Source organism: Streptomyces sp. NPDC057694, from assembly GCF_042799415.1.
Taxonomy (GTDB): domain Bacteria; phylum Actinomycetota; class Actinomycetes; order Streptomycetales; family Streptomycetaceae; genus Streptomyces.
On record NZ_JBHVIX010000006.1, the window covers coordinates 147,118 to 192,546 of the forward strand.

Below are 45,429 nucleotides of genomic sequence, written 5' to 3' on the forward strand. Positions count from 1 at the left end.
TTGCTGGTGGGGGGGGGAGCGAGAAAGGGCGTTTCTGGGGGGGGGGGGGCGGGGTGGGTGTCGGTTTCCCCCCCCAGCCCCCGGCCCCCCGCCATGGGTGGCTCAGCCGTTGGTACGCCGACGACCCGCCAGGACGCCGAACGCCACACCGGCGGCGCCGACGAGGATGCCGACGATGCCGAGGACGCGGGCGGTGGTGTCGCTGTCGGACGACGTGTCGGAGGAGGCGGCCGTCGCCTCCTTGTGGTCGTCCGACGCCGAGGCGCCGGACGCGCCGTGCTCATCGTCGGCCGCGGCCGACAGGGCGAGGGTCGGCGCCGGGTTCTCCGGCTCCTCCTGGCCCTTCTGCTGCGGCTCGATCCAGCGCACGACCTCCTTGTTGTCGTACGTCTGGATCGCCTTGAACACGAGCTGGTCGGCGTCGGTCGGCAGCGCGCCGACGGACACCGGGAACTTCTGGAAGTAGCCGGGCTGTACGCCCTTGTCGGCGCCGGAGCCGGTCGCGGTCCAGGTGACCTTGGAGACGGCCTCGGTGAGCTTCTCGCCGTGCATCTCCAGCGGCTTGTCGAGCTTGGACTTGGTGACCTCGACCTTCCAGCCCGGCACCGGCTCCGGCATCACGGAGGCCAGCGGGTGGTCGGTCGGGAAGTTGACCTCGAGCTTGGTCGTGGCGGCGTCGTCGCGTTCGTTGGGGACCTTGAAGTCGACCACGGCGTAGCCGCCCTTGGCGGCGGTGCCCTCGGCCTGCACGCTGACGTGCGCGAAGGCGGGGGCGGAGACGAGGACGACGGAGGAGACGGCGGCGGCACCGACGAGAGCGGCGCGGGACATCTTCTTCATGGCAGAGAGCTCCACGTTCAGAGGGATCCACGGTCTGTGGGATCCGGCGAAGGGTGAGGGGGCGCGCACCGAACGAGTCGCATTAAGTGGGCCGCAACGAAGCAGGCCGCATTAAGGCGAGAGAAAGTCGGGTACGCGCGCGTGCCGCACGGCACACCTCACCCCACGCGCTGCGCGCTGGAGTGCTGGAGGCCGTGTCAGGCGGCGAGACGGAACGCGTCGGCGGCGGGTGGCCCGCGCCGGCTCACCGAGTGCGCCAGCGCCGCGGCCCGCGGCGCGGGTGGTGCGACGAACCCCGGCCGCGCGGCCCGCGGAAGGGCTTCGGGCGCCCCGGGCAGCCCGGCCCGCAGAGCGCGGACGAGCGCGAGCGCGGCGCGCAGGGCGCGGACGGGCGCCGCCCCCACGACCTCCTGCGCCGACTGGCGCGAGAGCCGCACGATGCGCCCCAGGGCGAGATCGCCGTGGCGCAGCAGCCATCCGGCGCCGGCCGCGGCCAGCAGGTGACCGATGACCATCGGCAGCGACGGCAGCAGCGCCATCGTGGAGCCGCCGCCCATCGCCATGTCGTGGTGCCCGCCGGCGGCCGGTACCCCCGCGTCGTCGAGGATCCGCTGCGCCTGCGCCGGGCTGAGCGCCGAGGCGCCCGCCCCGCACATGAGCCGCGCGGCGCGCTCCACGACGGACGGCTGCGCGCTGCCCATGGCCATGGAGCCGTGGTTCTGGCCCAGGCCGAAGAGGCTGTGCAGGGCGATCTGGCCGACCCCCAGGGTGGCGGCGATGCCGGGCAGCGAGCGCTCGCGCCCGGCCATCGGCAGGGCCGCGCAGAAGGCGACGAGGGAGCCGAGCCCCAGCGTCCACAGCGGCACGGTGGCGGTCGACCCGAGGACGTGCCCCGCCGCGGACAGCACGACACAGACCGCGGCGAACACCGCGGCCCTCAGCAGCCGGAGGTCGGCCGCGCCGTGCGTGCGGCGCCTGTGGGGGGCAGTCATGGCGGCCTCATCATCGCACTGGGACCGCACCCGCCATGCGGCAGGTCCACAAGGTCCCGAATCTCCCCCTATACCGTCCACTCGGGTCCGCGCGTCGGCTATATGGGCGCAATCACGTCAACTCCGTGATTGCGCACGGTCGGTGGAGGCAATACGTATCGGTATGTCGAGCCGCGACCTGGAGGCTGGAGCATGAGCATCTGGTGGTCCCTCCATCTGCGACGCGATGCTGCGAGCGTTCCACTGGCCAGGCGTCTGTTCATGGGCACCATGGAGACCGCGGGTGTCGACCCCGACATCTCCTACGACCTGTCGGTCGCGCTCAGCGAGGCATGCGCGAACGCCGTCGAGCACGGCGGATCCCCGGCCACCGGCGCCGCCCCGGGCGCGTACCGGGTGACCGCCTACCTGGACGGCGAGACGTGCCGCATCGAAGTCGCCGACTCGGGGCCGGGGTTCCCGCCCCCGAAGGCACGCGCGCTCAGCCGCCCCGCGCCCGGCCACGCGGAGAACGGCCGCGGTCTGTGTCTCATCCGGGAACTCGCCGACCACGCGCATTTCGTCAACAAGCCCGGCCGGGGCGGCGCGGTGGTCAGCTTCGACAAGATCCTCAAGTGGCGCAAGGACACGGCGCCGCTGATGGCCGCGGTCTGAGCCCGCGCAGGTCACCCGGTCATGCCTGAGGGCAGTGACCAGCGGGTCACGGCCCTCAGGGCAGGATGCGCGACGACTCAGCCCTTGAGACCGGCCATCCACGCCTCGACCTCGCCGGACCGGCGCGGCAGTCCGGCCGACAGGTTCTTGTTGCCGTCCTCGGTGACGAGGATGTCGTCCTCGATCCGGACGCCGATGCCGCGGTACTCCTCGGGCACCGTCAGGTCGTCGGCCTGGAAGTACAGACCGGGCTCGACGGTCAGGCACATGCCGGGCTCCAGCGTGCCGTCCACGTACGCCTCGGTGCGCGCGGCCGCGCAGTCGTGGACGTCCATGCCGAGCATGTGACCGGTGCCGTGCAGGGTCCAGCGCCGCTGCAGCCCCAGCTCCAGGACGCGCTCGACCGGTCCCTCGACCAGGCCCCACTCGACGAGCTTCTCGGCGAGCACGCGCTGCGAGGCGTCGTGGAAGTCGCGGAACTTGCCACCCGGCTTGACGGCCGCGATGCCGGCCTCCTGGGCCTCGTACACGGCGTCGTAGATCTTCCGCTGGACGTCGCTGTACGTGCCGCTGATCGGCAGCGTGCGCGTGACGTCGGCGGTGTAGTACGTGTGCGTCTCGACGCCCGCGTCCAGGAGGAGCAGGTCGCCGGAGCGGACCGGGCCGTCGTTGCGGACCCAGTGCAGGGTGCAGGCGTGCGGGCCGGCGGCGCAGATGGAGCCGTAGCCGATGTCGTTGCCCTCCACGCGCGCGCGGAGGAAGAACGTGCCCTCGATGTAGCGCTCGCTCGTCGCCTCGGCCTTGTCGAGGACCTTCACGACGTCCTCGAAGCCGCGGACGGTCGAGTCGACGGCCTTCTGCAGCTCGCCGATCTCGAAGGAGTCCTTCACGACGCGCGCCTCGGACAGGAAGACGCGCAGCTCCTCGTCGCGCTCCGCGGTGACCTTGTCGGTCAGGGCGGCCTCGATACCGGCGTCGTAACCGCGCACGACGCGCACCGGGCCGGTGCCCTCACGCAGCGCGCCGGCCAGCTCGCGCACGTCGGAGGCGGGGATGCCGTACAGCGTCGCGGCCTCGGTCAGCGAGTGGCGGCGGCCGACCCACAGCTCGCCCTGGCCGTCGAGCCAGAACTCGCCGTTCTCCCGGTCGGAGCGCGGCAGGAGGTAGATGGTCGCCTTGTGGCCGTCCGCCGTGGGCTCCAGGACGAGGACGCCGTCCTCCGTCTGGTTGCCCGTCAGGTACGCGTACTCGACGGAGGCGCGGAAGGCGTACTCCGTGTCGTTCGACCGGGTCTTCAGGTTGCCCGCGGGCACGACGAGACGCTCGCCCGGGAAGCGGGCGGACAGGGCGGCGCGGCGGGCGGCGGTCTGGGCGGCCTGCGCGATCGGCTGCAGGTCGTGCAGCTCGGTGTCGGCCCAGCCGGACTTCATGTTCTCGGCGAGCTCGTCCGAAACGCCCGGGTAGAGGCCGTTCTTGCGCTGCTTGATGGGCTCTTCGGCCTCGGCCTCCGGGGTCTCCGGGGTGAGCTCCTCCGACACGGTTCCTCCTCGACGCGGGTCCGCTGGAATGGCCTGGTGACGGCAATGGACCCCCTCCATCGTACGAGCGTACGGAAGGGGGTCCAGGGCCGGACGGCCTCTTACCGGGCCGCTCACAGGCAGTGCGTGCGCGCCTACTCGAAACGTGCCGCGAGCAGCACGACGTCCTCGTCGCTGTCGGCGGTGTCCAGGCCGTCGGGAAGCATCGTGTGCAGGACGTGGTCGACGAGGGCGCCGGGGTCCTCGCGGACCGCCCGGGGCACGCTCGACGCGGCCGCGTGCAGCCGGGTGAAGGCGCGGTCCATGGCGTCGCCGGTGCGGCGCAGCAGGCCGTCCGTGTACAGCAGCACCGTTTCCCCCGGCTCCGGCGTGATCTCCGCGCTCGGCGCCTCCCAGCAGGCGAGCATTCCGAGCGGCGCCGACAGCGTCGTCTCGGCGAACTCCGTGCGCCGCTCGCCGATCACCAGGGGCGGGGTGTGCCCGGCGCCCGCGAGCACGATCTTTCTCTGGGCCGGCTCGCAGTACGCGAACAGGGCGGTGGCGCTGCGCGCGGGCTCGGTCAGCCGCATCAGCAGCTCCAGGTCGGACAGGACCGCGACCGGGTCCTCGCCCTCCATGACGGCGTACGCGCGCAAGGAGGCGCGCAGCCGGCCCATCGCGGCGACCGCGCTCGCGCCGGAGCCGGTGACCGATCCGACGGCGAGGCCGAGCGCGCCCTCGGGCAGCGGCAGCGCGTCGTACCAGTCGCCGCCGCCGCGCGGCCCGGTGCGGTGGCGCACGGCGAGCTGCACTCCGGCGACCCGGGGCAGCCGCGCGGGCAGCAGCTCCTCGGCGATCGTGTCCGACCACGCGCGCGTGCGCTCGCGCTCGAGCAGCCGGGCCAGGTGCTCGGTGGCGTACGCGGCGTACAGGCCGATGAGGTGGCGCGGGCGCTCGCCGGGCTCGGCCGGCTCGTCGTAGAGCCAGACCGCGGCGCCCAGCCGGCCCGCCGCGTCGGTGGCGAGCGGCAGTGCGTAGCTCGCCGCATAGCCGAGGCGGGCGGCGACCTCGCGGTGGCGCGGGTCGAGTCCGTCCTCGGCGAGCAGATCGGCGCGCGCCTCCGGGTCGGTGCTCAGCCCGTCCAGAATCCGCCCGTACGAGGTGGCGCCGCGCGGCACCGTCTCGATGTGGCCGAGATCAGGGCGGGAGAGGCCGAGGCCGACGGTGGTGTCGGGGCCGAGTCCGTCGCCCGGCTCCAGGACGACGAGTCCGCGCCGGGCGCCCACCAGGGCGGCTCCGGCGCGCAGCAGCTCGTGCAGCGCGTCCTCGAGTGCGGCGGTGCGGGCCAGCCGTTCCGTGAGTTCGTGGAGGGTCGTGAGATCCGAGACCCAGCCGGCGAGCCGGTCCTGGATGACGGCGCCGGGGGCGGACGGGACGGAAGTCACCGGGGACGCCGGAGACACCGCCGGTGCGGGCGCGACGGTGTGTGCGGGAGAGGGAACCTGTCCAGGAGGGGAATCGATTCCGGCCACTTTCGGCAGACGGGGGGCCGTCATGACTTCCGGCTTTCCGACCGGTGCATATTGCTGGATAGCATCGCAAACCCCCATGTCAGCCTTATTAGCTCTGCGCCGCTAGCAATGTCTCCACATCTACACGCACTGGAGAGGGGATGTCCAGCATTGTCCTGCCGGTTTTCCTGGTGTCCATGGTGTGGAAGTGACTTCTGAGGTAAAGAGATCTTGTCCCCCTCCTAGATCAACTGGTGATCTCGCACCGATCTAGATCGTTCTAACTTGGCCAAAAAACGACTCAGTGATCGGTGTATTGCGGTCGACTGGCATTGTTCAGCTGTGGTCACCAGAGCGTCATAGCGGCCGTGATGGGTACGTACTCGGAGAAGACCAGGGGCAGTTGGGATCCGCCACGATCCATCCGGAACCTGGTGACGGACCCGGGCGTCATAACCATCGACGACCGTGCCCCATCCTCCCGTGGGGGAGACGGCGAGAAATACGCGGGACGGCAAACGCCAGGCGTCGCCACCCCACGCCAGGCTTTTAAAGGACACAGCAGGCGCTCGGACTATAGGGGTTACCCCTGCCTCAGGCCGGTGGTTCCGGCTGGGGTCGGGCGCTCCAGCACGTACGCGCAGTGACTGATCGACACATGGTGTGATGTGGCCCATAGCGTTCTCTTCGGCTACGGAAAGGAACGAGCGCTCATGCGCGAGATCCTCGGAAGGCGACGCAGGCTCCTGTCCAGGCGTGACAGCGGGAAGTCTGACCTGATCAGCGCGGCCCTCACGTTCGCGACAGCGTGGCGGTGGCCGGTACTGCCGGGCATCGGGCTCGAGGCGGCGGGGCGCCGTGACGGCGTCCGGTGCGCCTGCCCGGACCCGGAGTGCACGGTGCCGGGCGCGCACCCCTTCGACCCGGGACTCCTCGTCGCGACGACCGACGAGCGCATGGTCCGCTGGTGGTGGACCAACCGCCCCAAGGCGCCGATCGTGCTCGCGACCGGTGCTCCGGGCCCCCTGGAGGGGCGCGCACCCTGCGCCGTGAGCCTGCCGGCCGTCGCGGGCGCCCGCGCCCTCGCCGCGCTCGACCGCAAGGAGATCCGGCTCGGCCCGGTGATCGCGACCCCGGAGCGGCTGTTCATCCTCGTGGCGCCGTACTCCATGGAGCAGCTCGGCGAGCTCCTGTACGCGCAGGACTTCGTCCCCGGCTCGCTGCGCTTCCACGGCGAGGGCGGCTATGTGGCGCTGCCGCCGTCCCGTACGGGCGCCGGACAGGTCCGCTGGGAGCGCGCGCCGCTGCCGGGTTCGGCGGCGCCCTGGGTGCCCGATGTGGAGGCCGTGGTCGACGCGGTCGTGGACGCCCTCACTCGTACGGGTGTGAGCGCGCCCGAGTTGTAGGGGTATCGGGCGCGCGGCGAGCCGCTCAGCGGGGTGTGCGCCGATATCTTCGGCGCATGCCTGCCGCGCCACCCCTCCCCGACTCTCCGAACCGGCCCGAGCAGGAGCGTCCCCACGCGCGCCTCCGTCTGATCGGCCTGCTCGCCGTGGTGGTGCTCACCGCGGTGCTCCCCCTGGCGGGCGCGTCGGCGGGACCGGTGGACGACGGGCCCGCGCGGCCGGTCGCGGAGCAGGCCGAATCTCCTCGGTCGGGCACCGCGGACAAGGTCGACGACGCACCCGCCAGGGACGCCGCGGACAGGGGCGCGGACCGTGGCGCGGGCAGCGGTGCGGGCGCACATCCCGAGAAGCACGCGCCCCAGGATTCCTCGCTCCTCAAGAGCCTCGGCCTGGGCCTGGCGACGGCCACCCACTGCGGTCCGCAACTCGCCTCCCCGGACGGCGTCGAGGCGCAGACGTGTGTCCTCACACAGGGCGGGGACACCTGGGCGCGGACCTATTACCGCAATGCGACCGGCGCGGAACTGGGCGCCGTACTGACCCTGATGGCGCCCGGCGGACGCACGGTGCAGCTCCACTGCGCGGTGGGTGCGCAGGACGAGCCCGGACTGTGCGAGACGCCCCGGGAGCGGACCCGGGGACGGGCCACGGAGTACGCGGCGGTCGCGGAGTACGCGGCGACGGATGACGGGCCGCTGCTGCTGCGCTCGGGCAGCAATTCGGCGCCCCCGCAAGGGCGTTGAGAGGCCCCGTCCGCGAGCGGACATGAAAGCGCCCGGTTGCTGGCGACGGGGGATGCACCAGCAACCGGGCTACTTGAACGGTAACAAGAGATCGGCAGTTAGCAAATTCGATCTCTTCTATTCGGACATGGATTTACCTGCAACTACTGGGAGTTGTGACAGGAGTCACCCGGTCCGAACGGCGTGTTCGCGGTCCGCGATGGGCTGACCGGTCGGTCAGCCCATCGCGTTCGCCCGTGCAGAGACGGTGACTCAGCTGAGAGTCACCTGTCGGTTGGTGAGGCCCCCGCGCGCGCGACGCTCGTCCGCGCTCAGCGGTGCGTCCGTGGCGAGCGCGGCGGCGAGCCGCTCGGCGAACTCGGCGGCGGGCTTCTCGATGTCGTCGGCCCTGACCGCGCTCGGCAGATCCCACACCGGCACCGTCAGACCGTGCGCCCGGAAGGAGCCGACCAGCCGGGTGCCCTCGCCGAGCGAGGAGGTGCCGGCCGCGTGCAGCCGCGCGAGCGCGTCGAGCAGCTTCTCCTCGGAGTGCGGCATGACCCACCGCAGGTGGTTCTTCTCCGGGGTCTCGCACCAGTAGGCGCTGTCCACACCGGCCAGCTTCACGGTCGGGATGGCCGCGGCGTTGGCCCGCTCCAGGGAGGCGGCCACCTCGCCCGACGCGTTCTCCGAGTCCGGGACCCAGAATTCGAAGCCCGTGTGCACGACAGGCTCGAAAGCGCCCTCGGGGTCGAGCACGTCCTGAAGGCGCGGTCCGTCCGCCGGCGCACGCCGGGCCTGCACCGGGTTGCCCGGCTCGGCCTCCAGGGCGCGCAGCAGGGTGTCGGCGAGGTCGCGGCTGAGGTCGCCGGAGGACGTGTCGTTCTGCAGTCCGAGCAGGACCGAGCCGTCGTCGCGGCGCAGCGCGGGCCATGCCATGGGCAGCACGGTCGCGAGGGTGACCGAGGGGACGCCGTCGGGCAGTGCGTCCTTCAGCGTCAGCTCCACGGTCGCCGCGGGCACCAGCTCGCGCAGCGCGACCCAGTCGCCCTCGCCCGCGAGGTTCTCGAAGGGGCGCTGCACCAGCTCGGTCACCGCGTGCGCGGCGGCCCGGCCGTGGCAGGCCTTGTAGCGGCGACCGCTGCCGCAGGGGCAGGGTTCGCGGGCGCCGACGACCGGGATCGTCCCGTCGGTGACGTGCGGCTTGCCCTTGGTCTGGGGGCGCTTCTTGGCCATCTTCGGTGTCTCCCGGGTACGGCTCGCTTGAGTACGGGCGCGAGCCTAGCCCCTCGTACCGACACGGGTGGGACCACGCCCGCGTACCGGCTGCCGGGAGCCGGGTCAGCCCAGATCGTCGAAGGCGTCCGCGAGTCCCAGGCCGGCCAGGTCCGTGACGGGCGGCGAGGCGATGCGCGCCGCGAAGTCGTCGCGGCGGTGCGCCGTGGCCAGGGCGTGCACGTCTTTGTGTACGACCACCCAGACGGTGACCTCGCCCCGTCTGTCGTCCCGCACGCCCCAGTCGTCGGCGAGCGCCGTGATGATGTTGAGCCCGCGGCCGCCGCGCGCGGTGACCGAAGGGGTGGCCGGAACCGGGCGGGTCGGGCCGCCGCCGTCCGTCACCTCGACCGTCAGACAGCCGCGGTCGTCCACCCGCCACGCGGCCAGGACGTCGCCGTCCCCGGCCAGCTCGTCGCCCAGTGGCCTGCCGTGCCGGCAGGCATTGCTGAGTAGTTCGGAAAGGATCAGAACTGCATCGTCGACGACCGATTCCGGCACACCGTTGATACGGAGCTGATCGCGCATCCGGTGTCTTGCCTCGCCCACGCCCGCAGGGCCATGGGGTACGGCCATGCTCGACGAAGCGGGCACCTCCTGTGCCACCACCAACGCCACCCCCGAGACCTCCTTTGCCCCACGCCACGGTGTGGATGCCCCAATGGACTGGACCGGAAACCGGCCAATCCTTGTGCGGTGACGCACTCGTAACGATCGAATACGGAACGAACGCGCCGGGGCACACCCTGTGACGTTCGGGGTGAAGGTGGCCGGAAATCAGCTCCTGCCGAGCCGCTCCAGGACGGCCGCGGGGCGGTTGGTGATGATCGCGTCGACGCCGAGCCGGACGCAGAGGTCGACGTCCTCGGGCTCGTTCACCGTCCAGACGTGGACCTGGTGACCCGCGCGAGCGAGCTTTTCCACGTAACCGGGGTGGCTGCGCAGGATCCGGATGCCGGGCCCCGCGATCCGTACGCCCTTGGGGAGGCGTCCTTCGCGGTGGCGCGGCGAGACGAACTGCATCAGGTAGACCGTCGGCAGGGTCGGGGACGCCTCCTGGACGCGCAGCAGGGAGCGCGAGGAGAAGCTCATCACCCGTACCGGAGAGGGCTCGTCCGGCGGGGGCGCGTCCAGGCCGAACCGCTTGAGCAGGAGCAGCAGCCGCTCCTCGACCTGGCCCGCCCACCGGGTGGGGTGCTTGGTCTCGATGGCCAGCTCCACGCGGCGGCCCGCGTCGGCGACCAGCTCCAGGAGCCGTTCCAGGGTCAGTACGGAGGTGTCGGCCGCGCTGCCCGCCCAGTCGGGTCCTTCGTCGCGGTCCTTCCAGGAGCCGAAGTCGAGGGTGGCCAGGTCGGCGAGTTCCAGCGCGGAGACCGCCCCGCGGCCGTTCGACGTACGGTTGACGCGCCGGTCGTGCACGCAGACGAGGTGGCCGTCCGCGGTCAGCCGCACATCGCATTCGAGGGCGTCCGCACCGTCTTCGATCGCCTTTCTGTACGCGGCCAGGGTGTGCTCGGGGGCGTCCTCGGAGGCTCCGCGATGGGCGACGACCTGGATGCGTTGCTGTGGTGCGTGGGTCACCGCGTCATGGTGCCACCGAGCGGCGGGCCGACGGGAAAGTTCGGCCTAGCGGATGCGTCCGTTTCGCCCGACATAAAGGATGTCATCGGGCGCACAGGAACGTCTTATGGTGCCCTGACGTCCCGTGGGAAAAGCTGACGGCGTACAACAGCACAACTGGACCGTGACAGGACCATGCCGAAGTGGTGAGCGACGGCGGACGCACCGAGGCCGCTGTCCGGATCCCATCGGGCTGTGACAATCGAGAGCGATCGAACTGTGATCGCACTGGATCGCTTCAGCCCGAAGTGGATCGGGTACCCGCACAACCTGACTGGCGACACGACAGCCGTGGATCGAGGAGAGAAAGCTGTGAGCACCGAGAACGAGGGCACTTCGGTCCCCCCGGCCCCGTCCGCACCTCCTGTGCCGGTGGACGCTCCCGCTACTCCCGCACCGGCCGCGCCGGGGCCCGCCCCGTCGGCCCCCCAGGGAGCCGGGTACGACACGGTGAGCCAGGGAGCCGCGCCCGGTGACCCCGGGGCGCAGGGCGAGCGGCACGAAGCGCAGGGCGCGTACGGGGCGCACGCCGAGCAGGGGGCGCCCGCCGCGGGCGGCTCCGCGCCGGTGGGCGACTGGCCGCCCCCGCCGCCGGCCGTGCCGGCGTACGCGTCGGGCGGTGGCGGTGGCGCCGACGGGACGGCGTGGGGCGCCTCCTACCAGCAGCCGCAGCCCAAGCCGGGCGGCAAGCGCGGCGGTCTCGTCGCCGGGATCATCGCGGCCGCGCTGGTCGCGGGCGTCGTCGGTGGCGGCGTCGGCTACTGGGCGGCGGAGCGCAACGACGACGGCGGCACCGGTTCGACGACCGTGTCCGCCTCCAGCCCCGCCGACGTCAAGCGTGACCCGGGCACCGTCGCGGGCGTGGCCGCCAAGGCGCTGCCCAGCACGGTCACCATCGAGGCCGAGGGCAGCAACGGCGAGGGCGGTACGGGCACCGGCTTCGTCTACGACAAGGAAGGCCACATCCTCACCAACAACCACGTGGTGGCGGAGGCCGTGGACGGCGGCAAGCTGTCGGCGACGTTCTCGAACGGCAAGAAGTACGACGCCGAGGTGATCGGCCACGCGCAGGGTTACGACGTCGCGGTCATCAAGCTCAAGAACGCGCCGAGCAACCTCCAGCCCCTCCACCTCGGCGACTCCGACAAGGTCGCCGTCGGTGACTCGACCATCGCGATCGGCGCGCCCTTCGGCCTGTCGAACACGGTGACGACGGGCATCATCTCGGCCAAGGACCGCCCGGTGGCCTCCAGCGACGGTTCCAGCGGCAGCAAGGCCTCGTACATGAGCGCCCTGCAGACCGACGCGTCGATCAACCCGGGCAACTCCGGCGGCCCGCTCCTGGACGGCAGCGGGAACGTGATCGGCATCAACTCCGCCATCCAGTCCGCCTCCAGCGGCGGCCTCGGCGGTTCGGGCCAGTCCGGTTCGATCGGCCTCGGCTTCGCCATCCCGATCAACCAGGCCGACATGGTCGCCCAGCAGCTGATCAAGACCGGCTCGCCGGTCTACCCCGTCATCGGCGCCACGGTCTCGATGGACGAGAACACCAGCGGGGCGACGATCACCGAGCAGGGCTCGGGCGGCTCCGCGGCCGTCACGCCGAACGGCCCCGCGGCCAAGGCGGGCCTCAAGTCCGGCGACACGATCACCAAGCTCGACGACACGGTGGTCGACTCGGGCCCGACCCTGATCGGCCAGATCTGGACGCACAAGCCCGGCGACACCGTGAAGCTCACGTTCACGCGCGACGGCAAGGAGCACACGGTCGACGTGACCCTCGGCGAACGCAAGGGCGACAGCAACTGACGTCCCGCGCGACCGTGCGGGCCTCCTGACGGTCCGGGTCCTGCCGGTCTCCCGGTCCCTGGACGTGTCGTCCGTAGGGGGTGTCCCTCGCCGAGGGGCACCCCTTTCGCACGGCGTGGGCCGGGCGGAGGCGGAGCGGGGCGCGCCGGGAGTCACTCCTCGTCGCGAGTGCCGAGGGCCCTGTCCTCGTTCGGGACGGGTGCCTCTCGCGTCGCTTCCCCGGCCGGCTCGCTCCCCGGGGTGGCAGTGGTGTGCCCAGCCGTGTCCCGGGGCCGCAGGGAGGCGACCTTGATGATCGCCGCTGCGGCGGCCAGTCCGAAGCTCGCGGCGTCCGCGGGGGACGAGCCCAGGAAGGTCACGGCGAAACCGGCTCCCGCACCTCCGAGGGCCCCGAGAAGGATCACGCGGTCATGGCGCACCGGGCGGCCGGCGGCCGACCCCTCTGTTCCTTCCACGGCGGACCATACGAGGTTCAGCATCATTCGGGCCCTGGATCGAAGCCCGCGGATCCTGATCACGGATTCCCCCTTGCAAGCCTGTGAGACCTCTTTTCAGCTCATCAGAACAGCCCGCCAGGTGTCCCACCAGCAGCGCGGCCAAAGCCAGATGAAACTCGGTTCCGGGCAATCCTCGGTGGGACGGTCCGTCACCAAGTTGGGACAAGCGGTGTCCCAACTTGGCTTGGGACGCATAAGCTGGTGGACGTTCTGGGACGCTGTGGGACAGCGGCGTGCATCGGGGGAGTCATGGAACAGGGGCCGGAGGGATCCGTCGATCCTTCTTCAGCGCGCAGCAAAGAAGATCTCGCACGCTTCCTGAGCATGCTGCGAGTTCGGGCCGACAGCCCTTCCTATCGTGAACTGGAGAAATCCGCTTCGGGTCTGGGGATCGGGCAGGCGCTCCCGCGCACCACATTGGGCGAGGTATTACGGGGACGCCGTTTCCCGAGCAAGGCATTCCTGCTGACCTTTGTCAGGCTGTGCGGGGTGCCGCCGGGTGAGATCCATGTCTGGGAGAACACCTGGAACAGGCTGGCTGTTCAGTACAAGGTCGGCGAACTCGCCGACCGGTCCGCCGAGTCCCAGGGGGCCGGGGCCGCACCACGCCGTATCGCGGAGCTGGAGGAGCGCATAGGAGTCCTGAGCGAGCGGCTTCGGCGGCAGGAGCAGGCCATAGAGCAGGCCGGCCGGGCGTGGGCCGCCGTCGGAACGGCTTTGCAGGACCAGGGCCACACGTCCGAGGCGGAGGCCGTCTATCTCGCGGTGATCGCGCTCCAGAGGGAGTTGGACTCCTTCGACGCGCAGACGGTGGCGCGCGTAAGACACGGCATCGTCGAGGCCATGTCCGCTCAGGGACGGCACAGTGACGCGGAGGTGGCGGCGGAGCTGCTGGTCGGCGAGCCTGCCGAGACCATGGGAGCCGATCGTGCCGGCACCTTGGCGGCGGAGCAGCTGATGACCTCCGCACGCACGCCGCTTCCCCCGCCTCTCAGTGGCGGGCCCCAGCCGCCACAGCTCGCTGGTGCGACGGTTTCGCCGGGCCGCGCACAGTACAGCCGGGTGGCGGGCGGCTTGCCCACCATCTGGAATCTGGAGCCCCGGAATCCGGAATTCACCGGCAGAGAAGACATATTGCAGCGACTGCGACGGAGCTTCCACCAGGGTGGGACCTCCGTCGTTCAAGCGTTGCAGGGCCAGGGCGGGGTCGGAAAGACCCAGATCGCGGTGGAATTCGCCCACCGGAATGCGGCCGACTACGACATCGTGTGGTGGATCGCGGCGGAGGACTCCGCACTGGTCGGCGAACAAATCGCGGCGCTCGCGGTGGAACTCGGATGGGTCGAGCAGGGGACCGATACCGCGACAGCAACCGCGGTCGCGAAGTCTCATCTCCGCGGCCGAGATCGCTGGTTGCTGATCTTCGACAATGCGGAAGAGCGCGCCGCGGTGTCCGATTGGCTGCCGGGCGGCCCGGGCCACGTGATGATCACATCACGCGCCGGCCGGTGGGAACGGGTGGCGGTTCGCGTGCCGGTCGACGCGATGATCGAATCGGACGCGATCGCTCTCCTGCGTACCCACTGCCCCGAACTGAGTTCCGAAGAGGCCGAATTGCTGGCCGGCGAACTCGACTTTCTTCCTCTGGCGCTGTGTCAGGCAGGCAGCTTTCTGGCGGAGACCGCCACGGAAGTCGACGACTACCTGAATTTCCTCCACACGCATCCGGCCGCCCTGCTCAACGAAGGAGAGGCCGGTGACTATCCGCGTTCGCTGGCCGCGGTGATCGGCCTCGGCCTGGACCAACTGGCGCAGGACGACCCCACCGGGCTCGCGGTGGTGCGGGTGTGCGCCCTTCTGGGGCCGGAACCCATCCCCGTACGGTGGCTCATGACGGTGGAGGACATCACCGCCGACGACGAGGCACTGTCAGGCCTGGTCCGCGTGGTCAACGACGAGATGCTGCTGCGCCGGGCCATCGGTACGACCGTCCGCTTCGGGCTGGCCACGAGCAATCGCGACGGCGTACGCCTGCACCGGCTCGTCCAGAGCGTGATCCGGGATCTGTTGCCCGCCACCGCGCGCGAGCGCGTGCGCCGGCACGCGCGCGCCCTGCTGGTGGCCAACCGGCCGGGCGACCCGGAGGATCCCGCGACCTGGCCCGAGTGGGCGCGGATCGTGCCGCACCTGCTCGCCGTGGAACCGAACGCACCGGTCGACCTGCATCTTCGGATGCTGGCCTGCAGCACCTGCTGGTACTTGATCGAGCGCGGGGACGCCGACGCGGGCGGCCGGCTGGCCCGGTCCCTGTGCGAGGCATGGGGCCGCGACGCGGGCCCCGACGACGTGCACGTGCTGTGGGCGACCCGCTGCCTCGCCAGAGCACTGCGTGAACAGGGCCGGTACGAGGAAGCCCGCCTGCTCTACGAGGACGCGCTGGCCCGCTACCAGCGGGTCCTGGGCAAGGAACACACCGACACCCTGCGGCTCGCGCACGGGTGCGCCATCAACCTGAGACTGCTCGGCCGGTACCAGGAGGCCCGGGAGTTGCAGGAGGTCACCCTGCGCTCGTATCGCGCGACGCTGGGGAAGGATCATCCGCACTCGCTGCACTCGGCCAACCACCTGGCCGTCGACCTCGGAGCGCTCGGCCACCACGACGAGGCGAGAAAGCTGCACGAGGACACCCTGACGCGTTACCGGCGTGTGCTCGGTGACGATCACCCGGACACGCTCCGCTCCGCGAACCACCTCACCGCCGACCTCATCGCGCTCGGCGAGTACGCCGAGGCCAGGATGCTCGACGAAGAGACGCTGCACCGGTGCCAGCGGGCCTTCGGGGAGGAGCACCCGTACACCCTGCGGGCCGCCACATCGTACGCGACGATCCTGCGCAACCTGGGGCAGCTCCAAGCCGCCCTCGAATTGCAGGAGGTGACACTCACTCGTTCCCGGCAGATTCTGGGGACCGACCACCCGCAGAGTCTGCGGGCGGCTCAGATGCTGTGCGAGATCCTCTATCACCTGGACCGTCTCGACCGGGCCCTTGAGCTGCAGCGGGAGACCGTGCAGCGCTACCGCCGGGTCCTGGGTGAGGAACATCCGGAGACCCGTCGTGCCGTGGATCTCCTGAGGAAGATCGGCGACGAGTAGGCGTGCGGAGAGATGTCCTCACGGACCGAATGTTCCGAGACGACATCATGCCAGAAATGCCGGGTCGCTTTCCTTTGCGGCTTCTTGCTGTATAGGCTTGACGAGTTGTCAACTCGCGCCCTGATGAACCTCTGTAGGGTGATCTTTGGACCGGCGCTTCGGTACCTCGGCACCACAAGTAGCACAGAGAAACTCCTGCTCAGGCGATTTCAGTGAAATTCCTGTGCGCGCTAACGTGCTCTCCCGACACGTCGTTGCGAGTGAGGAGCGAGTCATGCCGGATGCCAAGATCGCCTTGGTCACCACCAGGCCGCGCCCGGAGATCAATACCGATCATGACATGCCGACGCTTCTTGAAGCGTTGAACCGGGAGGGCGTCGAGGCGGCAGCCGTCAATTGGGATGACTCCGAAGTCAATTGGAACGCCTTCGATCTTGTGTTGATCCGCTCGACATGGGATTACACGTGGCGCAGGGCCGACTTCCTGCAATGGGCGGAGCAGTGCAGCCGCGCGACCCAGTTGCTCAATCCTCTGTCCGTGGTGCGCTGGAGCGCGGACAAGTACTACCTCGCGAAGCTGGTGGAGGCGGGTGTCCCCGCCGTACGAACCCGCTACCTGAAACCCGACGCCGAGTTCGCCCTGCCGTCCGACAACGAATTCGTCGTCAAGCCCGCGGTGGGGGCGGGCGCCCGGTACGCGGCCCGGTACCGGCCGGCCGATCACTCCACGGCCGAGAACCACATCCGTCACATGCACAGCGAGGGTCTCACCGCGATGGTGCAGCCGTACATGTCACGGATCGACTCTCGCGGTGAACGTGCCCTCGTATTCTTCAACGGCACGTTTCTGCACGCCATTCGCAAGAATGCGGTTCTGGCCCCGGAGGTCCCGTTCGACCACCGCAAGGTCGCCCACCCGGGACTGGAGCCGTGGATTCCGACGGAAAGAGAGCGGGAGGTCGCCGAACACGCCCTTTCGGTGGTTCCCGAAGGACAGAACCTCTTCTACGCCCGGGTCGATCTCGTGGACGACGACGACGGGCAGCCGACGGTCATGGAACTGGAACTCGTGGAGCCCAATCTCTTCCTCGCCGTGCAGCCGGATTCCCTTCCCCGGGTGACCACGGCCATCGTCGATCAGGCTTACCGGGCCGTCGAACGGCGGCGGCAGGTAAGCGAGCCGATCTGAGTGTCCGGGCCGGGGGAAAGAGGTATCGCAGGTCATGACCGGTGAGCCGTCGCATCACCTTGCCGTGCCCTTTCCCTGCCCCGCGGATCTGGGGGAACCCCCTGAGCTCGCCGCGTTGCGGGCCGAGGGAGGCCTGCACCGGTTGCCCACCTCGGCCGGGGACGAGGCGTGGCTCGTGACGAGCCACGATCTCGTACGGAACATGTGCGGGGATCCCCGTGTGGGCAGAGCGCACCAGGATCCCCCGCACGCGCCGCGCCTGTGGGACGCCGCCTTGATGGGACCGCGTGACGACCATGCCGACGAGGCCACCGCCCATGCCCGCTGGCGGCAGGTGGTCTCGCACCACTTCAGCAGCCGGCAGATAGCCCGGCTGAGACCCCGCGTCGAGCGGGTGATGGAGCGCCTCGTCGACGCACGGCTGGCCGAAGGGCCGCCGATGGACGTGCGCACAGGTCTGGCGGAGCCGTTCGCCGCCGCCGTCATCTGTGACGTCCTCGGCCTGCCGCACCCTCTGACGAGCGACCTCGTCGCCTGGTCGGACGCGGCGCGCAGGCCGGGCAGCGCCGACGCGGCAGCGGCGTGGCGACTCCGGCTGCGCGACCGGATGCTCGAGGCCGTCGAGGCGACCCGCGCCCGGGCGAGTGCGCTGCCGGACACGAACGGCATGCTGGCGGACTTCGCCCTCGCCTCCCCCGAAGAACGACCGCTGTGCGACGACGAACTGGTCGACACGATCCTCGACCTCTTCCTGGCCGGCTACGACACGGTCGCGACGCGCATGGTCTACGGCACGGCGTTCCTGCTCAACCATCCCGACCAGCTGAGTGCTCTGCGGGACGACGCCTCGCTCGTTCCGGGAGCGGTGGAGGAGATCGTGCGGCTGGCCGTTCCCGGCGGCAGCTGGATGCCGCGCTACGCCCGCCGCGACATGCCTCTGCCCGGCGCGTCGATCAAGCAAGGCGACCTGATCGTGCTGTCCTTCCAGTCGGCGAACCAGGACGAACAGGTCTTCACCGACGCGGCGCGCTTCGACATCTCCCGCCATCCCAACCCGCACATAGCGTTCGGCCGGGGCACCTTCTACTGCGTCGGCGCCGCGCTCGCCCGGCTGGAACTGGCCGTCCACCTCACCGGGCTCGCCCGTTTCCCCGGCCTCGCGCACGCCGACCCCGCACGTCCTCTCCGCCCGGACCGGGGCACGGTGACAGGAGGACTCGAATCCCTCATGACGACCTGGGACGGCCCCGCTGCCGGGTGACACGCGTCCGACCCCGGCTCCGGACCCGCGGACTGGCAGGGCGCTGAGGCGTGCCGCGGAGGAGTCGATGGCCCCGTATGGGCCGCGCACGTCGCGCGAGGCGCGAGCCCGGTACGCTGTACCCGCTCCGTTCCAGGCGGACGAGTGCGAGGTGGGTTGCCCGAGCGGCCTAAGGGAACGGTCTTGAAAACCGTCGTGGCGAGAGTCACCGTGGGTTCAAATCCCACACCCACCGCATGCAGGTCAGCGTAGATGCTGGTCAGAAGGGGTGCCCCGGTCTCCGGAGCACCCCTTTCGCGTTGAGCCTGTCTCACCCCATCTCGCCCATATCCCAGCCTTGACCAGTACGTATGGGCCATCTGTGGGCCAGGATCAGGACTCCTCGCCCTCGTCGAGCGCGCGGGAGATCAGGTCGTTGGAGTGCTGCTGACCGCCCTTCAGGATCTTCGCGTAGAAGCGGTAGAGCACGGCGATGCTGTGGCCGGCGCGCGCGGCGACCTCCGCCGGGTCCACCCCCGACTTGATCCAGAGGGACACTCCTGCGTGCCGAAGGGAGTACGGCACGGCGGCAAGGTCCGACTTCACCTCACGGGGCGAGAGGACCGCCTTGCGCGCTCTCTCCCACAGGCCGCAGTACTCGGTGGAGGGAACGCGCCCACCCCGTGAAGCTCGGAATAGCCGACCGTCCTCGGCAGTGCCGTAGCGCTCGATGTGCTGGCGTAGGAGATGCACGAGCACAGGCGGAATGGGCACGGTCCGCGTTGCGCCCTGCCTGCGCCGCTTCAATCCGCGTTTCTCGTACGACGTGCCCTCGTCCGTCCAGCCGCCGCCGACTTCCGGGCGGCTCTCCCCGAGTAGCAGCTCACCCCACTTCTTCACGGCATCGGGCGAGTTGGGCGGCAAGGTGCAGTCGGATTCCGTGAGCGCGACGATTTCGCCGGGGCGCATCGCGGCGTAGTAGAGGCATCCGAAGAACGCGTGTAGATGTTGGCCGCGGGGGCCGGAGTCGCGAATGGCTCCGAGTAGGGAGCGGGCCAAACGGGGGTCCGGCACGTACCGGAAGTCGATTTCGTCGTCGCTCTCGGGCGGGGTCCAGTCCACTCGCGGGAGAGGGTTCGAGGCGAGTAGGCCCTTCTCCTCGACTGTGTAGCGCAGGACGTTGCTCAGGACCATGCGCTTACGCCGGGCAGTGTTCTCGGCGGCTTTCCCTCCGTCCAGACGGAGGGAAAGGGCTTCAAGGGCGGGACGGAGTAGGGCAGGGTCCGCCAAGTCCTTGACCTTGATGGAGCGAGCGGCGACCCATTCCAGCGCGGTACGGATGTCCGCCGGAGGTTCCTCGGCTACGTGGCGAGGAACCCAAGCGCCTTCCGGTCCACGGACTGCCCGGAACGCCCACTGATAGAGCGCGTCTCGCAGCACCGAAGGGCGGGGTGCTCCCCGCTTGCTGGTGACCAGTACGGGCGTCACGACCGCGAGGGATTCCGCGATGCTCGCCCGGTGCTTGGCGGCGGCGCGCGGCCACTTCATGAGGACGTACTCCGTCACGTGCTCGTACCAGGAAGGAGAGGTCAAAGCCATCAACTCACGTGCAGGAAGGCCCGTTTCCTCGTCGAATTGCTGCTGCTCCCGCAGGGCCGCCATCAACTCGGCCCGACGCCCGTCTGCCTGAGGCTTCAGCTTGAAACTGCGGGAGTGGGGACGCTCGCCCACCCTCCAACGCAGTTCCCATGGCTTGGGGCGGCCGGCACGCTTGCGGATGGACCAGATATCGACGTCGTACGTGAGCATGTCTCTCCAGACGTGAAGAGGGGCCCGCGCTCAGCGCGGGCCCCGGTGAAGCGGTTTGATCTATGCGGCGTGCTGCTCACAGGCCGCCCACCAGGCGTCCAGGTCGGCTCGGCTGACGCGGAGTTGGCCGTTGGGGAGTTTGTGGATGCGGGGGGCCTGGCCGCGGGCGCGCATCCGGTAGAAGGCGGCGCGGCTCATCTCGATCTCTTCGAGTACTTCAGCGAGCTTCAGCTTCTGGGGGCGTGCCACGGGCGTCTCCTTCGAGGCTCTGGTCATGGCGAGGGCTTGCACCTGTCCGAGGTTCGGATTTCTGCGTCACTGCGTCACCTGCGTCATCCAGGCCTCTGACCTGCGGTTATCGGTGACGAACGGTGAAGTGGGTGCGTCACCGCCGCGTCACCTGCGTCACCCGGGGGTGACGCAGGTGACGCACGATGACGCAGAGGTTCGGGCTCTGCGTCACCCCCTTCTCTGCTGGTCAGGGGCCGTTTTCCGGCGTGGGTGACGCAGGTGACGCAGCGTTCCCCTACTTAGGAAAAGAGAGGGGGTGGTGTCTGTTGTTGTGCGCGGCTCAGAACGCGAAGAAGGAGCCGCTACGCGGCACGTCCTTGGGGCGGTGCTGCGCACCGAACAGCAAGAGGAGCACCCCGCGCGCGCCGTGCCGGGTGCTCCTCTTGCTGTTGTGCGGTGACCTGGTGGTCAGAACGCTGCTTCCTGCTGCGTCGCGGGTTCCGGAACTGGGTCGGTGAGTTCGATGTAGCGGGCGGTTTTGGTGCGTCCCCAGTCGACGTTCAGGCCGCGGGCGGCGAGTGTGGGCTGAAGACGCTTGAGCCGGTCGGAGAGGACCTTGCCGGTGGTCGGCCACCCCTTGGGTAGCGGTCGGCAGTCGTCGCCGCTGTAGAGCCGGGTGAGGAGGTGCAGCCACTCCGCGGACGTCATCCGCTCCTGTGCCCCGGCGGGCATGCCGGCCGCGTACTGCAGCACGGTCTGCGCGAGCAGGTCGCCCTCGATGACGTCGTCGTTGAGGTCGTCGAGTCCGGCCCGGTAGGCCGGCAGCGCGCCGACGCCCATGGCTTCGTCGAGTTGGGCGCACAGGTGGGCGAAGTCCGCCATGCGCAGATCGGTCGGTGTCTCGGCGGTGGCGGTGCGGACGTTGACGGTCAGGTCGAGCAGGGAGCCGAGCATGACGGGCAGGGCTTCGGCGTACTCCGTCCACAGCTCCGCTTCGGTGCGCCGCACCTTGGGCCGCTCCATACGGAGCGGCAGGAGGCGTTCGGCGAGGTCGGGGCGGATGACGCCGACGTCGATTCCGGTGAGGAGCAGGGGGCGGCGGTAGCGGGCGCGGAAGACGTCCCCGTCGGTGAACAGGGCCCGCTTGACGGACTCGGCGCCGGTGACGATGCAGCACATCGCGTCGGACAGGTCCGGGGTCATGTGGGAGAGGTTGTCCAGCGCGGTGACCCATCCCGCGGCGACCGCGGCGATCAGGTTGTCCTCGTCCTTCGGGGCGCGGCGCAGGTCACCGGTCATGCCCTCGATGAGCCGGACGAGCATCCGCCCGCCGGTGGACTTCCCCGCGCCCTGGGGGCCGGTGAGGAAGGGAGCGGGGACGGGCACGGAGGGTTCCAGGCAGCCGATCAGCCAGGCCATGGCCAGGCACTCGGTCTCGGCGTTGGCGAAGTTGCACAGCCTAAAGAGCAGGTCGATGCCCTTGCCGTTGGTCTTCTTTTCCGGCAGGGGGAGTTCGCCGGTGAGCTGGGTGCGCCGCCAGCACACCTCGCGGGGGTCGGGGACGGCGATGTCCCAGCCGGTGGGGTGGATGCGGACGGATTGTCCGTCGTTGCGGCCCAGGTCGAGCCAGGTGGCCCCGTCGAAGCCGGGGGCGACGCGGATGTGGACGGGCTGGACCTGCTCGGTGAGGGCGAGTGCTTCGATCAAGTCGAGTGCCTCCTTCAAAGCGGTGCCGTTGAAGACGCCGATGCCGTCCTTGAACAGGCCGACCATGAGTTCCTGGCGGTGGCTGCCGGTGGTGCCCTGGGAGCGGATCGGGCGGGCGACCGGGTGGCCCTTGTGCTGGGCGTAGACGGTGCCGTCGGCGGTGCGGAAGTAGCGGAAGCGCTCTTGTGCGTAGTCCGCGATGACCTTTCGTGCCGGGTTCTTGTCGTCGTCTTCCATGCTCAAAGCCCCAACTTGGTGCGGGCGTTGGTCCACGCGTCGGTGCAGTGCCGCGGCGTTTCGCCCTTGGTCTGCGCGGCGGTGAATAGGCGGGCGATGTGGTCCTCGGTGAGGCAGCCGCACCGGCCGTGGGTCGAGAGCACGGCCAGGAACGTCGCGTACACGGCGTGGTGCACGCCGCTGGTGGCCGCGGTGATGCGCTGCTCCGCCATGGCGATGCCGCGTTCGAGGTAGGCGGGGGCGCGGTGGCGGCACTCGCCGCCCCCGGTCGGCGCCGGAACCTGGACGGGTACGGGGGCCGCGGGCTTGGCTGCGGTGAGCGCGCGTACGGCGTCGGGCAGGGCGGTCATGGTGCCGGTGCCGGACCCGAGCCAACGGGCGTAGGCCATCGTGGACTTGATGTCCACGCCGGGCCGCACGCCATTGGCGGAGGGCATGCGACCGAGGTAGAGCCAGTGTTCGCCCCGGGTGGTGGGCACGGTCTGGGTGCTCGGCAGGTTCTCGCGGGCCCACGCGATCGCGTCGGCGTTGTCGAGGTCGACGACCGTCAGGCCGGCGCCGCCCGGGTGGTAGGCGACCGCGCTCGCGCACACCCAGGCACGACGCCAGGGGCCGGAGTTGATGACGCTCGGGTCGGTGGTCGCTGCCGCCCATCCGTGGCACGGGCCGGGGCAGGTGCAGGGGCCGGAGGTCTTCATGTTCGGCCGGCCGCCGCACGCGTTGTCCGTGCACTTGCGGCAGTTGCCGAACGGGACCTTCCCGGCCCGTAGCGGCAGCGTGGGGAGGCCGGATGCGGCGAGGTCGAGGGCGGTCCGCTGGTGCTCGGTCAGACCGTCGCGGCTGCGCTCTCGCCGGTTGTCGGTCGTTTGGGTCATGCTGGGTGTCTCCAGTCCTGTCGCAGGGTGCTGGTGGACAAGGGCGGCCCCGATTCTTTGGCGAGAGGCGGGGGCCGCCCTTGGCGCAGCTACAGGTCGTCGGCGTCGGTGAGCGGGCCGGTGTGACCCAGCGGGTTGGTGGCCGACCAGGCGCGGTTGAGCGCGGCGGCCAAGCCGCGGGCGTAGTCCTCGGCCTCCCGGAGCGAGGCGGTAGCGGTGGCGATGTGCTGCGCGGGTGTGCCGTAGTCGGCGCTGACGTGACCGCGCCGGTAGTGCGCGTTCAGGGCGTGGTCGATCTGCTCGAAGGACTGCGGCAGCCGCTCGGCGAGCGCGGTAAGCGCGCCCAGAACGCGGTACGCCTCAGGGACGGAGACCAGGCCGGGGCGGTCGGCGCCGGGGAAGGTGCGGTGGTTGAAGGTGCGTACGGCTTCGGCCGCATCACGGATCAGATCGACCGGGTCAATGGGCTTGTTGGGCATGGTTGCTCTCCTCAGGCGGCGGTGGTGAGGGTGTCGGTGCGCATGACGACGAAGTCGTCGTGGATGGCGTCGTAGTGGACGTGCACGTCGCCGGGCGCCTCAGTGCGGGCCCGGGTGGCGCGCTCGGCGGCACGCAGGGACGAGCGGTTGTTGCCGGCCGGGTAGGCGGCCAGACGCTCGGTGTGGTGTCCGGTGCAGTCGCGGCAGGCCATCAGGGCCTCCTTCGGGGAAGTTCAGCCGTAGAAGCGGTTGCGCTTGATGACGGCTTTGCCGATGTTCACGACCGTGCTGCCGCCTCCGCCGCGGGGGCCGAAGACGAGTGCGGCGACGTATCCGCCGAAGATGACCGCGGCGAGGATGATGATTTGGTGCACGAGGGCGGCCAGTGCGGCGATGAACGTGGCGGCGAGGGCGAGCCCGCCGCACGCCCCGGCGAAGCCAACCCCGGTGAGTGCGATGTTCACCGCGGTGCGGGAGATGGGCCGGGCGGCCGGCGCGGCGGGCAGCGGCAGCGGGGCCGGCGCGGGGGTGAGGGTGTAGCCGGTGACGACGCGGCCGTCGGGCAGGACGACCGACTGCACCGGGGCCGCCGCGGTCGGCGCGAGCGGGGCGAGCGGGGCGGTGTGGTGGGTCGGGGTGATCGGTATGGGTTGGTGGATTTCTACGGCCGTAGCGGGCCGCTCGGGGTGATGCATGAGGGCTCCCGGTTCCGGGCGTGCGGGCCCGCACCCACGAGGGTGCGAGCGCGCGCGTGGGTGGGTGTCAGACGGGCGTCAGCGGGTGTCAGGAGGCGGTGTCACGCGTTGCTGACAGCGCGTGTGCCTAGGGTTTTGGGTGTCAGGGCCGTCTGACGGTGTCAGGCGGTGTCAGGTGTCAGGCGGCCGTCAGGGTCGGCTCGGGGTGGGGGACGATGCGCCACCGGCCGGTGGTGTTCGTCGCCTCCAACCGGCCCTCGATCGCTGCCTCCTTGAGGCGGGCGGACACCCACGGGCGGGAGAGGCTGTTGCGGTCGCACCAGTCCATGAAGTCCTTCGGACCGACGATCATCTGCCCCTGCTGCTCGAACTCCGCGAGCGCGTGAGCGAACAGCCGGCGGGCCTCGTCCGGGTCCGGCTTGTGCCCGGTGTCGGCGCCGAACAGCGGGGTGTCGTCGCCCTCTTCAACCTCGGGCAGCTCGTCCTCGGGGTCGATGTCCAGGTCCTCGGGGTCCACGAGCGGTTCGTAGCCGGATCCGTCCATGTCGTCCTCCTCCATGCCCCATCGATCCGCCTGCGCGATCGCGGGGGCGGCGTGGCGGCCCCGCTCGGGCGCGGTGTCGGCGTCGGGGCGGCCGGTGTAGTGCGCGCCGGCCACCGCCTGCGCCGCGCCCGCGGTGATGGGGCCCGCGTCGGCGCCGTTGGCCTGTGCCCAGGCGGCGAGCTGCTCCATGGCCGGGGTGGCGCGGTGGGTGAACTGCTGGGTGCGCCCCGGGGACGGGTAGCGCGCTTCGTCGATGCCCGGCGAGACGACGTAGCAGTATCCGGGCTTGCGGTTGGCCCAGGCGCCCGGGTGGGCTCCTTGGTCGATGACCGTGTCCGGCAGCGAGAACCCCTCATCGCGCGGGTCGCAGCCGAGCGCCACCACCGAGGGCAGGGATGCCCGGGTGCTGGTGGACATCTGGTCGTAGGAGGGACGCTGCAACGACACGATCAGCGAGATGCCCGCGGAGCGGGCCTCCTGCGCGATCCCGGTGAACGCGTCGTCCCCGAGCGCGCGCAGCGTGTTTGCGGCTTCCTCCATCCACGCGACGAGGAACGGCAGCCCCTGGCAACCGCACGCCCGCCCGTCGTTGCGGCAGGAGTGCTCCGGGTCGTTCTGCACCCCGGCCGCGGCCGGCGACCACTGCCGGTAGCCGTGCTGGCCGAGCCACTTCGTGCGCTGGGGGATCGCGGTCTCGACTGCCTTGACCATGATTTCCGTGCCTGTGCCGCCCTCCACCGCCCAGTCCAGGGCGGGCCGGAGTGCGCCGAAGTCCTGGAACATCTTCGGGTCCGACATCCACACGATGACGTCCCGGCGGGAGAGAACCTCGGTCAGCAGGTTCAGGGCCGCATCGCCCTTACCGGACCCGGATTGCCCGGCCACCAGGATGTGGGTGCTGTTGCGGCCCGCATCCGGATCGCCGGGCAGCCACAGCATCAGCGGGGCGCCATCGTCGTAACGGCCGATGACCAGCGGGTCCGCGATCGAGCCGCCCAGGTTCGACGGACCCACCCAGGCCACGGTCTCGGCGAGCATGTCCTCAGGGACGATGACCAGGTCCCCGCGGCGCTCGGAGTCCGGGTGCGGGATGTAGCGCACTGCCCGGGAGGGCAGATCGGCGGCGGACGCGAGGAGCTTGAGCGCCTTGGCGACGTCGTCGTTGGTCTGCTCCCCCGCGGCGAGCGCGATCGGGGCGGTGACCCGGTTGGGCTCCACCTTCGCCGCGCCAATCTGTGCGCGGGCAAGACCGATCTTCTCCATCAATCCTGCATCCCCGCTGCCGGAGCTGGTGCCGTCGGGGTTGTGCCGCATCAGCTGGCGCACGTTCCACGACAGGGCGACCGCAGGGCCGCCCATCAGGTAGAGATCGTCCATCGGTCCGGCGGTCGGCCCGGCGAGGCAGGCGGCAGTGAGCCAGGCGGACCCGAACGCGGTGGTGATCGCGGAGTGGATGCGCCGCTGCTTGCTGGTCGTCTTCCCGATCAGATACGCCCCGCCGGTCACCGCCACCGAGGTGAGGGTGAGGCCGGTGGCGGCGGGCACGCTGTCGGCCCACTTCAGGTGACCGAGCACGCCGGCCAGACCGAGACCGCCCATGCCCAGCCAGGGCGGCAGGTGGGGCTTGGCCCGGTGCAGCAGGTACTTGCCGACCCCGCCGCCGTCCGAGCCGCCCCGCAACTGGTTCTCCAGCAGCTCGGCGAGCTGCTGCTGCGCATCGCGCTCCATAGGTCACGCCTCCTTTACTGCTGGGCCCAGTCCATGCGCGGCCCCTGCGGGCGCCGGGCACGGTGACGGACGCGGTTGATCTCTTCCTCGTACTGCTGCTGGAACAGGGCGTAGGTCGCCGCCGCGTTCTTCGCGGCATCCCGGGCGGCGTCCGCGGACTTGCGGAGCTTGCGCGCCACCCGGTTCGCCCGCATCCGCGAGCCGCCGAGGCGGCCGTCGGGGTCGGGGACGGTGGACAGCACGCCCTTGAGGATCTCGGCGCCCATGGCCACCTCGATCGACAGCGTCACGCACACCGCCCGCAGGTGGTTGCAGTAGTTGCGCACCTGCGCGGGAGAGGTGAACTCCGGAGCGGGCAGCAGCGCCTGGGAGTGCATGCGGCTGCCGCCGCTCGCACGGCCGCCGCCGTTGTTGTGGGTGGTCTTGCTGACGTTGATGTTGATGGGCGGGGCGAAGGAGCCGCCCATCGCGCCGATGAAGCCGCCCGCGGCAGCCCCGGCGTTGGCGAACTTGTCGGACTTGGACGAGCCGTTGGTCGGGCGCGGGTTGGTGTACGGCTGACTCGCTTGCCGGTTCGCGAAGTTGTTGACCCGATCGCTTGCCATGAACGCTCTCCTGTCAGATCAGCGGGTGTGACGGACGACGAGCCAGCCGCTCTGAGCGATCGCCCACAGCAGCACCCACAGCAGACCCAGCGGGCCCGCGAGCGGGTTGAACGCGGCGGCCAGCGCGGCCCACGCGATGGCCGCGGTGGCCAGCAGGCTCAGGCCGATGCGCCAGACGAGGACCGTGCGCTCGCTGGTCGGGCGGCGGCGCTGGGTGAGCAGCAGCCACACCAGCGGCCCCGCCGCCAGCGGGGCCAGCACCAGGCCGGACCACCAGGCCAGCGCATGCAGCAGTGCGGTGGCCGGCAGCGCGGCCAACGCCGCGAACGACGGGATGAGCGCGTGACGGTGGCGCCACACGGCGCGGCCGGTGGCCGCGGCGAGCCGCTGCTTCCACGAGTGGCCGTGGGTGGGAACGACGACGATGAACGGCTGCCCGCTCCGGCCGGAACGGCGCTGGCGGGGCATGTTGATGACGGTCGCGCTGGCGGGCACCTTCGCGGTGCGCCTGCGGGACGAGGTGCGAGACGACACGGTGAAACTCCCAGGTCAGGTAGGGATGTTCAGGCGGCGCGCTGTTCGTTGGCGGCGTCGTGGCACAGCAGGCACATGCCGAGCGAGGTCGGCAGGCAGTAGCTGTAGGTCACGCCGCACACGGGGCAGGTGCAGCGGGCGTGCATCGCGAGCGCGAGCGCGCCCCACTTGCGCGAGGTCATCGGACGGACCGGCTTCGCCAGGTCGACCCGGTAGAGGTAGGCCACCATCGCGCCGGACCTTCGGCCGCGGTGGCGCAGCATCAACTGGGCACAGACCTCCTGGCCGGCCGGACGCAGACCGAGCGCCCGGAGCTGTCGCCGGGTGGCGAGTCCGTCGGGGGCGTACTTCCAGGGGTAGGTCGGTATCCCGTAGCGGGCCCCGGTGGGGTCGTAGCACTTGCTGTAGGCGGTCGGCATCAGGCGCTCGCAATCGCGAGGCCGCCGGCGTCCGGGCCGCGGTGCTCGGCGTAGCGGGACGAGACCCAGCCCACCGACCAGCCGCACAACTCGGCCGCCTGCCGCACCGACAGACCCGCCCCGAACGCTGCGCCGACCGTGCGGCGCGCGTCGGGCTCGGCCAGCTTCACCTCGGCCGGCCCGCGATCGAGCAGCGCGGCGCGTTCACGGGCCACGTGCTCCTCGCGTTCACGGCGTTCACGCTCCACCTGTGCGGCGCGCTCGCGGGCTTCCGCTTCGGCGCGCTCGCGCTCCTGGCGTTCACGCGTTAGCCGCTCGTGTTCACGCTGTTCACGCTCGCGTTCACGGCGTTCACGAGCCTCCCGCTCGGCAGCCTCCGCCCGCTCCCGCGCATCGCGCTCCTCACGCCCCCGGCGCTCCTCGCGCTCGGCCTGTTCACGAGCCAACAGGGCGTCGTGCTCGCGCTGTTCACGGGCCAGCGCTGCGGCGTGCTCGCGCTCCTCGCGGGCTTCCCGGCGAACGCGTTCCGCGCGCTGTTCGGCCTTGCGCTCGGCATCCTCGCGCTGCGCCTTCCGCTCGGCCTCCAGGGCCACCTGAGCGGCTGCGAGAGCGCGCCGGTAGGCGAGACTGGTCTCCGCGGTGACGATGAGCAGCAGCGGCGCCACGGAATGGACAGCCACGCCGACCATGTCTTTCATCAGCGCGGAGTCCGCGGTGTTCAGGGCCAGAGTCATCAACCCCGTCATCCACCGCAGCGCGAGCGGCCACCGACCGCCGTTCCCTCCGAGACGGGCCAGCACGTCATCGAGCTTGACCACGATGACCACCGCGGCATCCACCACCAGCGGCAGAATCGGCGCCGTCCACGCCCACTCGGGGGCCGTGTGGTCGGCCATCAACGGCGTCACGGTGAGGATCGAGAAGAGCATCGCCCCGCACACGATCGACCACGTGCCGCCCGACAGTGCGCGCTCTGCTGAACGCGTCTGAACACTGTTCACGCCGCACCCCCGACCGACTCAGCGACAGGAGCCAGCACGCCCCGGAAACCGCGGGCGCCGGCGTCGTACGTGAACGCTGCGAGCAGCCATTCCGCATCCGCCCAAAACTTGTGCGAGGCAACCCAGGTCGCATCGGCCGGAGCGCCGTGGGTGGCGGTGTCGGCGTAGGCGTCCTCACGGCTGCGGTAGACCATGGCAGGGGTGCCGTAGTGGAGCAGCACGAACACCGACCGACCCGACCCCTGCGCCTCGGCCAGTTCCTGCCGCAGTCGCCGCATCTCGATCTGATCGAGCAGCATCTGCTGCTCGGCCGAGCTCGCCTGCTTCACCGCGTGCGACAGCAGCGCCGCCACCTCATCGGTGGTCGCTTCTGCCCGCTCCGCACGGTCGGTGGCGGCGGTCAGTGCCTGCTCGTGCCGCTCGGCTGCTGCGGTAGCGGCCTCCTTGGCCACCTGTGCACGCTCGAACGCGGCGAGCCGGTCGGCCTCCAGCAGCGCGAGCCGCTTCCTGGTGACGATGCGGATCATGCGGCGTCGCCCTCCCGAACCGCCGACAGCCGGTTGGTGACCTCGGCACGCGCGGCGAGCACCTTGTTCGCCGCCCGCCGCAGCCGCCGCTCATCCAGCAGCGACACCGGCCGGTCCAGCAGAGCGATCTGCACGTCCAGCAACGCCAGCTCCGCGTCGATGAGCGGCGCCTCGTCCTCGATCGCGTCCAGCTCCGCGGCCGTGGGCTCCAGATCCGGAGCGAACGCGGTAACAACGTCCTGAACAGTGACGATGATGTTCATGGGTCGTGTCTCCCTAGCAGTTGGCAACGGCCCAAAACAGCGGCCCCGGTGTTCGAGCACCGGGGCCGCACGCCGTTGAAGTCGGTAGATCCGGCTCCCCTCGGCGCTGCTCGTACGAGACGAGCAGCGGAGGCAACCGGCCGCCGCGGTAGACGCAGCGGAGAGGTTGAGCTTCGAGACGCGGCGAAAGCCGCAGATGCCAGATCTGCCCCGAAGAGCAGTTCCGGGCAGGTCACCCGGCCCGACATGGACGCCGGGATGGTGACCCGCACCCATCGACCGCACCTGTTCATGCGGCTGGGTCGGCACTCTGTTGAGTTCTCCACAGCGCGTGCTCCGGGCCGTGCTTCCGGACGCTGTTCGTGCAGGTCGAGCACTTTCGAAAAAGCGACCTAGGTCGCTTGCCGATGACGAGAAAGCTACCTAGGTCGCTTTGAGTCGTCAAGTGGTCACACGACCTGATCGGAAACGACCTAGGTCAAGTACGCTTTCGGGGTGGACTCACAGCCGAAGAGGAAGCTCAACGCCCGCGAGATCGCAGCGAGGATCAGAGACGAAATCGCCGCCGGGACGTTCGGTCCCGGGGATCGACTTCCTGGTGCTCGGGCCTACGCCAAGAAGCTTGGTGTAGCCCTGATGACCGTGCAGAACGCCTACGTGCAGCTCCAGGAAGAGGGGCTGGTGGAAGGTCGCACGGGCAGCGGTACCTACGTTCGTGACCCTGCCCCTGGCGAGCAGGCGCCCCGCGAGGCTGCCCTGCGCCTGACCGAGCTTCAAGCCGAGGTCGCACGCGTCTCGACCGAGCTTTCCGGCCTTGTCGAGCGCGTCAAGCAGCTTGAGGTCGTCGTGGGCTCCACCGAGGGGAAGCCCGGCGCCTAGCGTCTCTCGCGGTGCGTTCGTCGTCATGCCTTAAGCGTGTCCCGGCGACTGCTCCGTGAGTACGTACTCCCGCCGCCCCTGCACCGAACTAATCCGAACTTTGCTTGTTTGACGGGGTGTTGGCGAAGCGTCAGGGGCTGCAAGACTGGCCGCATGGCTGAACTCAACGGCAAGCCCGTCACTCTGGACGAACTCGAAGCTCTCGCCCTCACGAACTACGGACACTTCACCTCCATGCGCATGGAGGACGGAACGATCCGCGGCCTGTCGCTGCACATGGACCGCTTGGTGCGAGACTGCCGACTCGTCTTCGGTGTCGAACTGGACCGAGAGCAAACCCTGAACTACATCCGCAAGGCGGTTGAGGGCGTTGAGGGCGTCGCAGGACTCCGCGTCACGATCTATGACCCTGCGATCGACATGGGCCGGCCGAGCGATGCTAAGGACCCTCACGTTCTGGTGAACCTGCGGCCGGCGGGCGCCATGCCCCCGCCCCCGCTCGCGGCCAAGTCCTTCACCTTCACCCGCGACAGCGCGGCCGTGAAGCACATCGGACTCCACTCGCAACTCCGGATTCGCCGTGAGGCTCAGCTCGCCGGATTCGACGACGCGGTATTCGTCGAACCGGACGGTCGTGTCTCCGAGGGGGGAACCTGGAATCTCGGATTCGTGGACCAGGACGGCACGGTCATTTGGCCGGACGCTCCCGTGCTGCCCGGTACGACGATGCTTCTGCTTCAGAGCCTCGACGCTCCTAAGCAGGTCACGGCCCGGGTGCAAATTGCAGACGTACCGAACATGGCGGCTGCGTTCGCCACGAACACCTCGATTGGCGTGCGCTCGTTGAGCGCGCTCGATGACGTGCAGTTCCCCAAGGATCACCCCGTGCTCGCCGCATTGCGTGAGGGATACGCCGGAATCCCCGGCGATTGCCTGTAGACGCGTGCCGCTGCCTTCCTCGGGGCGGCGATTCACGACAGAGGTAACCCATGCCACTCGTAACGAAATGGACCGGACGTGAAGTTAAGGCACTGCGTGAAGCCGTACGAATGAGCCTTATGGAGTTCGCCGAAAAGCTCGGCGTGTCCGATCGCATCGTCTCCCGTTGGGAGGCAGACGGCGAGCAAGCCACCTTGCGCATGGTGAATCAAGCTGCCCTGGACACCTTGCTCGCCAAGGCGGACCAGGATGCTCAGGGGCGTTTCGTGGGCATCCTTGCGGCTGATGACATTCCCACCCAGGCCATCATCGAGCCGGGCGAGGATAGGACGAGTAGCGGCGAGTACGTCAAGCATCCCGAGGATGGCAAGCTCATGGCCCATATCCCGGAAGGAATCTTCCTGTCAGGGGAGGACGATGATCCTGTGTGGGTGGAGGACTTCCACATCGATACCTTCCCGACCACCAACGCCGATTACGCAAGGTTCTGCGCGGCTACCGGGCACCCGGTACCGGAGCACTGGGTAAGCGGTCGGTGCCCTCGCGAGCTATACGACCACCCCGTTGTGCACGTGACGTGGCGGGATGCGAGCGCGTATGCGACATGGGCGGGGAAGTCGCTGCCCACTGCCGAACAATGGGAGAAGGCGGCGCGGGGCACATCCGGCCGCACCTTCCCGTGGGGCGACCAGAAGACCGCGGCCAAGTGCAACGTCCGCGAGACCGGTGTGGAAGTCACGACGTCGGTCTCTCGGTACCACAGCGGCGTTTCGCCCTACGGGGTCTACGACATGGTGGGCAACGTCTGGGAATGGCTATCGACGCCGACCGCACCGGGGCGCTACGAACTCCGCGGCAGTGCCTTCACGAGTCCACTCTTCCGGGGAGTTCCAGCCATTCCAAACGATGCCGGCGACACAATGCATGACGACGACACCGGGTTTCGCTGCGCGGCAACGCCTGGGCAGATGACGTCGGTCAGGACTTGAGATGAGTCTTGCCTTGGATGGTGGAGCCAACCTGGTATGGGTCTCAACGGTACTGAATTGCTTGGGGTACCTGGTCTTCATGCCGTACGCCATGGCGAGAATAGCGAAATATTTCTGCGACTATCTTGCTCGCAAGAAGCCGTGGATGGACGGAAAGATATTTCCATTTCTGCGACTTGAGTTGCCCCTAAATTTATCTGAAGATGCGCAAGAAGTTCGGCGTGCGACAGCCGTTTCTAGGTATATGGGGACTCCAGTGCCGGCCACTCCAGCAAAATTGCGGTTGGAATTGGCGAAAGCGCACAGGACGACAGCTTGTTTGAATAGGGCCATCATTATAACTAAGATAGCATTCGCTTCCGTCCCGTTCCTTGTTGCTTTATCCGTATGGCCTGAAATGGATTTGAGGCATGTAGAGTTTACGTGGGAGATGGCTTACTCTGCATGCAAAAGCGTAGCGTTTTTTCTGGGTGCATTTTCGGCGTCAATAATTATCGTAAATATTTCGAGCGAGTGGACATGGACCTATAGCGGTGGGGATGCTGTCGGGTATGGGGTGGCTGCGCTCGGGGCGTGCTGGAAGTGCGTAAGGGGCGAAAAAGACGTCGTTTATGTTGAGCGTGCGGTGTCACGCCTCAGTATGGATCTAGGTGGTTTTGCCTCGTACGGGGGACAGGTATCTAGCGCTCAGATGAAGGAAGATATCCGCAGGCATGTCTCGCAAGTTCAGGTTGAACTGCGTAAGGCTGCGAGCGAGCTTTTGGTGCAAGGGCCCGTAGCGTTGCCGGGTGTGGTTGAGCGAGTTTCGGTGATCACGGGGCGGCTCTGTGATCAGCGTTGGCTTGGGCTACTTGACCTGGCGGTTTCGGACGACGAAGCGCCAGCAGCGTCACCAAGGCCAAAACAAGACAGGCGAGATGCCTGGATTGTGCTCTGCGGCTCGCTACTGGCCGCAGCAGCCTTGGGGGCGACGTCTGCCGCTGGCTTGCCGCTCACAGCATCTCTCCCGGCTGCCCTGGTTCTGATCCTGGGACCCGCGACGCTATGGGGCAGCAACCGATTGGGGGCGTCTCCAGCAAGCATGCTCCGGACAATGACGGGTGCGGTTGGCTCGCCTCAAGCAGACCCTCAAGCACCCGAGACGGCAACAACGCCCTCTAGTGCCCCCTGAAGCCGGTTGATGGGACGTTGTGGGCCATGTGTGGGCCAGACCTCTCGGAAACGAAGCTCAACTAGCGCCCGACCAGGGCGTATGTAGTGACTGCTTGACGCTCTTGAAAACCGTCGTGGCGAGAGTCACCGTGGGTTCAAATCCCACACCCACCGCAGCAGGTCAGAAGGGGCGTTCCGGTGTCCGGGGCGCCCCTTCGGCGTGCTCGGGGCGGGGCCGTGTTCCCCGGATTCTTCCTGTGACGCATCGTCAGCCGCACACCACCCGCCGGGATGAACGCTTTCCCTCGGTGGAGGGGTGCCCCCGCACCGCCGGGGTGATCGTTCGTATCCCGGGGCCGGACGCGTGGGTTGGGCACGGCGTGAGTTCCGAAAGCAGCACTCCGATACTGTCCGTTTCCCTGGTCGCCTCCCCCGTCGTCGGCTGCGACACCGAGAGCGTGATGGAGGCGGGCGTCAGTACGCCCGGCGACATAATCATCCGTTCCTGCGCGGCGGTCGGGTCCGCGCTCTGGATCGAGCTCCAGGGCGAGATCGACCACCACAGCGCGCGACCGCTCCGCACCGTTCTGGCCCTCGGGGCCGTGCACGGCTACCGGCATCTGCGTCTCGACGCCCGCCGGGTCACCTTCGCCGACTCCGCCCTGCTCAGGGTCCTCGGCCGCTGGGACCGCCACGGGCGGAGCCTCCACATCGGCACCTCGTCACCCGCCGTACGACGGCTCATGGACGCCGCCCGCCGCGTCGGCCGGACCGTCACCGAGGGGGTGGGACGGTGACGTTCACGATCCTCACCGTGATCCCCCTCGTGCTGTCCGTGGTCATCCTGCACTGGCCCCGGTGCGCACCCGGCGGTGATCACCGTTCCCGCCCGGCCGGACGTGCCCGGGGAGGCCGTCCGGGGCCGATCCGCGGCGTGCCGTCAGCAGGCCGGAGGGCACGCGGGTAGCCACCCGGTGGCCCCGCACCCGGGGCCGCCGCCCGGACTCCCCGCGTGGGGACGGACGGCGGCCCCGGGCCGGCCTCAGGAACCGGCCGTGAGCCGTGCCGCCGAGGTGATCGTCGAGCGGGCCTCGCGTTCCGGCAGGCCGGTGCGGACGGCGGCGTCGGTGAGGGCGTCGGCGAGGGTGTCCCCGATGCCGTTCTCGTAGGCGCGGCACGCCGCCCAGAAGAGGCGGGTGTTGCGCTGGCCCTCATGGGCGCCGAGCACGAACTGAACGAGCCCCGCGCCGTGCTGCCCGCCAGGGCCCGGCGCGGGGTGCGGCGGGCGTGGGGGCGGGGTGAGCAGGCGCAGCAGTGCCGTTGGGCAGGGGGCCGGTGCGAGGCGGGCGGTGCCGGGCACCGTGCTGTAGACGCCGTGCTCCGTGCGGGAGCCGGGGCCCACCAGGTAGCCGCCGGCACCGCGGATGTCGATGCCGGGGGCCAGCCGCCCCGCCGAGTTGGGCACCACGACGTCCGCGGGCCCGGACAGCCACAGGTGCCGGCCGCCGCTCGGCGTGCTCACGATCACCGTGTCCGGGATCGTGAAGAGATGCCGTAAGGCCAGCTCACGCAGCGAGGCGGTGGAGTTCGTGCCGGCCTTGGTGTCCAGGTCGACGCCGATGAGGTGGTGCGGGGGCAGGCCGCAGGCGATGCCGTACCCGGTGGCCCGGGGCGCGGCGGCGAACAGCGCGCGGATCCGGCGCGGGTCGGTCGTCGCGTCGTACACACCGTGCCCAGGGAGCCCGCATTCGCCGTGGCAGCGCGGCCGGGACGGAGGGTCGTCGCGGTGCGGGGAGGGCAGCGCGGGGAGTTTGCTGCGCGACAGCGGGATGACGGCGAGCCCGCGCTCGGCGGCGGACAGGGCGTGCGCGAGAGCGAGGGTCGTGAGGGGCGCGTTCGGCACGCTCGGTGCGGTGGGTGGGCGGCGGGCGGGGTTCGGATCGATGGCGGCCATGCCCTCATTTTCGTACGGATGTTCGAAAGAAGGAAGAGGGGTGGTCCGTACGAGGAGTCGATTTACCAAAAATGTGCTGAAACGCTTCGCCGTATGGGGGGTCTGGAGTGTGATCACCCGGAGATAGCGCATTCGCGGCTGAGCTGGGGTTTTGTGGAGTGAAGAGGGTTTATCGACATGTCCTCACGCTTGCGTGTGAAGAGAGGCTTCTGGGGTGGTTCGCCGGGGATTCGGTGGGCAATTCTGGTCTCGCGACGTCGTGAACATCGCCAAGGCGGTCGGCCAACTGCCTTGGAGCAACCCGTACTTCCCGGGTGCCGGACCCCCGTCCGAGCCCCCGGTGCGTACTCCCTGTTCTGGAGGAATAGACATGGCTTCCATCCGTACCGCCCGTGCCATCGCCGCCGTCGCCGCCCTGCCGCTTGCCGCAGCCCTGTTCTCCGGGGTGGCGATCGCCGACAACGGCTCGTTCGCGGACAACGGATCGAACGCGGGGGTGGCGACGGTGAGCGGCAGTGGTGTCGGCCACGACAACTACGGCAACTCGTCCACCACGCAGCAGCAGGCAGTCGGCAGCGGCGCCTCGAACCAGAGCAACACGGCTCAGGTGAACGGCTCGGCCTGGACGGCGATCGACCAGTCCAACCACAACATCGCGGTGAACTTCACCGAGCTCTGGTGACCTGCCGGCCCCCGCTCGCCAGGGGGCTCGCATGGGGTGTGTGACAGTCTGCGCGGCGGTGCTCCGGCACCGCCGCGCAGGCGTGTGTGCGGTCCCCGCGGCGGGGCGGTCGATCTCTTGACAGGGCACGGTATCTGACGGACAGTCAGAAACTCACATTAAGTCGAGTGTTCGTCCGTCCCTGTTCGTACGAGGTCCGGGAGGGCCGCCGCCGTGCACCTCGCCCCCACCGACCGCCAGCGCGAGCTGCGCGGTGAACTGCGCGCACGTTTCCGTACGTTGATGCCGGACGGCCCGCCCGCCGCCGACGACCCGGCCGGGCAGCGCGGGGTGCTGCGCCGTATCGGTGCCGAGGGGCTGCTCGGCCTCGGTTGGCCCGTGGAGTACGGCGGACAGGGGCGCGGCCCCGACGAGCAGTTCGTGTTCTTCGACGAGGCGTACCGGGCCGGCGCGCCGGTCTCCATGGTCACGCTCAACACCGTCGGACCGACCCTCATGAAGTACGGCACCGAGGAACAGAAGGCCTACTTCCTGCCGCGCATCCTCAGCGGCGACCTGGTCTTCGCGATCGGCTACAGCGAACCTTCGGCGGGCACCGACCTCGCCGCGCTGCGCACGCGCGCGGTGCGGGACGAAACGACCGGTGACTGGCTGATCGACGGCCAGAAGGTCTTCACGTCGAACGCGCAGAACGCCGACTGGATCTGGCTCGCCTGCCGCACCGATCCCGAGGCGCCCAAGCACCAGGGCATCTCGATCATCCTCGTGCCGACCGACGCACCCGGATTCTCCTGGACCCCGATCGACACGGTCGGCGGACTGACCACGACGGCCACGTACTACGACGGCATCCGCGTCCCGGGCGCGAACGTCGTCGGGGAGGTGAACGGCGGCTGGGGCCTCATCACCAACCAGCTCAATCACGAGCGGGTCGCGCTCGCCGCGATCGGGATGCAGGCCGAGGACTTCTACGCCGATGTCCTCGCCGCCGCTCGTACCCCCGATCCGGTGACGGGCGAACGCCGGGTTGACGCGCCGTGGATTCGTTCCGCGCTGGCCGAGGCGCATGCCCGGCTGGCGGCAACGCGCCTGCTCAACTGGCGTTTGGTGGGGGATGTCGGGGCGGGCCGACTGGCCCCCGGGGACGCCAGCGGGGTGAAGTTCGCGGGAACGGAATCCGCGGTCGAGACGTATCGCTTGTGTCAGCAGATCGCGGGCGACGCCGGGTGGGTGAGGTCCGGATCGCCGGGGGTGTTCGGGGTGGCGGACGGTGATCCCGCCGTGGGGGACGGGGAGTTGGAGCGGATGAACCGCGCGGCGCAGATCAACACGTTCGGTGGCGGGGTCAGCGAGGTGCAGCGGGAGATCGTGGCCACGATGCGGCTCGGGATGAAGCGGGGGAGGCGGTGAGGGGCATGGCCGAGGAGCGGGAAGCCGGGGTGTTCGAGGAGCTGAAGACCTTCGAGGGGCGCGTCGCGGCGAGCGCCCTGGAGGGCAAGGACCCGGTGAACGGGCCGATGATCCGCCACTGGTGCGAGGCCATGGGCGACACCAGCCCCGCGTACGAGGGCCCGGACGCGATCGCGCCCCCGACGATGCTGCAGGCCTGGACGATGGGCGGCCTGTCCGGGTACGAGGGGCGCTCGCCCGCCCACGACGAGCTGTTCGCGCTGCTCGACGGCGCGGGGTTCACCTCGGTCGTCGCCACCGACTGCGAGCAGGAGTATCTGCGGCCGCTGCGACCCGGTGACGTGATCACCTACGACTCGGTGATCGAGTCGGTGTCGCCGCTGAAGACGACGAAGCTGGGCTCGGGCCACTTCGTCACGACCCGGATGGATGTGCGGGCGGACGGCGAGCTGGCCGGGACACACCGGTTCCGGATCCTCAAGTACGCCCCGGCGGGCAGGAGTTCCCCGCGGGCCAAGGACAAGAAGACACGGCCGCGGCCCGTCGTGAACAGGGACAACGCCGGATTCTGGGACGGCGTCGCGCAGCACAAGCTGCTGGTCCAGCGCTGCACGGGATGCGCCACGCTCCGCTTCCCGTGGCTGCCGGGGTGCAACGCGTGCGGCGACCAGGAGTGGGACACCGTCGAGGCGAGCGGCGAGGGCGCGGTCTTCTCCTACGTCGTCATGCACCACCCGCCCTTCCCGGCCTTCGACCCGCCCTACGCGGTGGGGCTGATCGAGCTCGCCGAAGGGGTGCGCATCGTCAGCAATGTGATCGGGGTGCCCTACGACAAGGTGCGGATCGGGCTGCCCGTGCGGCTCGAATTCCTGCGCGCCGACGAGGACCTGGAACTCCCTGTCTTCCGGGTGACCGAGGGCGGTGAGGCGTGACATGGACTTCACTCCCACCCCGGAGCAGGAGGCGGCGCGCGAGCTGGCCGCGCGGATCTTCGGCGACCTGTCCACACCGGAGCGGCTCGCGGGCCTCGGCGGCGGCACGGACACCGAGCTGTGGAAGGCGCTGGGCGACACCGGCCTGGCCGCCGCCGTGGAGGAGACCGGGCTGCTCGGCCTGGTGCTGATGCTGGAGGAGCAGGGCAGGACGACGGCGCAGGTGCCCTTCGCGGCGAGCTGTGTGTTCGGGCTGCTCGCGGTCGCGGCGCACGGCACGGCCGAGCAGCGGGAGCGGCTGCTGCCGGGTCTGCGGGACGGCTCCGCCGTGGCGGCGGGCGCGTTCCCGGGACGTACGGGGATCATGATGTCCGCGTCGCAGGACGGGCCGGACGCGGGCCCCCAGGCCGGGCCGGGCGCCGGTCCGCAGGCTGATCCGGACGCCGGGTCCGGACGGGTGCTGCTGACCGGGACCGTGCCCTGGGTGCCCTGGCTGCGGGACGCCACCCACGTCCTGGTGGCGGTACGCGAAAAAGTTGCCCACAGCCTGTGGATGGTGCGGGCGGCCGACGCGCAGTGCGAGCCGGTCGAGCTGACCGCCCCCTGGTCGGCGGGCCGGCTCGTGCTCGACGGCACGCCCGCCGAGCGGATCGGCGACGCGAGCGCGTACGAGGACGTGCTGGCGGCGGCGCGCACCGCGTTCGCCGGGCTGCAGGCGGGCGTCTGTGCGGGATCGCTGGCCAGAGCCGTGGAGTACACGAACCAGCGGGAGCAGTTCGGCCGCCCCCTCGCCGCCAAGCAGGGCGTCCAACTCCGTGCGGCGGAAGCCCACATGGACGTCGAGGCGATCCGGGTCACCGTGTACGAGGCGGCCTGGCGGCGGGACGCCGGGCTCGGCCACCGCAGCCATGCGCTGACCGCGGCCTGGTGGGCGTCGGAGGCGGGCAAGCGCGTGGTGCACACGGGCCAGCATCTGCACGGCGGCATGGGCGCCGACCTGGACCATCCGGTGCACCGGCACTTCCTGTGGGGGCGCCAGCTCGACGGATATCTGGGATGCGGCAGCGAAGTACTCGAAGAGCTGGGCGAGTTGATCGCCGCCGGCGCTCATGAGGGAGGCGAGTCGGCATGAAGGCAGGCGAAGTGCTGCCCCCGTTGGAGATCCCCGTCACCAGGACCCTGATTGTCGCCGGGGCCATCGCGTCCCGTGACTACCAGGACGTCCACCACGACGCGGAGCTGGCCCGCCAGAAGGGCTCCCCCGACATCTTCATGAACATCCTGACGACGAACGGCCTGGTGGGGCGGTACATCACCGATCACTTCGGGGCGACGGCCGTGCTGCGCAAGGTCGCCATCCGCCTCGGCGCGCCCAACCATCCCGGCGACACCATGGTGCTGACCGGTGAGGTGACGGAGGTCGAGACCGGACCGGACGGGGCGACGGCGCGGGTCAGGGTCGTCGGGAAGAACAACATAGGCAGCCATGTCACCGGCACGGTCACGGTGACGGTCCCCGCCGCCCCGCCGGCCTCGGACGACGGGAGTCCGTCATGAGTGTGCGCACGAAGGACCGGCTCGGCGGCCGGGCGGCGATCGCCGGGGTCGGCGCCACCGAGTTCTCCAAGGATTCGGGCCGCAGCGAGCTGAAGCTGGCGGTGGAGGCGGTGCACGCGGCGCTCGACGACGCCGGGCTCACCCCCGCCGACGTCGACGGCCTGGTCACCTTCACCATGGACACCAGCCCGGAGATCACCGTGGCGCAGGCCGCGGGCATGGGCGAGCTGTCCTTCTTCTCCCGGGTGCACTACGGCGGCGGCGCGGCCTGCGGCACCGTGCAGCAGGCGGCCCTCGCGGTGGCGAGCGGGGTGGCCGAAGTCGTCGTCTGCTACCGGGCGTTCAACGAGCGGTCGGGCCGCCGCTTCGGCTCGGGCGTGCAGCACCGCGAGGCGTCGGCGGAGGGCGCGGCCCTCGGCTGGAACCTGCCGTCCGGGCTGCTCACCCCGGCGTCCTGGGTGGCGATGGCGGCCCAGCGCTATCTGCACACGTACGGGCTCGGCTCCGAGGCGTTCGGCCAGGTCGCCGTCGTCGACCGCAAGTACGCGGCGACGAACCCGGCCGCGTACTTCTACGGCAGACCGATCACTCTCGCCGACCACGCGGCCTCCCGCTGGATCGTCGAGCCGCTGCGGTTGCTCGACTGCTGCCAGGAGACCGACGGCGGCCAGGCGATCGTCGTCACCAGCGTCGAGCGCGCCCGCGATCTGCCCAGGCCGCCGGTCGTGATCCGGGCGGCGGCGCAGGGCGCGGGCCGGGCCCAGGAGCAGATGACCAGCTTCTACCGGGACGACCTGACAGGGCTGCCCGAAATGAGCGTCGTGGCACGGCAGTTGTGGCGCACGGCGGGGATGGGCCCCGACGATATCGACGTAGGGATCCTCTACGACCACTTCACGCCGTTCGTGCTGATGCAGCTGGAGGAGTTCGGGTTCTGCGCGCCCGGTGAGGCGGCCGGGTTCGTCGCCGAGGAGCGGCTGCCGCTCAACACGCACGGCGGGCAGCTCGGTGAGGCGTATCTGCACGGGATGAACGGGATAGCGGAGGGCGTGCGCCAGGTGCGCGGCACGGCGGTGAACCAGATACCGGGCGCGTCGTCGGCACTGGTGACCGCGGGCACCGGGGTCCCCACTTCGGGTCTGATTCTGAGGGCGGACGGCTGAACGGGGCGCGTGTCCCCGGCGTCCGCGCGCGAGCGGGCCCTTCACTCGCTCCATGTACCGACAAAAAATGATCATGGGATTCGGGGTGTTCCTGGCGCTCCTGTTCGGCGGCACCGCCGCCCTGCCGGAGGCGTCCGCCTCGGGCCGGGACGCGGCGTCCTCCGACCAGGGCACGGTGTCCTCAGGACCGGACGCGGCGTCCTCGGGGCCGGACGCGGCCCAGGCCGACGCGTCGTCGTCCTTGCCGTGGACCGCTCCGGTGCGCACTTTCCAGGGCCGGGCCTTCGACATCTGCCGGGCGCCGTCGCGCGACACGATGCGGCGCTGGCGGTCGTCCGACTACCGGGCGGTGGGGGTCTACTTCGGCGGCCGCGGCCGGTTCTGCAAGGACCAGCCGCATCTGAACCGCGACTGGATGCGCGCGGTCGACGCGATGGGGTGGAGCGTGCTGCCCGTGTACGTGGGATCGCAGTCGCCCTGTGTCAGCGCGGGGCACAAGAAGGGGCTGAGCATTGGGCGGCACCCGTGGACCCAGGGCGTGCGGGAGGCCAGGGACGCGGTGCGCCGGGCCGGAGAGGTGGGCATCGGGCACAGCAGCCCGCTCTATCTCGACATGGAGGCGTACAACTATCGCAAGCAGGGCTGCGCGGACCGGACGCTGGCGTTCGTGCGCGGGTGGAGCAAGGAGGTGCGCGGGAGTGGTTACGTGCCCGGCTTCTACAGCAGCGCCGACTCGGGCGTACGGCATCTTCAGTCGGCCCGGCGGGCGGGCGTGCGGGACCTGCCGTCGGTGGTGTGGTTCGCGCGCTGGCACACCAAGCCCCACCTGGACCAGGAGCCCTCGCTCAGCCGGAACGCCTGGCGCCCCGAGCGCCGCATCCACCAGTACGCGGGCAATGTGAAGGAGCGGCACGGCGGCCGCACCCTGGTGATCGACCGCAATCTGGTGAACGCGCCGGTGGCCCGGATCGACTGAGCCCCGCTCCGCGCATCTGTGGCAGGCTTCCCGGAGCGGGACGTTCGGTGGGCCCTCGGGGGACGGGCGTCTCAGGGCCGAACCCTCAGGGGCCCTCATCCCCTCCTCCACCTTCAGGAGGTGGGGCTACCACCCTTTGTACAACCTGAGGCGGACGCCGTTTCGGGACCTCCGGCCGATCCGCGGTGGTAGGGGTCGCTCATAGCGTGGAGCCATGACCCCAACCCTGGCGTCTGTCTGCCCCAGCGCATCGGAGCCGGCGACGCGTACCCACACCGGAGCGCGCACCGGGACCCACCCGGCGCCCCCGGCGCACCAGGCGTACCCGTCGTTCGCGTCGTACGTCCGCGCCCGCCAGACCGTACTGCTGCGCACCGCCCGGTCGCTGACCGCGAATCCGTGCGATGCCGAGGACCTGCTGCAGACCGCGCTCACGAAGACGTACGTCGCATGGGACCGGATCGAGGACCACCGGGCGCTCGACGGCTATGTGCGCCGGGCCCTGCTGAACACCCGGACGTCCCAGTGGCGCAAGCGCAAGGTCGACGAGTTCGTCTGCGACGAGCTGCCCGAGCCGCCGGTGGTGCCCGCCGGGGACCCGGCCGAGCAGCAGGCGCTGCACGACGCCATGTGGCGCGCCATCACGAAGCTGCCCGCGCGGCAGCGGGCGATGGTCGTGCTGCGGTACTACGAGGATCTCAGCGAGGCCCAGACGGCCGAGGTGCTCGGGGTCTCCATCGGCACGGTGAAGAGCGCGGTGTCGAGGGCCCTCGGCAAGCTGCGCGAGGACCCGGAGCTGCGGCCGGCGCACAACTGAGCTTGATCGATCATTCCCGGGACTAGTGACATACCGAGCGGTATGCGGTGAGAATCGGCAGAACCTTACTGCTCCGTAGCGCCCACCGGGAGGACGCCGTGCTGAGCACGATGCAGGACGTACCGCTGACTGTGACCCGCATCCTGAATCACGGAGTGCGCGTGCACGGCACCTCGCGGATCACGACATGGACGGGCGAGGGCGAGCCGCACCGCCGCACGTTCGCCGAGGTGGGCGCCCGCGCGGCCCAGCTGGCCCACGCGCTCCACGACGACCTGGGCATCCGGGACGACGACAGAGTCGCCACCCTCATGTGGAACAACTCTGAACATGTCGAGACATACTTCGCGGCCCCCGCGATGGGCGCCGTGCTGCACACGCTCAACCTCCGCCTCCCCGCGGAGCAGCTGGCCTGGATCGTGAACCACGCCGCCGACCGGGTGATCATCGTCAACGGTTCGCTGCTGCCGCTGCTCGCCCCGCTGCTGCCGAAGCTGCCGGGGGTCGAGCACCTCGTCGTCTCCGGGCCCGGCGACCGCTCCGTGCTCGACGGCGCCCGCCCCCAGGTCCACGACTACGAGGACCTCATCGCCGGGAAGCCGACCACGTACGACTGGCCGGAGCTGGACGAACGCCGGGCCGCCGCCATGTGTTACACCTCCGGCACCACCGGCGACCCCAAGGGCGTCGTCTACTCGCACCGCTCCATCTACCTGCACTCCATGCAGGTCAACATGACGCAGTCGATGGGCCTCACCGACGCCGACACCTCACTGGTCGTCGTGCCGCAGTTCCACGTCAACGCCTGGGGGCTGCCGCACGCCACCTTCATGACCGGCGTGAACATGCTGATGCCGGACCGGTTCCTGCAGCCCGCGCCGCTCGCCGAGATGATCGAGTCCGAGCGGCCCACGCACGCCGCCGCCGTGCCCACGATCTGGCAGGGCCTGCTCGCCGAGCTGACCGCCAAGCCGCGCGACGTCTCCTCGCTCACCCAGGTCACCATCGGCGGCTCGGCCTGTCCGCCCTCCCTCATGAAGGCGTTCGACGCGCTCGGCATGCGGGTCTGCCACGCCTGGGGCATGACCGAGACCTCGCCGCTGGGCACCATCGCCCGTCCCCCGGCGGGCGTCGAGCCCGGCAGCGACGAGGAGTTCGCCTACCGCCTCACCCAGGGCCGTTTCCCGGCGGGCGTCGAGGCGCGGCTCAGCGGTCCCGGCGGCGAGGTCCTGCCCTGGGACGGCGAGTCCGCGGGCGAGCTGGAGGTGCGCGGCAACTGGATCGCGGGCGCGTACTACGGAGGCGCGGAGCCCGGCGCCGAACCGCTGCGGCCCGAGGACAAGTTCAGCGCGGACGGCTGGCTGAAGACCGGCGACGTCGGCACGATCAGCCCCGACGGCTTCCTCACCCTCACCGACCGCGCCAAGGACGTCATCAAGTCCGGTGGCGAATGGATCTCCAGCGTCGATCTGGAGAACGCGCTGATGTCCCACCCGGACGTCGCCGAGGCCGCCGTCGTCGCCGTACCCGACGACAAGTGGGGCGAGCGGCCGCTCGCCACCGTCGTGCTGAAGGAGGGCGCGAGCGCGGACTTCGAGACGCTGCGCGCGTTCCTCGCCGACAAGGTCGCCAAGTGGCAGCTGCCCGAGCGCTGGACGATCATCCCCGCGGTCCCCAAGACCAGCGTCGGCAAGTTCGACAAGAAGGTGCTGCGCAAGCAGTACGCGGAGGGGGAACTGGACGTCACCAAGCTGTGACGGCCTGTTTCACGTGAAACAGGCATGCGCGTAAAGCAGGAGGGGGGGGGGCAAAACGAGCGTACCCCCCCTTTACTTTGAACTCGTTGGGGTCCGTCCTTCCCCGCCCGTCCCCCACCCCGCCCCTCCCCCCCGGGATCGTT

The 45,429-nt window shown here is 70.0% G+C and carries 43 protein-coding genes and 1 tRNA gene; 21 read left to right on the forward strand and 23 right to left on the reverse strand.

Translation table 11 applies throughout. The features are described from left to right. Positions 1–102: 102 nt before the first annotated feature. Positions 103–840 carry a YcnI family protein gene (locus tag ACFVDP_RS16890; protein ID WP_383489915.1) on the reverse strand — a complete coding sequence of 246 codons (738 nt, stop codon included), beginning with the start codon at positions 838–840 and terminating at the stop codon, positions 103–105. A gap of 197 nt (positions 841–1,037) precedes the next feature. Continuing rightward, the gene (locus ACFVDP_RS16895) at positions 1,038–1,832 is read right to left on the reverse strand and encodes a hypothetical protein (RefSeq protein ID WP_383489918.1); all 795 of its coding nucleotides are present in this window, start codon (positions 1,830–1,832) and stop codon (positions 1,038–1,040) included. 192 nt (positions 1,833–2,024) lie between these two features. Here ACFVDP_RS16895 and ACFVDP_RS16900 point away from each other — a divergent pair, with 192 nt between their 5' ends. Next, entirely contained in the window at positions 2,025–2,486 is a 462-nt protein-coding gene (locus tag ACFVDP_RS16900) for an ATP-binding protein (RefSeq protein WP_383489921.1), read from the forward strand. 77 nt (positions 2,487–2,563) lie between these two features. Here the strand turns inward: ACFVDP_RS16900 and ACFVDP_RS16905 are convergent, their stop codons facing one another. Next, complete coding sequence (locus ACFVDP_RS16905; protein WP_383489924.1) at positions 2,564–4,024, reverse strand: aminopeptidase P family protein; 1,461 nt, start codon at positions 4,022–4,024, stop codon at positions 2,564–2,566. Between the two features lie 134 nt (positions 4,025–4,158). Then, entirely contained in the window at positions 4,159–5,559 is a 1,401-nt protein-coding gene (locus ACFVDP_RS16910) for a PP2C family protein-serine/threonine phosphatase (protein WP_383489926.1), read from the reverse strand. A 668-nt stretch (positions 5,560–6,227) separates the two neighbouring features. Between ACFVDP_RS16910 and ACFVDP_RS16915 the strand changes: the two genes are divergently transcribed. Together ACFVDP_RS16915 and ACFVDP_RS16920 are read left to right on the forward strand one after the other, a co-directional pair. Beyond that, a complete protein-coding gene (locus ACFVDP_RS16915) occupies positions 6,228–6,920 on the forward strand; it encodes a bifunctional DNA primase/polymerase (RefSeq protein WP_383489929.1) in 693 nt (230 codons plus the stop codon). A 56-nt stretch (positions 6,921–6,976) separates the two neighbouring features. Next, entirely contained in the window at positions 6,977–7,663 is a 687-nt protein-coding gene (locus tag ACFVDP_RS16920) for a hypothetical protein (RefSeq protein ID WP_383489932.1), read from the forward strand. Positions 7,664–7,915: 252 nt separating this feature from the next. Here the strand turns inward: ACFVDP_RS16920 and ACFVDP_RS16925 are convergent, their stop codons facing one another. The 3 genes from ACFVDP_RS16925 to ACFVDP_RS16935 all read right to left on the reverse strand — a co-directional run bounded on the left by ACFVDP_RS16925 (position 7,916) and on the right by ACFVDP_RS16935 (position 10,498). Beyond that, the gene (locus tag ACFVDP_RS16925) at positions 7,916–8,878 is read right to left on the reverse strand and encodes a DUF5926 family protein (RefSeq protein ID WP_383489935.1); all 963 of its coding nucleotides are present in this window, start codon (positions 8,876–8,878) and stop codon (positions 7,916–7,918) included. A 105-nt stretch (positions 8,879–8,983) separates the two neighbouring features. After that, complete coding sequence (locus tag ACFVDP_RS16930; RefSeq protein ID WP_383489938.1) at positions 8,984–9,622, reverse strand: ATP-binding protein; 639 nt, start codon at positions 9,620–9,622, stop codon at positions 8,984–8,986. A gap of 72 nt (positions 9,623–9,694) precedes the next feature. Beyond that, the gene (locus ACFVDP_RS16935; RefSeq protein ID WP_383489941.1) at positions 9,695–10,498 is read right to left on the reverse strand and encodes a glycerophosphodiester phosphodiesterase; all 804 of its coding nucleotides are present in this window, start codon (positions 10,496–10,498) and stop codon (positions 9,695–9,697) included. A 351-nt stretch (positions 10,499–10,849) separates the two neighbouring features. Between ACFVDP_RS16935 and ACFVDP_RS16940 the strand changes: the two genes are divergently transcribed. Further along, positions 10,850–12,346, forward strand: a complete 1,497-nt coding sequence (locus ACFVDP_RS16940; protein ID WP_383489944.1) for a S1C family serine protease — start codon at positions 10,850–10,852, stop codon at positions 12,344–12,346. Positions 12,347–12,498: 152 nt separating this feature from the next. On the opposite strand, the gene ACFVDP_RS16945 is transcribed toward ACFVDP_RS16940, so the two are convergent. Next, on the reverse strand, positions 12,499–12,705 hold the full coding sequence (locus ACFVDP_RS16945) for a hypothetical protein (RefSeq protein WP_383489947.1): 207 nt from the start codon (positions 12,703–12,705) through the stop codon (positions 12,499–12,501). A gap of 387 nt (positions 12,706–13,092) precedes the next feature. Between ACFVDP_RS16945 and fxsT the strand changes: the two genes are divergently transcribed. From fxsT to ACFVDP_RS16965, 4 genes are all read left to right on the forward strand, one after another. Then, entirely contained in the window at positions 13,093–15,996 is a 2,904-nt protein-coding gene (gene fxsT / locus ACFVDP_RS16950; protein ID WP_383489950.1) for an FxSxx-COOH system tetratricopeptide repeat protein, read from the forward strand. Between the two features lie 274 nt (positions 15,997–16,270). Further along, complete coding sequence (locus ACFVDP_RS16955) at positions 16,271–17,185, forward strand: RimK family alpha-L-glutamate ligase (RefSeq protein WP_383489952.1); 915 nt, start codon at positions 16,271–16,273, stop codon at positions 17,183–17,185. A gap of 34 nt (positions 17,186–17,219) precedes the next feature. After that, complete coding sequence (locus ACFVDP_RS16960) at positions 17,220–18,446, forward strand: cytochrome P450 (RefSeq protein WP_383489954.1); 1,227 nt, start codon at positions 17,220–17,222, stop codon at positions 18,444–18,446. A gap of 150 nt (positions 18,447–18,596) precedes the next feature. Continuing rightward, a tRNA-Ser gene (locus tag ACFVDP_RS16965) sits at positions 18,597–18,681 on the forward strand. A gap of 137 nt (positions 18,682–18,818) precedes the next feature. On the opposite strand, the gene ACFVDP_RS16970 is transcribed toward ACFVDP_RS16965, so the two are convergent. The 14 genes from ACFVDP_RS16970 to ACFVDP_RS17035 all read right to left on the reverse strand — a co-directional run bounded on the left by ACFVDP_RS16970 (position 18,819) and on the right by ACFVDP_RS17035 (position 30,079). Next, positions 18,819–20,234 (reverse strand): tyrosine-type recombinase/integrase, encoded by a 1,416-nt coding sequence (locus ACFVDP_RS16970; protein WP_383489957.1) that lies wholly within the window; start codon positions 20,232–20,234, stop codon positions 18,819–18,821. 60 nt (positions 20,235–20,294) lie between these two features. Next, entirely contained in the window at positions 20,295–20,483 is a 189-nt protein-coding gene (locus ACFVDP_RS16975) for a helix-turn-helix transcriptional regulator (protein ID WP_383489960.1), read from the reverse strand. Between the two features lie 450 nt (positions 20,484–20,933). Continuing rightward, a complete protein-coding gene (locus tag ACFVDP_RS16980; protein ID WP_383490426.1) occupies positions 20,934–22,409 on the reverse strand; it encodes an ATP-binding protein in 1,476 nt (491 codons plus the stop codon). A 2-nt stretch (positions 22,410–22,411) separates the two neighbouring features. Continuing rightward, positions 22,412–23,284, reverse strand: coding sequence for a bifunctional DNA primase/polymerase (locus ACFVDP_RS16985; RefSeq protein WP_383489963.1), 873 nt, complete (start codon positions 23,282–23,284; stop codon positions 22,412–22,414). An 89-nt stretch (positions 23,285–23,373) separates the two neighbouring features. Next, entirely contained in the window at positions 23,374–23,763 is a 390-nt protein-coding gene (locus ACFVDP_RS16990) for a hypothetical protein (RefSeq protein WP_383489966.1), read from the reverse strand. A gap of 11 nt (positions 23,764–23,774) precedes the next feature. After that, positions 23,775–23,975, reverse strand: a complete 201-nt coding sequence (locus ACFVDP_RS16995) for a hypothetical protein (protein WP_383489968.1) — start codon at positions 23,973–23,975, stop codon at positions 23,775–23,777. 21 nt (positions 23,976–23,996) lie between these two features. Next, a complete protein-coding gene (locus tag ACFVDP_RS17000; protein ID WP_383489970.1) occupies positions 23,997–24,458 on the reverse strand; it encodes a hypothetical protein in 462 nt (153 codons plus the stop codon). A 178-nt stretch (positions 24,459–24,636) separates the two neighbouring features. Then, a complete protein-coding gene (traB, locus tag ACFVDP_RS17005; RefSeq protein ID WP_383489972.1) occupies positions 24,637–26,730 on the reverse strand; it encodes a plasmid transfer protein TraB in 2,094 nt (697 codons plus the stop codon). Positions 26,731–26,744: 14 nt separating this feature from the next. Then, on the reverse strand, positions 26,745–27,335 hold the full coding sequence (gene traA, locus ACFVDP_RS17010) for a plasmid transfer protein TraA (RefSeq protein WP_383489974.1): 591 nt from the start codon (positions 27,333–27,335) through the stop codon (positions 26,745–26,747). A gap of 18 nt (positions 27,336–27,353) precedes the next feature. Then, positions 27,354–27,869, reverse strand: a complete 516-nt coding sequence (locus tag ACFVDP_RS17015; protein WP_383489977.1) for a hypothetical protein — start codon at positions 27,867–27,869, stop codon at positions 27,354–27,356. Positions 27,870–27,898: 29 nt separating this feature from the next. Continuing rightward, positions 27,899–28,288, reverse strand: a complete 390-nt coding sequence (locus ACFVDP_RS17020; RefSeq protein ID WP_383489980.1) for an RRQRL motif-containing zinc-binding protein — start codon at positions 28,286–28,288, stop codon at positions 27,899–27,901. Then, positions 28,288–29,289: a DUF2637 domain-containing protein gene (locus tag ACFVDP_RS17025; protein WP_383489983.1), complete on the reverse strand. Its 1,002-nt coding sequence runs from the start codon at positions 29,287–29,289 to the stop codon at positions 28,288–28,290. The genes ACFVDP_RS17020 and ACFVDP_RS17025 overlap by 1 nt, the downstream gene beginning before the upstream one ends. Continuing rightward, on the reverse strand, positions 29,286–29,816 hold the full coding sequence (locus tag ACFVDP_RS17030; RefSeq protein ID WP_383489986.1) for a hypothetical protein: 531 nt from the start codon (positions 29,814–29,816) through the stop codon (positions 29,286–29,288). The genes ACFVDP_RS17025 and ACFVDP_RS17030 overlap by 4 nt, the downstream gene beginning before the upstream one ends. Beyond that, positions 29,813–30,079 carry a DUF6284 family protein gene (locus ACFVDP_RS17035; protein ID WP_383489989.1) on the reverse strand — a complete coding sequence of 89 codons (267 nt, stop codon included), beginning with the start codon at positions 30,077–30,079 and terminating at the stop codon, positions 29,813–29,815. The genes ACFVDP_RS17030 and ACFVDP_RS17035 overlap by 4 nt, the downstream gene beginning before the upstream one ends. Before the next feature lie 495 nt (positions 30,080–30,574). Here ACFVDP_RS17035 and ACFVDP_RS17040 point away from each other — a divergent pair, with 495 nt between their 5' ends. The 4 genes from ACFVDP_RS17040 (at position 30,575) to ACFVDP_RS17055 (ending at position 34,835) form a co-directional block, all read left to right on the forward strand. Beyond that, the gene (locus tag ACFVDP_RS17040) at positions 30,575–30,958 is read left to right on the forward strand and encodes a GntR family transcriptional regulator (RefSeq protein ID WP_383489992.1); all 384 of its coding nucleotides are present in this window, start codon (positions 30,575–30,577) and stop codon (positions 30,956–30,958) included. Positions 30,959–31,111: 153 nt separating this feature from the next. After that, the gene (locus tag ACFVDP_RS17045; protein WP_383489995.1) at positions 31,112–31,897 is read left to right on the forward strand and encodes an aminotransferase class IV family protein; all 786 of its coding nucleotides are present in this window, start codon (positions 31,112–31,114) and stop codon (positions 31,895–31,897) included. 50 nt (positions 31,898–31,947) lie between these two features. Continuing rightward, the gene (locus tag ACFVDP_RS17050; protein WP_383489997.1) at positions 31,948–32,886 is read left to right on the forward strand and encodes an SUMF1/EgtB/PvdO family nonheme iron enzyme; all 939 of its coding nucleotides are present in this window, start codon (positions 31,948–31,950) and stop codon (positions 32,884–32,886) included. Between the two features lie 1,532 nt (positions 32,887–34,418). Then, a complete protein-coding gene (locus tag ACFVDP_RS17055; RefSeq protein ID WP_353943644.1) occupies positions 34,419–34,835 on the forward strand; it encodes an STAS domain-containing protein in 417 nt (138 codons plus the stop codon). Between the two features lie 245 nt (positions 34,836–35,080). On the opposite strand, the gene ACFVDP_RS17060 is transcribed toward ACFVDP_RS17055, so the two are convergent. Beyond that, the gene (locus tag ACFVDP_RS17060) at positions 35,081–35,992 is read right to left on the reverse strand and encodes a bifunctional DNA primase/polymerase (protein ID WP_383490000.1); all 912 of its coding nucleotides are present in this window, start codon (positions 35,990–35,992) and stop codon (positions 35,081–35,083) included. Positions 35,993–36,362: 370 nt separating this feature from the next. Here ACFVDP_RS17060 and ACFVDP_RS17065 point away from each other — a divergent pair, with 370 nt between their 5' ends. The 9 genes from ACFVDP_RS17065 to ACFVDP_RS17105 all read left to right on the forward strand — a co-directional run bounded on the left by ACFVDP_RS17065 (position 36,363) and on the right by ACFVDP_RS17105 (position 45,286). Next, a complete protein-coding gene (locus ACFVDP_RS17065; RefSeq protein ID WP_383490003.1) occupies positions 36,363–36,674 on the forward strand; it encodes a hypothetical protein in 312 nt (103 codons plus the stop codon). 213 nt (positions 36,675–36,887) lie between these two features. Beyond that, positions 36,888–38,084, forward strand: coding sequence for an acyl-CoA dehydrogenase family protein (locus tag ACFVDP_RS17070; RefSeq protein WP_383490006.1), 1,197 nt, complete (start codon positions 36,888–36,890; stop codon positions 38,082–38,084). Between the two features lie 5 nt (positions 38,085–38,089). Beyond that, positions 38,090–39,016 (forward strand): bifunctional MaoC family dehydratase N-terminal/OB-fold nucleic acid binding domain-containing protein, encoded by a 927-nt coding sequence (locus ACFVDP_RS17075; RefSeq protein ID WP_383490009.1) that lies wholly within the window; start codon positions 38,090–38,092, stop codon positions 39,014–39,016. A gap of 1 nt (position 39,017) precedes the next feature. Continuing rightward, on the forward strand, positions 39,018–40,148 hold the full coding sequence (locus tag ACFVDP_RS17080; protein WP_383490012.1) for an acyl-CoA dehydrogenase family protein: 1,131 nt from the start codon (positions 39,018–39,020) through the stop codon (positions 40,146–40,148). Continuing rightward, on the forward strand, positions 40,145–40,573 hold the full coding sequence (locus ACFVDP_RS17085; RefSeq protein ID WP_383490015.1) for a MaoC family dehydratase: 429 nt from the start codon (positions 40,145–40,147) through the stop codon (positions 40,571–40,573). The genes ACFVDP_RS17080 and ACFVDP_RS17085 overlap by 4 nt, the downstream gene beginning before the upstream one ends. Continuing rightward, a complete protein-coding gene (locus ACFVDP_RS17090; RefSeq protein WP_383490017.1) occupies positions 40,570–41,736 on the forward strand; it encodes a lipid-transfer protein in 1,167 nt (388 codons plus the stop codon). Before ACFVDP_RS17085 ends, ACFVDP_RS17090 begins: the two co-directional genes overlap by 4 nt. A gap of 52 nt (positions 41,737–41,788) precedes the next feature. Continuing rightward, complete coding sequence (locus tag ACFVDP_RS17095; protein WP_383490020.1) at positions 41,789–42,712, forward strand: DUF1906 domain-containing protein; 924 nt, start codon at positions 41,789–41,791, stop codon at positions 42,710–42,712. Between the two features lie 214 nt (positions 42,713–42,926). Beyond that, a complete protein-coding gene (locus ACFVDP_RS17100; protein ID WP_383490023.1) occupies positions 42,927–43,529 on the forward strand; it encodes a SigE family RNA polymerase sigma factor in 603 nt (200 codons plus the stop codon). Positions 43,530–43,639: 110 nt separating this feature from the next. After that, entirely contained in the window at positions 43,640–45,286 is a 1,647-nt protein-coding gene (locus ACFVDP_RS17105; RefSeq protein WP_383490429.1) for a long-chain fatty acid--CoA ligase, read from the forward strand. Positions 45,287–45,429 lie beyond the last annotated feature (143 nt).

Coding starts and splice junctions, on each gene's coding strand:
- ACFVDP_RS16890 (WP_383489915.1), bottom strand. CDS start 840: ATGAAGAAGATGTCCCGCGCCGCTCTCGTCGGTGCCGCCGCCGTCTCC.
- ACFVDP_RS16895 (WP_383489918.1), bottom strand. CDS start 1,832: ATGACTGCCCCCCACAGGCGCCGCACGCACGGCGCGGCCGACCTCCGG.
- ACFVDP_RS16900 (WP_383489921.1), top strand. CDS start 2,025: ATGAGCATCTGGTGGTCCCTCCATCTGCGACGCGATGCTGCGAGCGTT.
- ACFVDP_RS16910 (WP_383489926.1), bottom strand. CDS start 5,559: ATGACGGCCCCCCGTCTGCCGAAAGTGGCCGGAATCGATTCCCCTCCT.
- ACFVDP_RS16915 (WP_383489929.1), top strand. CDS start 6,228: ATGCGCGAGATCCTCGGAAGGCGACGCAGGCTCCTGTCCAGGCGTGAC.
- ACFVDP_RS16920 (WP_383489932.1), top strand. CDS start 6,977: ATGCCTGCCGCGCCACCCCTCCCCGACTCTCCGAACCGGCCCGAGCAG.
- ACFVDP_RS16925 (WP_383489935.1), bottom strand. CDS start 8,878: ATGGCCAAGAAGCGCCCCCAGACCAAGGGCAAGCCGCACGTCACCGAC.
- fxsT (WP_383489950.1), top strand. CDS start 13,093: ATGGAACAGGGGCCGGAGGGATCCGTCGATCCTTCTTCAGCGCGCAGC.
- ACFVDP_RS16955 (WP_383489952.1), top strand. CDS start 16,271: ATGCCGGATGCCAAGATCGCCTTGGTCACCACCAGGCCGCGCCCGGAG.
- ACFVDP_RS16960 (WP_383489954.1), top strand. CDS start 17,220: ATGACCGGTGAGCCGTCGCATCACCTTGCCGTGCCCTTTCCCTGCCCC.
- ACFVDP_RS16970 (WP_383489957.1), bottom strand. CDS start 20,234: ATGCTCACGTACGACGTCGATATCTGGTCCATCCGCAAGCGTGCCGGC.
- ACFVDP_RS16980 (WP_383490426.1), bottom strand. CDS start 22,409: ATGGAAGACGACGACAAGAACCCGGCACGAAAGGTCATCGCGGACTAC.
- ACFVDP_RS16985 (WP_383489963.1), bottom strand. CDS start 23,284: ATGACCCAAACGACCGACAACCGGCGAGAGCGCAGCCGCGACGGTCTG.
- ACFVDP_RS16990 (WP_383489966.1), bottom strand. CDS start 23,763: ATGCCCAACAAGCCCATTGACCCGGTCGATCTGATCCGTGATGCGGCC.
- ACFVDP_RS16995 (WP_383489968.1), bottom strand. CDS start 23,975: ATGGCCTGCCGCGACTGCACCGGACACCACACCGAGCGTCTGGCCGCC.
- ACFVDP_RS17000 (WP_383489970.1), bottom strand. CDS start 24,458: ATGCATCACCCCGAGCGGCCCGCTACGGCCGTAGAAATCCACCAACCC.
- traB (WP_383489972.1), bottom strand. CDS start 26,730: ATGGAGCGCGATGCGCAGCAGCAGCTCGCCGAGCTGCTGGAGAACCAG.
- traA (WP_383489974.1), bottom strand. CDS start 27,335: ATGGCAAGCGATCGGGTCAACAACTTCGCGAACCGGCAAGCGAGTCAG.
- ACFVDP_RS17020 (WP_383489980.1), bottom strand. CDS start 28,288: ATGCCGACCGCCTACAGCAAGTGCTACGACCCCACCGGGGCCCGCTAC.
- ACFVDP_RS17030 (WP_383489986.1), bottom strand. CDS start 29,816: ATGATCCGCATCGTCACCAGGAAGCGGCTCGCGCTGCTGGAGGCCGAC.
- ACFVDP_RS17035 (WP_383489989.1), bottom strand. CDS start 30,079: ATGAACATCATCGTCACTGTTCAGGACGTTGTTACCGCGTTCGCTCCG.
- ACFVDP_RS17045 (WP_383489995.1), top strand. CDS start 31,112: ATGGCTGAACTCAACGGCAAGCCCGTCACTCTGGACGAACTCGAAGCT.
- ACFVDP_RS17050 (WP_383489997.1), top strand. CDS start 31,948: ATGCCACTCGTAACGAAATGGACCGGACGTGAAGTTAAGGCACTGCGT.
- ACFVDP_RS17060 (WP_383490000.1), bottom strand. CDS start 35,992: ATGGCCGCCATCGATCCGAACCCCGCCCGCCGCCCACCCACCGCACCG.
- ACFVDP_RS17065 (WP_383490003.1), top strand. CDS start 36,363: ATGGCTTCCATCCGTACCGCCCGTGCCATCGCCGCCGTCGCCGCCCTG.
- ACFVDP_RS17075 (WP_383490009.1), top strand. CDS start 38,090: ATGGCCGAGGAGCGGGAAGCCGGGGTGTTCGAGGAGCTGAAGACCTTC.
- ACFVDP_RS17080 (WP_383490012.1), top strand. CDS start 39,018: ATGGACTTCACTCCCACCCCGGAGCAGGAGGCGGCGCGCGAGCTGGCC.
- ACFVDP_RS17085 (WP_383490015.1), top strand. CDS start 40,145: ATGAAGGCAGGCGAAGTGCTGCCCCCGTTGGAGATCCCCGTCACCAGG.
- ACFVDP_RS17090 (WP_383490017.1), top strand. CDS start 40,570: ATGAGTGTGCGCACGAAGGACCGGCTCGGCGGCCGGGCGGCGATCGCC.
- ACFVDP_RS17095 (WP_383490020.1), top strand. CDS start 41,789: ATGTACCGACAAAAAATGATCATGGGATTCGGGGTGTTCCTGGCGCTC.
- ACFVDP_RS17100 (WP_383490023.1), top strand. CDS start 42,927: ATGACCCCAACCCTGGCGTCTGTCTGCCCCAGCGCATCGGAGCCGGCG.
- ACFVDP_RS17105 (WP_383490429.1), top strand. CDS start 43,640: ATGCAGGACGTACCGCTGACTGTGACCCGCATCCTGAATCACGGAGTG.